Source organism: Chitinophagales bacterium (genome assembly GCA_016787225.1).
In the GTDB taxonomy this organism is placed as follows: domain Bacteria; phylum Bacteroidota; class Bacteroidia; order Chitinophagales; family JADJOU01; genus CHPMRC01.
The window spans coordinates 57672-115342 of record JAEUUY010000021.1 but is presented as its reverse complement, the minus strand read 5'-3'; the positions used below and the strand labels follow the sequence as shown (position 1 = coordinate 115342).

39 protein-coding genes (2 of these 39 cut by a window edge) are annotated in these 57671 nt (G+C 36.3%); 11 read left to right on the top strand and 28 right to left on the bottom strand.

Annotated elements, in window-relative coordinates:
* Both JNL75_07585 and JNL75_07580 read left to right on the top strand, forming a co-directional pair.
* On the top strand, window positions 1–464 hold the end of the coding sequence (locus JNL75_07585) for a transglycosylase SLT domain-containing protein (protein MBL7789668.1). It extends 1432 nt beyond the left edge of the window; the window shows 464 of its 1896 coding nt (coding positions 1433–1896); its start codon lies off the left edge, out of view; the stop codon is at window positions 462–464.
* Window positions 465–1184: a methyltransferase gene (locus JNL75_07580; GenBank protein MBL7789667.1), complete on the top strand. Its 720-nt coding sequence runs from the start codon at window positions 465–467 to the stop codon at window positions 1182–1184.
* 1 nt (window position 1185) lies between these two features.
* Here the strand turns inward: JNL75_07580 and JNL75_07575 are convergent, their stop codons facing one another.
* From JNL75_07575 to JNL75_07560, 4 genes are all read right to left on the bottom strand, one after another.
* Complete coding sequence (locus tag JNL75_07575) at window positions 1186–1839, bottom strand: hypothetical protein (protein ID MBL7789666.1); 654 nt, start codon at window positions 1837–1839, stop codon at window positions 1186–1188.
* 116 nt (window positions 1840–1955) lie between these two features.
* Entirely contained in the window at window positions 1956–4712 is a 2757-nt protein-coding gene (locus tag JNL75_07570) for a T9SS type A sorting domain-containing protein (GenBank protein ID MBL7789665.1), read from the bottom strand.
* A gap of 549 nt (window positions 4713–5261) precedes the next feature.
* Complete coding sequence (locus tag JNL75_07565) at window positions 5262–8015, bottom strand: T9SS type A sorting domain-containing protein (protein MBL7789664.1); 2754 nt, start codon at window positions 8013–8015, stop codon at window positions 5262–5264.
* 155 nt (window positions 8016–8170) lie between these two features.
* Complete coding sequence (locus JNL75_07560) at window positions 8171–8722, bottom strand: DUF1599 domain-containing protein (GenBank protein MBL7789663.1); 552 nt, start codon at window positions 8720–8722, stop codon at window positions 8171–8173.
* Window positions 8723–8802: 80 nt separating this feature from the next.
* On the opposite strand from JNL75_07560, the gene folP reads away from it, so the two are divergent.
* The 3 genes from folP (at window position 8803) to JNL75_07545 (ending at window position 11951) form a co-directional block, all read left to right on the top strand.
* The gene (gene folP, locus JNL75_07555; GenBank protein MBL7789662.1) at window positions 8803–9660 is read left to right on the top strand and encodes a dihydropteroate synthase; all 858 of its coding nucleotides are present in this window, start codon (window positions 8803–8805) and stop codon (window positions 9658–9660) included.
* A 138-nt stretch (window positions 9661–9798) separates the two neighbouring features.
* Window positions 9799–10899, top strand: a complete 1101-nt coding sequence (ychF, locus tag JNL75_07550) for a redox-regulated ATPase YchF (protein ID MBL7789661.1) — start codon at window positions 9799–9801, stop codon at window positions 10897–10899.
* A gap of 26 nt (window positions 10900–10925) precedes the next feature.
* The gene (locus tag JNL75_07545; GenBank protein MBL7789660.1) at window positions 10926–11951 is read left to right on the top strand and encodes a hypothetical protein; all 1026 of its coding nucleotides are present in this window, start codon (window positions 10926–10928) and stop codon (window positions 11949–11951) included.
* Here JNL75_07545 and JNL75_07540 read toward each other — a convergent pair.
* From JNL75_07540 to guaA, 8 genes are all read right to left on the bottom strand, one after another.
* Window positions 11932–13515 carry a glycosyltransferase family 39 protein gene (locus JNL75_07540; GenBank protein ID MBL7789659.1) on the bottom strand — a complete coding sequence of 528 codons (1584 nt, stop codon included), beginning with the start codon at window positions 13513–13515 and terminating at the stop codon, window positions 11932–11934. The two genes, JNL75_07545 and JNL75_07540, sit on opposite strands and share 20 nt — an antisense overlap.
* Before the next feature lie 37 nt (window positions 13516–13552).
* A complete protein-coding gene (locus JNL75_07535; protein MBL7789658.1) occupies window positions 13553–15253 on the bottom strand; it encodes an amino acid permease in 1701 nt (566 codons plus the stop codon).
* A gap of 59 nt (window positions 15254–15312) precedes the next feature.
* On the bottom strand, window positions 15313–19020 hold the full coding sequence (locus JNL75_07530; protein MBL7789657.1) for a gliding motility-associated C-terminal domain-containing protein: 3708 nt from the start codon (window positions 19018–19020) through the stop codon (window positions 15313–15315).
* A 32-nt stretch (window positions 19021–19052) separates the two neighbouring features.
* Complete coding sequence (locus JNL75_07525) at window positions 19053–19355, bottom strand: hypothetical protein (protein MBL7789656.1); 303 nt, start codon at window positions 19353–19355, stop codon at window positions 19053–19055.
* A gap of 253 nt (window positions 19356–19608) precedes the next feature.
* Window positions 19609–20649, bottom strand: coding sequence for a PorV/PorQ family protein (locus tag JNL75_07520; protein MBL7789655.1), 1041 nt, complete (start codon window positions 20647–20649; stop codon window positions 19609–19611).
* Window positions 20650–20710: 61 nt separating this feature from the next.
* The gene (gene scpB, locus JNL75_07515; GenBank protein MBL7789654.1) at window positions 20711–21286 is read right to left on the bottom strand and encodes an SMC-Scp complex subunit ScpB; all 576 of its coding nucleotides are present in this window, start codon (window positions 21284–21286) and stop codon (window positions 20711–20713) included.
* A gap of 7 nt (window positions 21287–21293) precedes the next feature.
* Window positions 21294–22550, bottom strand: a complete 1257-nt coding sequence (locus JNL75_07510) for a hypothetical protein (GenBank protein ID MBL7789653.1) — start codon at window positions 22548–22550, stop codon at window positions 21294–21296.
* 1 nt (window position 22551) lies between these two features.
* Window positions 22552–24093, bottom strand: a complete 1542-nt coding sequence (guaA, locus tag JNL75_07505) for a glutamine-hydrolyzing GMP synthase (GenBank protein MBL7789652.1) — start codon at window positions 24091–24093, stop codon at window positions 22552–22554.
* A gap of 174 nt (window positions 24094–24267) precedes the next feature.
* Between guaA and JNL75_07500 the strand changes: the two genes are divergently transcribed.
* Together JNL75_07500 and JNL75_07495 are read left to right on the top strand one after the other, a co-directional pair.
* A complete protein-coding gene (locus JNL75_07500) occupies window positions 24268–26664 on the top strand; it encodes a transketolase (GenBank protein ID MBL7789651.1) in 2397 nt (798 codons plus the stop codon).
* Window positions 26664–27563, top strand: a complete 900-nt coding sequence (locus JNL75_07495; protein MBL7789650.1) for a DUF3667 domain-containing protein — start codon at window positions 26664–26666, stop codon at window positions 27561–27563. The genes JNL75_07500 and JNL75_07495 overlap by 1 nt, the downstream gene beginning before the upstream one ends.
* A 372-nt stretch (window positions 27564–27935) precedes the next feature.
* Here the strand turns inward: JNL75_07495 and JNL75_07490 are convergent, their stop codons facing one another.
* The 5 genes from JNL75_07490 to JNL75_07470 form a co-directional block, all read right to left on the bottom strand.
* Window positions 27936–28526: a hypothetical protein gene (locus JNL75_07490; GenBank protein ID MBL7789649.1), complete on the bottom strand. Its 591-nt coding sequence runs from the start codon at window positions 28524–28526 to the stop codon at window positions 27936–27938.
* Window positions 28527–28913: 387 nt separating this feature from the next.
* Complete coding sequence (locus JNL75_07485) at window positions 28914–31133, bottom strand: T9SS type A sorting domain-containing protein (protein MBL7789648.1); 2220 nt, start codon at window positions 31131–31133, stop codon at window positions 28914–28916.
* A gap of 123 nt (window positions 31134–31256) precedes the next feature.
* Window positions 31257–33626 (bottom strand): Smr/MutS family protein, encoded by a 2370-nt coding sequence (locus tag JNL75_07480; protein ID MBL7789647.1) that lies wholly within the window; start codon window positions 33624–33626, stop codon window positions 31257–31259.
* A complete protein-coding gene (gene xerD, locus JNL75_07475) occupies window positions 33619–34536 on the bottom strand; it encodes a site-specific tyrosine recombinase XerD (GenBank protein MBL7789646.1) in 918 nt (305 codons plus the stop codon). The genes JNL75_07480 and xerD overlap by 8 nt, the downstream gene beginning before the upstream one ends.
* Window positions 34537–34540: 4 nt before the next feature.
* Complete coding sequence (locus JNL75_07470; GenBank protein ID MBL7789645.1) at window positions 34541–38530, bottom strand: GHKL domain-containing protein; 3990 nt, start codon at window positions 38528–38530, stop codon at window positions 34541–34543.
* A 110-nt stretch (window positions 38531–38640) separates the two neighbouring features.
* On the opposite strand from JNL75_07470, the gene JNL75_07465 reads away from it, so the two are divergent.
* Window positions 38641–38865: a hypothetical protein gene (locus JNL75_07465; protein ID MBL7789644.1), complete on the top strand. Its 225-nt coding sequence runs from the start codon at window positions 38641–38643 to the stop codon at window positions 38863–38865.
* A 59-nt stretch (window positions 38866–38924) separates the two neighbouring features.
* Here JNL75_07465 and JNL75_07460 read toward each other — a convergent pair whose 3' ends face one another.
* On the bottom strand, window positions 38925–46085 hold the full coding sequence (locus JNL75_07460) for a S8 family serine peptidase (protein ID MBL7789643.1): 7161 nt from the start codon (window positions 46083–46085) through the stop codon (window positions 38925–38927).
* 66 nt (window positions 46086–46151) lie between these two features.
* On the opposite strand from JNL75_07460, the gene JNL75_07455 reads away from it, so the two are divergent.
* The 3 genes from JNL75_07455 to JNL75_07445 are packed head-to-tail and all read left to right on the top strand — an operon-like array spanning window position 46152 to window position 49820.
* Window positions 46152–46646: a hypothetical protein gene (locus JNL75_07455; GenBank protein ID MBL7789642.1), complete on the top strand. Its 495-nt coding sequence runs from the start codon at window positions 46152–46154 to the stop codon at window positions 46644–46646.
* Between the two features lie 27 nt (window positions 46647–46673).
* On the top strand, window positions 46674–48434 hold the full coding sequence (locus tag JNL75_07450) for a long-chain fatty acid--CoA ligase (protein ID MBL7789641.1): 1761 nt from the start codon (window positions 46674–46676) through the stop codon (window positions 48432–48434).
* A gap of 54 nt (window positions 48435–48488) precedes the next feature.
* Window positions 48489–49820 (top strand): OmpA family protein, encoded by a 1332-nt coding sequence (locus tag JNL75_07445; protein MBL7789640.1) that lies wholly within the window; start codon window positions 48489–48491, stop codon window positions 49818–49820.
* A gap of 28 nt (window positions 49821–49848) precedes the next feature.
* Here JNL75_07445 and JNL75_07440 read toward each other — a convergent pair whose 3' ends face one another.
* The 10 genes from JNL75_07440 to JNL75_07395 all read right to left on the bottom strand — a co-directional run.
* Window positions 49849–50901: an RluA family pseudouridine synthase gene (locus tag JNL75_07440; GenBank protein ID MBL7789639.1), complete on the bottom strand. Its 1053-nt coding sequence runs from the start codon at window positions 50899–50901 to the stop codon at window positions 49849–49851.
* Between the two features lie 5 nt (window positions 50902–50906).
* Window positions 50907–51953 (bottom strand): NAD(P)H-dependent glycerol-3-phosphate dehydrogenase, encoded by a 1047-nt coding sequence (locus JNL75_07435; protein MBL7789638.1) that lies wholly within the window; start codon window positions 51951–51953, stop codon window positions 50907–50909.
* On the bottom strand, window positions 51937–53613 hold the full coding sequence (locus tag JNL75_07430; protein MBL7789637.1) for a 1-acyl-sn-glycerol-3-phosphate acyltransferase: 1677 nt from the start codon (window positions 53611–53613) through the stop codon (window positions 51937–51939). The genes JNL75_07435 and JNL75_07430 overlap by 17 nt, the downstream gene beginning before the upstream one ends.
* 14 nt (window positions 53614–53627) lie before the next feature.
* A complete protein-coding gene (locus tag JNL75_07425; GenBank protein MBL7789636.1) occupies window positions 53628–54599 on the bottom strand; it encodes a deoxyhypusine synthase family protein in 972 nt (323 codons plus the stop codon).
* Complete coding sequence (locus JNL75_07420; protein MBL7789635.1) at window positions 54596–55012, bottom strand: hypothetical protein; 417 nt, start codon at window positions 55010–55012, stop codon at window positions 54596–54598. The genes JNL75_07425 and JNL75_07420 overlap by 4 nt, the downstream gene beginning before the upstream one ends.
* A 3-nt stretch (window positions 55013–55015) precedes the next feature.
* Window positions 55016–55411 carry an aspartyl protease family protein gene (locus JNL75_07415; protein MBL7789634.1) on the bottom strand — a complete coding sequence of 132 codons (396 nt, stop codon included), beginning with the start codon at window positions 55409–55411 and terminating at the stop codon, window positions 55016–55018.
* 2 nt (window positions 55412–55413) lie between these two features.
* Window positions 55414–55659: a hypothetical protein gene (locus JNL75_07410; GenBank protein ID MBL7789633.1), complete on the bottom strand. Its 246-nt coding sequence runs from the start codon at window positions 55657–55659 to the stop codon at window positions 55414–55416.
* A gap of 18 nt (window positions 55660–55677) precedes the next feature.
* Complete coding sequence (locus tag JNL75_07405; GenBank protein MBL7789632.1) at window positions 55678–56310, bottom strand: deoxynucleoside kinase; 633 nt, start codon at window positions 56308–56310, stop codon at window positions 55678–55680.
* 28 nt (window positions 56311–56338) lie between these two features.
* Complete coding sequence (gene trpS / locus JNL75_07400; protein MBL7789631.1) at window positions 56339–57382, bottom strand: tryptophan--tRNA ligase; 1044 nt, start codon at window positions 57380–57382, stop codon at window positions 56339–56341.
* 74 nt (window positions 57383–57456) lie between these two features.
* Window positions 57457–57671, bottom strand: the 3' end of a protein-coding gene (locus JNL75_07395) for a PorT family protein (protein ID MBL7789630.1). Its footprint extends 391 nt past the window's final position; the window shows 215 of its 606 coding nt (coding positions 392–606); the start codon falls outside the window, past its right edge — the gene reads right to left on this strand; its stop codon occupies window positions 57457–57459.

Here is a 57671-nt window from a genome sequence, read left to right as displayed (position 1 = left end):
AAGAATGGAATGATATAAGCAGTCAATCAAATCTGTTTGTAGGGAAAAAATTGAAAGTCGAACAAACAGAAACAATCGTAAAACCGCAGTTCGCCCTAGATTCAAAAACAAAAAGCGATGATCAAGCCGTCAGTGCAGTTACCGAAAATGTGTTGGTTCACAAAATTAGAAGAGGTGAAACCCTAATGCAATTAACTAGATTATATAACTGTTCAATTAATGATTTGAAAGAATGGAATAACCTCAAATCTACTGATGTAAAAGTAGATCAAGAAATTTATGTTTATGTAGAATCTAATCCAAAGTTTAAAAACTATACTTATTATGAAGCAAAACCAGGAGACACCTTAGTTACAGCAAGTATTCAACTAAATATTCCAGTAGAAGTTCTTAAAAGTCTCAATAATAAAGGAGAAAACGAGCCCTTGAAGAAAGGGGAGAAAATTAAAATACCTACGCTATAATTGGAAATCTTTCAGTTCAAGCAATTTCAAATAAAACAAAACGCTGCCTCTGTATTTAAAGTCAATACAGAGGCAGTTTTGCTTACGGTCTGGGTAACGATAACACCTAATATTGAAATACTGGAAATTGGCTCTGGCTCAGGAGTAATAAGTCTTGGATTAATTCAAAGAATTGATAAATCATCTCATATCCTCACCATCGATATAGATAAAAATGCTTATGATTTAACTTTGGAGAACATAGCCATCAATAAAGCAGCTCAAGTGTCCGCTCTAAATATAAGTTTACAGGATTTTAATATTCAAAATCCAACAAAAACCTTTGATCTTATCATTTCCAATCCCCCATATTTTCAAACAAAATGGAAATCAACCAAACCTAGAAATATTCTTTCCAAGTACACGGATACACTTGACTATGAAACTCTACTAGAAATAGGACTTTCACGTCTTAAAGAAAACGGGGTACTCGCAATTATAATTCCATTTAATGATTTAAATATCATAAAGGGGATAGCTTTAAAAAATCAAAGCTTTATATCCCGCATTATGACACTAAAAACCATTTTCAATAAATCACCTTTAAGAGTTTTATTAGAGATAAAAAAAGGACATTCTCACATGGAATATGAAGCAGAAGAAATCACTATCAAGGGTGAAAATGGTCTGTTTTCAGAGGAGTATAAGAATATGACTAAAGACTATTATAAGATTTTCTAGTCTAATACTTTTCCGTATCTACCGTTTTTTTCTTCTTCTTATTTCTCCCTAAAAAGTTAATGAATTCGGCCCATGCAAATGGATTCGCGATATTATTAGCAGGCATCAATCCAGTACTCAATCGCAGATTATCTTGATTATGCTGTTGTAAATAACCTGCTCTATTTTCCGCTAGACTTGGCATCATACCATCGCGAATCTGGGTCCACCGCTCATATTGAAGATTCTGATAAGCTATGACGAGGTCATCTTCACTAATATCTAAATCCAAAACTGCCCTTTTCAATTCATCTACATTTTTCCATGGAACTATAACTACGGTATTGAGCCTATTCGTATCACGAATCATAGCTTGCGTTGCAAAAAAACGATCGCGCTTTATATTTTCAGGTATTATTAATACACTTTTTTTAAATCCTACAGCTGAAAACTCAACAGTGTCTCCTCCTTTCACTACCAATGAAAAAAAACCATCTGGCCCTGAATAGGCACTAGACCTTCGCGATTTATTTTTGATAGTCACAAAAGCAACTGGCTCTACAGAGTCATTATATGATATCAAAGTGTTACCTGAGAATTGAATTAAATCAGAAGGATTCTGACTTGATAATGAAATATAAGAAAACAATCCTAATGCTAAATACAGTTTTTTCATTATAAAAGTGAGGAATTTATAAAACAAAGCTAAGTCGAATAAAATTCTTATATGGGTTAAAAAAACAAAAGGCAGCTCATTACGGCTGCCTTCTTGCTTAAAAAATGAAAATTTATTTAATGCTTGACAATTATCTTTCCTCCTACGATATTGTTTCCATCTTCGACTCGAACTATGTATTTACCGTTATTTAGATTACTCACATCGGTATTGATCATATTATCACCTGATATCGCACGATATGCCATTCTCTTCACAACTCTGCCTGCTATATCATAGATGGCTATCGTATAATTCGCTCCCATCTTAGATTCAAACGATATATTTATCTTATCTGTGGTAGGATTAGGATAAATATCAAATTTAATGTTTACATTATTGATATAATCTATTCCGCTTCGCACCTTCTTTTCATAAGTACAAATAGAAGAACCTTTTTTAGGAAATGGAACTCTCCAAAATCCTCTTCCATGACTACCTGCATATAGTACCGTACAATTTTCATCATTGAGGTGATTTACCCGAAGTTTAAATACTGGAACACGTCCTATATTTTTATTAGCTTCACGCCATACAGGTGAGGCAGCGCTGATATCCTCTGTCTCCCAGATACCAAATTCGGTACCTACCACCACATGTTTTTCATCCTCTGGATCTATGGCACAGGTATAAACTGGCATCACCGGCAAGTTTCCTTGTTTACCTACAAAGCTGCTACCATTTGTCGATAAAAAAACCTTATTTGTACCGCCGAAGCCAATTTGTGTAGCAACTACATAATTCCCATTCGTTTGGTGAACGTACAAGCCACCTACAGGACCTGTAATTCCAGATAGAGTAGTCCATGCCAAATTAGGTCTTTTCAGGCAAGGTTGATTTCTAACCGATAAATCTATTCCAAAAGAGTCTAAATCTTTGAGTGTTGTATTTTTTCTAACTCCTCCAGCACCATATAAATATACGGTCCCGATATCCTTTGTACTATGAATTCCATATATAATACCTAAACCAGCATTTTCCCAATTTGTAAATGCCGTGGGTTGGGTTGGTATGTGAGCGTTCGATGAAATGGTATACTCACCAGATGAATTGAAAATAAAAAGAAATGACTTATCTACTTCATCAAATAATCCTGGTTGTTCCTTGATTCTTTCTACTAATCCAAGTCTTGTATGAAATGCAACTCTTGAAAACGCTCCTCTCTCCGAAACGCAACCTGCCGCTAATGACTTGTTAGCAGACGTAAGATCTGTTGTCCTAAATACAGACCCAAAATACAAAGAAGTATAAGCTGTTTGATAATTATTAGCTGCAGAAATAGCGCAGTCAAAACCATCCCCTCCTAGTATCTGTAATCCAATATTATTATTATTTGTAAGGGTAATAAATTGTGTTCCATTATCCTGTGTTCCTCCTACAAGTTCCCCATACTTATTAACAGCCATATCATAAAACTGAGTTATATTTAAACCGGTAGTGATTGGTTTCCAACTAGGCGTTGGGAATGAAGAAAAAGAGTTAAAAGTTATATAAGGTCCCCCATCTGTGCAAACTACAAAGGTATCGGGTCTTGTAGGGTGAAAAGCAAATTCATGCTTATCTGCATGAACTAAATTGGATCCTAATGAAGCAGGAGATGTCCAATTAGTAGCCTGTACCCAACCGGTGCTCCTAGACCATGAATATGATCTTATAGACCCCCCAAGGAAAATTTTCCTATCATCACGAGGATGAACAGCCAGACATAAATCATAAAAACCTTGACAGCCCATAGAGGAGCAAAGTGGACTGAGGCTAGCATCTGACCTTCCTATCAACTCCCAAGAAGCACCTCCATCTTCGGATAGAATAACGTATTTGAGGTCACCTCCACGAGTTCCAGTGATACCACATGCATATATCTTTTCTGGATTAGTAGCAGAGACAGCTATTCTTACATGTTGATTGCCTTCTGCGGTCCATTCTGGTCTATTATTGCCGATCAAATCTGTGAAAGATACCCCTCCATTTGTTGATTTATGTACCCTACCATTCCATGCAGCGTAAATAACAGTAGCATCATGCGAAAATTCTACTTGAGCTATCACTGCTGAACTAGGCACCGCTGTAGATTTAGTCCATGTAGTTCCACCATCTTTAGAAACTTGCATACCTTGATCTGTTGCGGCAAAAACAATATTATTATCTAACGGATGGCAAGCTATGTCTAAAACGCGTCTAAACTGAGAAGGCAAAGGATTTGTCAAAGACCCATTAATCGTAGACGTAAGATGGGTAAATTCTTCCTCATCTGCTTTCTTTTTATATATTCCATGTCCATTAAATTGTGAGCCAAATGCTGCGTTTGGAGTATTTCCCCAGTATTCCCCAGTACCTACATATATGTCGCCATCCTTTGATTGGGTCATACATCCTATCGGCATCACTTTGAAAATATCCGTCATATTCTTAACGGGTTTCCAATTATGTCCTAAATCTTCAGATACGAACATTCCTCCAGAGACACCACCACAGTATACTCTACCTTCTTTGGTTTTATCGAAAATGAATCCACGGGTTCTACCAGACTGCTGATTAGGACCTTGCTCTTCCCATTCTAATTCCTCACCTCTAGCAGGCAATCTATTACCTGACAGTTTTTCGATTTCAGCAAGAGCATTGTACCAATCCTGTATTTCCACTTGTCCAGTGATTACATTGCGTAATTGATTGGCGCGTTCTTCTGCCCTTCCTTCTATTCTAGTCTCTAGCGGCAACTTCTTTGACTTTTTATAACCAGCCATATACTCAAAGTTGTTCATTGGACGACTAGCTAAAAAACCTAATAATGCAATAAATAAAATAGAAAATAATACTAAGTTGAGTTTCTTCATAAATTTAATTTTTAATTTGGTGATAGCTAATTTCTAGTCAATACACTTAAAAAAATGACTTTGTTCCAACCTCGAAATTTTTAAATTGATTTTACTAGATAATAAAAAAAAATAAACAGCTTAATGCTTAATATATATAAATTTGCTTAATTTTCTGCAATAAAAAGTTGACAAAAAAGTCCGAATTTAGCTTGAAAATCATACATTTACTACAACTTCATATGGTCAAACCCATAGTAAAACTTTGCTAAAAAAATACAGTAGAAGTTTTTAATTCGTGATAATATCCATGTAATACCAATAGCGGTTTTAAAATGGTCCAACCCATTTTAAAACCTTGCTATGGTAAATGCCGTAGCTGTATTTGTTTAGTGCAATGAGCCATGCGACATTGGACTATTACTAATACGCTTACGGTATAAAATAATACAAATACCATTGCGCTAATCTTTTCAATTTTTAATGCCTACTTAAAATAGAAATTCGGATAGTAAAAAACAAAAGGCAGCCCAATACGGCTGCCTTCTTGCTTAAAAAATGAAAATTTATTTAATTCTTGACAATTATCTTTCCTCCTACGATATTATTTCCATCTTCTACTCGAACTATGTATTTACCGTTATTTAGATTACTCACATCGGTATTGATCATATTATCACCTGATATCGCACGATATGCCATTCTCTTCACAACTCTGCCTGCCATATCATAGATGGCTATGGTATAATTGTCTACCTTCTTAGATTCAAACGATATATTAATTTTATCAGTGGTAGGATTAGGATAAATATCAAATTTAATGTTTATATTATTGATATAATCTATACCACTGCGAACTTTTCTCGTATAGTCACATGTAGATTTGAATGGAAATGGAACTCTCCAGAATCCACGTCCATGACTACCTGCATATAGTACCGTACAGTTTTCATCATTAAGATAATTTACCCGAAGTTTAAATACTGGTACGCGACCAATATTCTTGTTAGCTTCACGCCATACAGGTGAGGCAGCGCTGATATCCTCTGTCTCCCAGATACCAAATTCGGTACCTACCACCACATGATTTTCATCATCTGGATCTATGGCACAGGTATAAACTGGCATCACCGGCAAGTTGCCTTGCTTACCTACAAAGCTGCTACCATTTGTCGATAAAAACACCTTGGTAGTACCACCAAAGCCTATCTGTGTAGCTACAACATAATTAGCATTCGTTTGGTGAACGTACAAGCCACCTACAGGACCTGTAATTCCAGATAGAGTAGTCCACATAAGATTTGGTCTTCTTAGGCAAGGTTGGTTGGTTGTAGAATTATCTACAGGAAAAGAGTCTATACTAGCCAGTGTGGTGTTTTTTCTCACTCCACCTGTACCGTAGATATAAATTGTGCTTATATCCTTGGTACTGTGTATACCTAAGATATCACCAATTCCCCCAGACTCCCAGTTAGTAAATGCTGTAGGTTTTGAAGGAATATGAGCATTGGTTGAAATGGTATATTGTCCATTATCATTAAAAATAAATAAGAAAGATTTTTCAACCTCATCAAAAACACCTGGGCTCACCTTAACTTTCTCCACTAAACCTAAACGAGTATGAAAACCTACATTCGAAAAATTTCCACCTTCTTCTACACAACCAGCAGCCAATGCCTTGCGAGTAGTAGTTAGGTCAGTAGTTCTAGATACAGAACCATTATAAACCGAGGTGTAGGCCGTTTGATAATTATTAGCTGCGGAAATAGCACAATCAAATCCATCACCCCCACTAATCTCTAATGCTACATTGTTTTTGGATGTCAGTGTAATAAACTGGGTACCATTATCCTGTGTTCCTCCCACAAGCTCTCCATACTTATTCACTGCCATATCGTAAAACTGAGTTATATTTAATCCAGTAAATATTGGCTTCCAAGTAGAATTAGGAAAAGAAGAAAGTGAATTGAACGTTATATAAGGTCCCCCATCTGTACAAATAACCATAGTATCAGGTCTGGTAGGATGAAAAGCAAATTCATGATTATCAGCATGAACCAAATTCAAGCCAAGAATTGCCGGTGAATTCCAATTGGAAGCCTGAACCCATCCCTGATTTCTAGACCAGCCGTAGGCTTTTACAGAACCTCCTAGAAATATTTTATTATCATCACGAGGATGAACCGCCAAACATAAATCATAAAAACCTTGACAACCTAATGTGGAACACAATGGACTAAAGCTAGCATCTGATTTTCCTATTAACTCCCAAGAAGTACCTCCATCTTCGGATAGAATAACATATTTCAGATCACCTCCTCGAGAAGAATTAATACCACAAGCATATATCTTATTAGGATCCGTAGATGAAACGGCAATTCTTATATGCTGTTTACCATATGCAACTTCAGCTGTAAACTGCGTTCTAGTGCCAATCAAATCAACAAATGATGTACCGCCATTCGTTGATTTATATACCTTACCACCCCAAGCAGCGTAAATAACAGAGCCATCGTGTGAAAACTCAACTTGTGCTATTACTACGTTAGGAACAGCTGTTGATTTCGTCCACGTTGCACCAGCGTCTTTTGAAACTTGCATACCATTATCAGTAGCTGCAAAAACGATATCGTTATCCAAGGGATTGCAAGAAATATCCAAAACTTGCTTAAACTGAGCCGGTTGAGGATTGGTCAATGAACCATTGATGGTTGATGTCAAGTGCACAAATTCTTCTTCATCGAATTTTTTCTTATAGATACCATTACCATTGAACTGAGAGCCAAAGCTACCAGCAGGATTATTGCCCCAGAACTCTCCTGTACCTGCATAAATGTCTCCGTCTTTTGATTGAGTCATGCATCCGATGGGCATCACCTTGAATACATCTGTCATATTTTTTACTGGTTTCCAATTATGTCCGAGATTCTCAGAAACGAACATACCACCAGAAACACCACCACAATATACTCTACCTTCTTTAGTTTTGTCAAAAACAAATCCACGTGTTCTTCCACCTACTTGACTTGGACCTTGATCTTCCCACTCTAGTTCTTCACCGCGTGCAGATAATCTGTTGTTAGAAAGTTCCTCGATTTCAGCTAAAGCTTTATACCAATCATTTTCATCCACTATGCCAGTAACTACATTGCGAAGCTGATTAGCACGCTCTACTGCCCTACCTTCAATTCTACTTTCCAATGGCATCTTTTTAGATTTTTTATACGAAGCCATGTATTCAAAACCTTTCATCGGTCGACTCGCTATGAATCCAAGCAAGGCTATAAAGCAAAATGAGAATAATACTAAGTTGAATTTCTTCATAATTTTAGTTTAAATTTGTGTATCGCAAAGATATTTTTAAAAGTCTCAAAAATATAACTTTTTTTCCAACAATTAATTTTTTCTAAAGAAAATGCTACATTTTTTAAATAAAATAAAATTACCTAATAAAATGTGCAATTTAAGACAAATTTTAACTAGCCCAGATTCTCTTCAGAGAGTTTAATAATGCAAAAAATAGAGTAATTTAATATATCCTGGTAATTGGAATAAGCTCCTTCTGAAATGGAGGTTTGACCTTGATTGTCTTCGATTTGCTTTATTCTAAGGAGCTTAGCTAAGATAATATCCGTCATAGAGGAAACTCGCATATCTCGCCAAACTTCACCATAATCTGTATTTTTTCGCTGCAATAAATTCAGAGTATCATCCACTATCTCTTCATAGCTCGTTTTAAGGTCTTCAAACAACATAGCACTTAATCTTTGCTCTTCATGACTAGCTATTATCATAGCCATAATACAATAATTGATTATACTGTGAAACTCTTCTTCTTGTGTATCTCCTATGACATTTTTCTTTGACTCCTGAATATTGCGAATACGCTTAGCCTTAATAAAAATTTGATCGGTCAATGAACTCAAGCGCATAATAGTCCAAGAGATACCATAATCTTGATTTTTCTTTAAAAAGACATCCTTGCAGTCAGCTATGATTTTTTTAAAAGAAATTTCTGTTGAATTTTTCATATTTGAATTGCAAATATAATTGAAAAAGTTAAAGCTAAATTAATCCTTACTTTTGTCAACTAGGAAATCAACATAGATTAATGAAAAAAGATAGGTCAATACAGCACAGTTTCAATATAAATATAAAGGGTTCTCTCTTCACTATCGATCAACCTTTAGTCATGGGGATTCTAAATCTTACACCAGACTCATTTTATGATGGTGGCTTTTATTCGACAACGAAAAATATCCTTTTACAAACCGAAAAAATGATAAAGGATGGTGTTGATATCATCGATATTGGAGCTATGAGTTCACGGCCTTATAGTAAAGAATTGCCTTTAGACGAAGAGCTCTCAAGAATCAGAAGTATCTTGCCAGAACTAATTAAAAACTTTCCTAAGACCATATTCAGCATCGATACCTATAGAAGTGAAATAGCAGAATATGCAATAGACAATGGAATAAGTATCATTAATGATATCACTGCAGGGCTGAAAGATCCAAAGATTTTGCAAGTAGCAAAAAAGTATGGTGTTCCCTATATAGCAATGCATATGCAAGGTATGCCTCAAAATATGCAAATTAAACCTGATTATCAGAATTTAATACAAGAAATCATGTATTTTTTTAGTGAACGACTCCACATGATGCGAAGAATAGGTATCGTCGATATTATATTGGATGTCGGATTTGGATTCGGGAAAAGTCAAACGGATAACTTCTCACTTCTTAAGAACCTAGCTATATTTCAAGAATTTAACTGTCCGATCTTAGTAGGTATATCCAGAAAAAGCATGATATATAAATGTCTAGGAAATACGCCACAGGAAGCCTTAAATGGCACTACAGCCCTTCATTTTGAGGCATTGAGAAATGGAGCTAATATACTGAGAGTTCATGATGTACAAGAAGCTAAGGAGGTCATAAAGTTATACATGGAATACCAAAAATCCTAGAAATACTATGTTTAACCACATGCCTCTAGTCAACTAAGAATAATTTCGCCTCAAGTCGCATTACTAGAGAGAATTAATAAATAAATTTTTTCATCTACATTTGTACTTTTAAATATTTCAAAAAAGTTAGTAAGTAAGATGGGATTAAAATGTGGGATAGTAGGATTGCCAAATGTAGGGAAATCAACAATTTTCAATGCATTGACGAATGCAAAAGCACAAGCTGCCAATTTTCCTTTTTGCACGATAGAGCCGAATGTAGGTGTGATTACCGTTCCAGATCAAAGATTGACAAAAATTTCAGAAATTGTAGTACCTGAAAAACTTGTGCCTACAACGGTAGAAATCGTAGATATAGCAGGTCTGGTCAAAGGAGCCAGTAAGGGCGAAGGACTAGGCAATCAATTTCTAGGTAATATCAAAGAAACCGATGCCATATTGCATGTTATACGCTGTTTTGAAGATGCCAATGTTATCCATGTCGATGGAAGTGTGAATCCTGTTCGCGATAAAGAAGTAATCGATATAGAGCTACAGTTAAAGGATTTAGAAACGGTTACGAAAGCCATGCAAAAATATGAGAAGCAGGCTAAGGTAGGCAGTGACAAGCAAGCTATAGCAGCTATGGAACTACTCCAGCAATATAAAGCCTGTCTAGAAGATGGAAAGTCTGCTAGAACAATTGCATTTAGAGATGATCAAGAATGGATCGTTAAAACACTTAATTTATTGACCAATAAACCTATTCTCTATGTGTGCAATGTGGATGAAGCTTCGGCTAAAACTGGCAATGAACATGTAGAAGCATTGAAAAAATCCGTGAAAGACGAAAATGCAGAAGTACTCATTATCAGTGCTGCTATAGAAGCTGATATAGCTCAGTTAGAAAATTTTGAAGACAGAAAAGCATTTTTAGCAGACTTAGGTCTTGAACAATCTGGGGTAGAACAATTGATTCAAAAATCTTACTCTTTATTGAAGTTAATCACATATTTCACCGCAGGTGTCAAAGAAGTTAGAGCGTGGACTATTCATGAAGGAGACACTGCTCCTCAGGCTGCTGGAGTCATTCATACCGATTTTGAAAAAGGGTTTATACGAGCTGAAGTCATCGCCTATCAAGATTTTATAGGTTTAGGAGGTGAGGCAAAGGTAAAAGAGGCAGGAAAATTGAGGGTAGAAGGGAAAGAATATCTGGTCAAGGATGGGGATATTATGCATTTCCGCTTCAACGTCTAAAAATAAAAGCCATCTAGCTAAATCCTTTGGACAAACTAAAAGCCTTTTGGAAAGAACATAAGAAGATAAATGTCATTATCTTAAAGTTTGGTTTAGCTGCTCTCCTATTCTACAATTTGTATTCAAAGTTCTCCGAAAAAGGATTTCAGGAGACCCTAGAAATATTTCAGCGCGAGTTTGCTTCTGATAAATTATACTATTTATTTTTTGTTGTATTTCTTACTTTCTTCAATTGGGGATTCGAGACACTGAAGTTTTATCTCTGTGTTCAGCGTGTTGAAAAAATTAGCTATTGGTTAGCCTATCGCGGTATCCTATATGGTAATGCCTTAAATCTTATTTTCCCGGCCAGTATAGGTGAATTGACTGGCCGTCCTTTAGTATTAAAATCAGAGAATCGGATACATGGTTCAGGAGTTGCATATTATGTCAGTATAGTACAAAAGGTAGCATCCCCATTGGTTGGGCTCATATTTCTAACTTATGCTCATTTTCATGGATTCTTGTCTCAAGAAAAAATAAACATTTTTTCCTTCGGATTATCTATAGCAGGTATCATATCTCTCATATCTCTCATAGACGTACTATTTTGGTTATTTATGTACCTCAAACCAGAGATTATGATTAACTTTCTCGCTAAAGTAAAATCTCTGCGCAGTATATTCGAAACTATCGGGGAATTTTTACATTATAATTTAGCTACAAAACTAACGCTAATCGGAATAGGCTCTATTCGCTTTTTTATTTTCGTGACACAGTATTGGTTACTGATGTTTATCTTCTTCAATGATTTCCCTCAACTAGAATTTTATGTTCTCTGCGGTGTTTATTTCTTAGCTCAGTTTGTCATACCCTCTATGGGAGCTCTGGATGTAGGTATCCGTGCTAATTTAGTTTTGTTCGTATTCAGTCTATATACAAAGAACTTTGCTCAGCTTATGGCAGTTAATTACTTGATCTGGATAATCAATCTATTAATTCCATCCCTTTTCGGATTTTATTTAATGCGAAATACAATCAATCCATTTAAGGTCAAGGCTGGGAAGCTTTGAGACCTTTTCGCTCAGCTATAAAAAAAGTATCTACAAAGCCTTTATCACTTTTAAATCCGTATATAGTAGTTAGTTTAAAGGAGTCCAGAATACTATCTAAACAATGAAGATTTCTACGCTGAAGCATAAAGAGCTTGTGACGAGAATATCGAAGCGTATCCATGGTATGCTGGTCGTAATTTTCTCTAGGAGAAGTATTAAATCGATATCCATTCCAAGCCAAATAGACAGGCAAACTTGACATAGAATAGTCCGCAGAAAAATAAACATGTTTCGGAGAAGAATTTAAGGACACCAATTTCTCACTAATAGTTTTAGGGAATCTTCGAGTGGATTCAAAGGCGGGTAATGCTATGCCCCAAGCTATTAAATGAAGTCCAAAGGCGAAAATAAATGCTATCTCCGGTAAGCGATGTTGTAGCCATGGAATTTTAATTTGGATCAGATAGAGAACCCCAAAAATAAACAACAAACAAATCACAAGTAGGTAGGTTAACTCGAGATTATCAAATGGAATCTTGTTTTTAAAAACAAATATACCGAAGCCGACAATTATAAAAAAGACACCGAGTGCTAGCGAAGAATAGCGTATAAACTTAGAAGAATTGGTTTTAAAATTAATGATGGATTGTGCTATATAGATAAACCATATAGGAAGGACTGCAAAGGCGTAGGATGGCAACTTGCTCGTCAAGACTTCATAAAATAACCATCCAGAAATTAACCAAGTCGATTGGAACAACAATTGGCTAGACTTCTCGCGTTTGATAAAATCAAGAAATAGTCGCTTCAATGCATGTGGTAAGAAAAGCATCCAAGGAAGGAAGCAGAGGATAAAAATTAGCAAATAATAGCCTATAAAACCAGTATGATTATTCACCGTACCTGTGGTTCGTTTCAAAATATACCAATCCACCCACCAAAGGAGAAACTCACCACCATCTTGATGCCAAGAAAGTCCTGCCCAGATAATAAATGGTATTAAACTAACTATAGAAAAAATCAGCAACTTTAGAAACTCTCTTCGTTCCTTTCCTAAAACAAAGGCAAGCCCCAAAGATCCCAATGTGGTGATTAAAATCGGTGGACCTTTGGTAAGCACGCCAATAGAAGTAAAAAATAATAACCACCAAAGCCACTGATTTTTCTTAGACTCCAGATATGATAATACACTGAAATAACTGCCAATGAAGCAAAAAACTAAAGTAGCATCCGTCATGCCTATCTTTCCATAAACTGGCAAAAGAAGACTTCCCATAAAAACTAACGATGCCCAGTTAGCTAGCTTCTGAGAATACAATCTTTTTGAAAAGTAGTATACTAAAATCAAGGAAAATAATATGGCTAAGACAGAGGGAATTCTTGTAGCAAATTCAGTATAACCAAAAATAGAATATGATGCCGCTATCATCCAAAAATGAAATGGAGGCTTTCTATGAGGCCAGCTCCATTCAAAATCAGGAATGATAAAGTTACCCGTTTCCAGCATATTATAGGCAAACCCCGCATAAGCTGCCTCGTCTTGTTCCCATAATGCCAAGCTATCATTATTTAGGAATAACAAAATAGTGAATAGCAAGAGAACAAGGTACTTCAAAGTATTAGGTATGGAGTTTACTATTCTTATGACTGTATAAAAAATAAACTACCAAGCCTATCAGCATCCATATCAAAAAATAAATCCAATTTATCAAAGTCATACTTGTCAATAAATAAGCACAACTCAGCAAACCTAATATGGGAATCAAAGTAAATCTTTTTCGGAATGATAATCCTGTAAAAATAACTAAGAGACTATAAAATAGTATCAAGGCATAATTGGTTACATTCGCATCGGCATATTCAAAAAATGAAACACCTAAAAGTGAAAATGTTTTATCACATTGATAATCGAGTAAAAGGGATTTAAAATATGTGGCGCCAGCATCATGAAAGAACCCCCAACACACTAGACTGACAAGAATAAGCAACAAAGGTAATCGGGCATTTATATTCGGCAAGCTAAATTTAGATGGGTCTTTATCTTCTTCTGGCAATAATAAAACACCACCACATACTAGAACAAAAGCAAATAAAGTGGAAATACTGGTAAAATCAATGACCAAATCATAATCTACGAATAAGATGGGAATCCCTACTACCAAACCAGTCATAATAGTTGCATAGCTAGGTGTTTTAAATTTCGGATGAATTTTTGAAAACTTCTTAGGCATTAATCCATCTCTACTCATAGACATCCAGATGCGTGGCTGCCCCATCTGAAAAACCAGGAGAACACTGGTCATGGCTACGATAGCACTCACACTCACCACACCACCTATCCAGTGCATCCCCTTTTCAAAAAATACGAAGGCCAAAGGATCTTTTACATTCAAAAGCTGATATGGTACTATTCCTGTCAATACTAATGCCAATAAGATGTATAAAATGGTACAAATGAGTAAAGCATAAAACATGCCTTTAGGCAAATCGGAATGCGGATTTCGACACTCTTCCGCAGTAGTGCTGATAGCATCGAAGCCTATATAAGCAAAAAATACCGAAGACACTCCAGCCATGACACCCGTAAACCCATTGGGCATAAAGGGATTCCAGTTGGCTCCATCCACATAGAAAAAACCTACCGTTATCACTAAGACAATAACCGCTACCTTCAAAAATACCATGAAATTACTGAAGTTCTTAGACTCCTTTATCCCAATGTATACAACAGCCGTAATCAATATATTGATGATAAAAGCTGGGAGATTCACTATAATTTTAAGCCCAAACAAATTAGGGGCAGAGGCGAAGGCTGCTGCATATTTATTAGATAGTCCTGCTTGAAAAGCTTTCTTTGCTGTAGGATAATCCACTCCAAGCCAATCGGGTAGACTCAGACCTAAATTTCCTAAAAGGGACTGAAAATATTCTGACCAAGAGATAGCCACGGCTATGTTTCCTATACTGTATTCCATGACTAAAGCCCAGCCGATAATCCATGCAAAAACCTCTCCAAAAGTAGTATAGGCATAAGTATAAGCACTACCTGCAGCTGGTATTCGCGATGCAAACTCGGCATAACACATGGCAGTAAAACCAGAAGCTATGGCAGCAAAGACGAATAGAAATATGACCCCAGGACCACCACTAAAACAAGCTTTTCCTATCGTGGAAAATATTCCAGCACCTATGACGGCTGCTATACCGAAGGATGTCAAATCCATCACCGAAAGATTCTTATGCAGTTTATCTCGCTCCTCCAATAGATTGTGACTCTCTATGATACCTTTGATAGTTTTTTTTCTAAATATTTTACGCATAGGTTCAACTATATTTTCAGTAAATATAGATATGTAGGTATGAAATCCAATGTGAAAAGTTATCGCACCACCATCACTTCTCCGCTTTTCGTAAAACTTCTACCTAGATAGGAATAGCGAAGGGTATAGCTATAGAGTCCATTGGAGGAGGGTTTGCCGAGATAGCTGCCATCCCATCCTTTGGATAATGGATAGTGTTCATAGACTTTTTCGCCCCAGCGATTGAAGATTTGAAAATATTCTATTCGGATATTCCCATTGGTGTTGGGAGTGAAATAGTCGTTCAATCCATCACCATTGGGTGAAAAGGCAGTAGGGAATTCTATAATCGGCTGGTCTATAGCGTAGATATAGAAACTCATTTTTTCTTCACAGTCCGTTAGATTCCATGCAGTGACCTCAAAGGTCTTGTCTTCATTGATTTGTGGGCGGAGGGTCGGTGTTTGTTCACCAGTATTCCATCGGTAATTTTGCGCTCCCCTGACTTGAATCGTACTTGTCTCGCCTTTTATGACGGTATCGGATTGCTTAGTGAGAGGTGTGAGTGTGGGTCTCTGTTCTCTTCGGTAGTGGTAGGGCTGATAGAGGCTATCGCAGTAGGGTGGTATTAAGCTTTTTATCGTATCATGGGTAAAGAAGCTCGTGGTTTTTCGTTGTCCTTTGTGTATGATTTCTTCACAAAAATCTATCGTCTTATCTGCGAGATAGCTAGGTCTTGGTTCGGTGATATAGACTTTGTGCTTGGTGACAATACTATCGCAGAGGAGGTAGTTTTTAATCGTTTCCGTAAAGCTATCATTTCTGGTGAAGGTCTGTGCTCCATAGGAAAATGCACGGCAAGCGTTGTGGTTTATAGTTTTGTATTCGGTAGCAGGTAGATGAGTGAGGTAAATGGTTAGAATGCTATCACAACCTTGAATTGATTTATAGGTTTCTTGATACTTGCCCGGGCTGGTATAGCTTCGATATAGCTGTCCTGCACAGGTAGTATGGCGTATGGTATCATAGAGCACGAGACCAAAGCTGAGATTTAGCGTAACAAAACTATCACATCCGAGGTAATTGGTCAAGGTATCTCTGTAACTGCCTGATTGAGTCAAGGTTTGGTTATTAAATATGAATGATTGGTTTTTACAAAGATTACGAGAAAAACTATAAGTCGTGCTATCAATAATCGAAAGTGTCAAGATAATAATGCTGTCGCAGCCATTTTTATTTAGCAATTTATGCGAATACGTTCCAGCACTGGACAACACCTGACTATAAAAATTATAAGAATTCCCTCTACAGATTATCTTGACTTGCTTATTTGTGTCTATTGGATGTACTGTCAAAATCAATTTCAACACACTATCACAGCCACTAGCAGTCGTCAAGGTATCAAAATAAGTTCCTGACTGCTTATAAAATTTTCCTCCGAAGAAACTAGAATCACCTGAACAGATTCCTCTTGGAAGACTTGTTTCAGAAATAGGTTTGGGGATAAAGTTGTAGAAAATATGACTATCACAGCCAGCGATATTTTTCAACGTATCACGATAAAACCCAGCTATCGTCAATGAAGACCCATTAAATATTTTGGGCATATTGCCACAGAGGGTATCATAGATATGGCTAGTGTCGACTGTTCTCACTGTAAGTGTGAGCGTAACTATGCTATCACAATTTTGCATCGATTTGAGGCTATCACGATATTCCCCTGATATTTTATAGTATTTGCCAGCAAATAAACTGCTATCACCTATGCAGATAGCTCGGCTAATAGGAGTCTGATAAATGGGCTTGGGTATAAAATGATAGAAAATATGACTATCGCAGCCATTGAGTTTATACAGAGTATCACGATAGAGCCCTGCTATAGTCAGATTCTGGTTATTAAATGTCTTAGGAATATTATCGCAAAGGGTATCGTAGATATGAGTAGTATCGACTGTTTTTATATATAGATTGAGAATCACAAGGCTATCACAGCCCACAAAATTCGGCAGGGTATCTCGATATACACCTGCCGTTTTGAGTGTATCTCCATTGAATATAAATGATTTGCCTTGACAGATATATTTATCTATTCTAGTAGTATCCTGATGCACTTTTACTGTGATGGAGGAATAGGCAGGGCATCCCGTAGAGTTCGTAGCGGTGACTTTAAAGGTATCGGTCGTGCTGACTTTGATACTTCGTGTAGTAGCACCTGTACTCCAGAGATAGCTCGCAGCAGGGCTCGCAGTCAGCACCACAGTATCTTTAGGGCAGATATTGGTGCTTTTAGAGGAGGTAATGATGACAGGAGCGGTCACACAATTGTTCCACTTGGATATAAAAACTTCTTCGGAACTACCACCAGTAGGGCTTGTAGGGTTATTCAAAAGTGCAACCATAGTATATGTGCTAGCTGTCGGGTTAAAATCAACCGAATCTTTAAAATGTCCGGTCGTATGAATATTTCCTGCTTTTGACACAGCTATGCCATGCCCCCAAGTCTTAAATTTACCTCCAATTGAGTGAGCCCAGACAAAATTCCCCAATTCATCTAGTTTGGTTACAAACTGATCTTCGGGTCCACTAGCTGTCAAATTATGACTTGCGGCGCCAGGGTTCATATCGGAAACCCATTGAAAGGCTCCAGTGCTGTATATATTATTCGCCGTATCTAGGGCTACTGACTTACAATATTCATTACCAGCTCCACCCATGGTTTGAATCCAATTAAGAACCCCACTACTATCTAGTTTCCAAACAAACATATCATTGCCACCGGCGGATAACTTATTGTAAACTCCTGCATTGGGATCAAAATCAACCTGATGCTGAAAATCACCTACTGCGATTACTTTATTTTTTGAATCTACTGCCACAGAATAGGCGACATCATCCCCAGGACCACCAGCAGATTTAGCCCAGATAAAATTGCCTGCGGTATCTAGTTTTAGAATAAAGGCATCTTTAGCTCCATTGGTTGGTACAATATACTGGCTAGTGCCAGGGTCAAAATCACAACTATCCGAAAAAAAACCTGCGATGACCAAATTCCCCAATCTATCAAAAGCTAATGAATGCGCTCTATCCTCCTTTTTACTTCCTATCCTCCTTGCCCAGATAAAATTGCCATTGCTGTCTAGCTTAGATATATATATATCATAATTACCAGCAGACGTTAAATTGTATACCCCACCTCCTGGGTCGAAGTCCACAGTATTAAAAAAACAACCTACGGTATATACATTACTATGATTATCAACCTTAATATCAAAACCACCACCCCACAAGGACTCAAAGGCTCTTGCCCATTTGAATTTACCATTGGCATCGAGCTTGAGTATAAAGATACTGGTAGTTGCGTTCGGTATAATATAGTCGCTCGTATCGAGGTCAAAATCGGTCGTATCTTGAAAACTAGAGGTGATGTATACATTGGATTTCAAATCTGTAGTGATACCATATCCACCTGGTGGTATAAAAATAAAAGAATTATTCGGATATTGAGAAAACATAAATCCCCACTTAAAAACACCACTCGAATCCACCTTGGATACAAACATTTGACTATGGTATCTGCGCACAAAAGTATCGGGACCTTGATCGAAAATCAAACGTCCTTCAGCCATACCTGTAGTATATAGATTCTCGTGTAAATCTAGGGTCGTGGCATATCCCCTGTCACTTTGAGATAAACCCCTATGTGATTTTGCCCATTTAAAATTGACCTGTGCATAACCACTAATATGCAGTAGCAAAAATACTAAGTAAAAAAAGATTCTGTTTATCATATAAATATAGTCAACGATTGGTTGTTACTTTATTATTGATATAAAGATTTAGTTCCCGAAGGTCCTAGACCTTCGGAAAGTGGATTTAGTGTATCCTTTTCGTATTTTTCTAGCTGATAAGCCAATCCGTCGTTTAACAAGAAAATTTTTAGATTTCCTTGTTTATAAATAAATTTAACTTCGGGAGCTGGTTTAGCGTCGGGGTATTTAATTTGACCGAGGTTTTGTTCGAAGGCTGCACTAGAAGAAGCTAGAAAATTCTTGGAATGTGTAGAAGGTTCGCCTGCATAAAGGCAGATCCCTACCAAAGTACAGAAGCCGAAAAGCACCTTCATTTTCAACACGATATAATCGTTTTCTTTTCACAAATATATAATGAAATTGTTCATTTTCAAGATAAATTTAGGTATCGAGATACGTTCCTATCGCACTATCATCACTTCCCCACTTTTCGTAAAACTTCTGCCTAGATAAGAATAGCGAAGGGTATAGCTATAAACAAAACTTCCATGTTTCCAACTAATTTTACTTGACAATTCGGGTGATAAATACTATAAAGGTGTATAGAGCCATTCTAAGGCTAGACAATCACCTCCTCAGCCATTCATTCATCTTCATCGTAAAGCTAAAGGTATGATTGATACCTATAGGACCGAAGCGCGAAAAGGAATAACCTAGGTCGAATTTTCTGGTATAAATACCGAAGCCAAGACCCAGACCAGTAAGTCCTCGCATATTATCAAAAGAGTTCTCTAAGCCACGTTTGACATCATAATTGGCGCCTAGTTTAAATGCCTGACCAATATTGACTTCAAGTCCGAAAACAAAATGACTCATAATAGAAGACACTATGCTAGGCTCTCGCAAGCGGTATAAATTATTCTGCGGCCAAAGCCCATAACCTCTTCCCTCTTCGGCAGTGGTAGCTGCATTCCAGTGGTAGAGTTCTTGAGTCATGATAATGATACGTAATGGATTATTTTTAAACTTCTTGCTAATAGCAAACTGAATATCGAATGGCGTCATACTAGTTTGGGTTCTATCACCTACAAACTGATAACCAATATTCTTTAGTAAGAGGGTAGCGTATATCTGACGCTCATCATCGCGATACAGCATCGATAGATCCGCTGCAGCTCCAATCATGTTAGCCAAAATATAATTGGCATAAGCCAATTTGACGGTAGCACCAAACTTATAATGCTCATAAGTCTTGGAGGCTGCGATATAGGCTGAAAACTCATTAGGACTAATCGTACCAGATTCCACGCCATTGATGTCTATGCGGCGTTGTTTTCCATAATTGATAAAATTGACTCCCACGACAAAAGGAATATCAAACTTATAATTATTCATAGAATACGCCACATGACCATACAAAGATTGAAAATACAAACTACTGGTAGCCAACAATTTTCCCCTACTACTAAACTCTAATAGCGCAGGATTGGCGAGAACCAGATCGATATGTTCGTCAGGTACAGCTATAGCAGACTTTCCTAAATAGTTGTGCCTGGCAGAACCGGGTATGTTTAAAAATTTGAATGACGAAGACTCTAAAATATTCTGACCCAGCAAACGATAAAAACACCCAAGGATGAAAATACAATGGATAAGCGTCTTTATCATAGGTTTTGATATTCCAATCTGCTATTACTGATAACAAACTCCAAATCGGCTAAAATATTGTCTATTCGGCATTAGATTCTTCAGGAGAAACTCCCAGTTCGTTGTCCTTCACTTGAATTTCAGTTAGCTTAGGTAAATCCTCTATAGAATGAATCCCAAAATAATCCAAAAATTTTTCCGTCGTACGATAGGTCGCTGGGTGACCTGGACTATCTTTTCTACCCGAGATTTCTACCAGTTCTCTTTCCATGAGTCTATCTATAGCATAATCTGAAGATACTCCACGTATGGTTTCTATATCCAATTTGGTACAATCTGGCTGAAAGGCTATAATGGAAAGTGTCTCTAACGCAGACTTTGAAAGCCTCCGCTTTTGAATAGTTTCGATATAATTAACGATATATGGATAGAATGCAGATTTAGATACAAAGGAATAACCAGATCCTGAGTGCTGAATCTCTATTCCATATTTATCCATTTGATACTCGTACTGAAGCTCTTTGAGTGATTCTAAAATAGTGACATCTTCTATCTCTGGGTGTTCCTTCCTTATAATACTACATATCTCTTCCTCTTTGATAGGATTGGGAGAGGAAAATAAAATGGCTTGTATAATAGGTTTTAAGGCTATACTCATGATGATATTACTCTTTTTGCTCAAACTCTTTTACCCAACCATTACTGGTGGCTCTTAAAAGATTTTTTAAATCATTCTCGAAAAATAATAACCCATTACTTGCATCGTAAATTGGTCTCATTTTGATATTCATATAAACTCCTTTGTGTATGTAATCCTGAACAGAAAGAGGAAATTTCACTCCATAATTATTGAGCACTGTAGCTACATATAAACCCACGTCATAACCCAGAAAAACATCAGCCACCGGTCTATCTTTAGTCAATGCAGCATAATCTGATTTTACTTTGCTGAGTTGACCTGGATTATTCTCTAGATAGGCATCGGTATATACTCTGGCATCCAATGTATCTAATAATGTCTTACTAATCTTATGATTCAATACCCAGTAATTATGTCCAAACACACTTATATTGTGAGGTTTAAGCTTTACTAGCTTGCCTAAAATCTCATTGACCATGGTGGTCTCATAATACCCTATCATATAGACCGCATCACGCGTTGTATCAAGGTAATTTTTAAAATTCAAATCCGAATTATACTCTAGCAATTTTAAGCGCTTAGAGCCATCCTTCTCGGACATAAACTTAAGATAATTTGCTACCTTGCGTTCAGCCTTATTCATACCATCATATACATAGAAAACATCCGTATTCCTTTTGTATTTGTCCAGAATAATTTTTACATAATAATCATAGTAAACTCTATTCTTTGGAGCATGAAACTTAAACACATAAGGATTATCCTTAGCGACTATATCAGATGAATTTTGCGCTAAAAACATGGGGATCTTCTTTTCCTTGCAATACTTAGCTACAAGGACAGCCTGCGAAGAATGGAATGGAGCAACCACAACATCAAACTTTTTCTTAGACATTTCGTCTATAATCAAATGCGTAGATGAATCATTGCGTTCATTATCCCAGATATGAAAATTAAATTTGGCGTTCATTTTTGAAATCTGAGGAAAAGCCAGATTGACACCTTCCCAAAAACCCAAAGCCTCTCTGGATTCGGACGACATAGCAGCAGGTCTTTCTTTCCCATCACTTTTTACAATACTGCTTTTCTTAATAGGCAATATGAAAGCAACATTGTATATAGCCTTTCTGGAATAATTTAGAGAATCGAGATGTCTATATGGGTTTTCTCGTTGTATAGGGGTAACCGTATTTTCCACATTAGGACTATTCTCATCTTCTACAACCTGTGAAAAGCTGAAATAGCAACTAACCGTAAAGATAAAAACAATAAACTTTCTCATTTTATTCCCATTCTATGGTAGCTGGTGGTTTAGAACTGATATCATACACCACACGATTGATTCCTTTGACATGATTTATAATTTCATTGGAGATTTTAGCTAAAATTTCATAGGGCAAATGTACCCAATCTGCCGTCATACCATCGAGTGAATGCACACAGCGAATAGCGACCACTTGTTCATAGGTTCTCTCATCTCCCATTACGCCTACACTATGCACCGGTAGTAGGATAACTCCGCTCTGCCATATTTTTTCATACCAGCCACTTTCATGCAGATTTCTGGTGAGTATGGCATCAGCTTCCTGCAGTAATTTTACATTCTTAGCATTGACCTCACCTATGATTCTGATACCTAAACCTGGACCGGGGAATGGATGTCTATTCAAGATATGAGGCGGAACTCCCAAGTCCTTACCCACTCTGCGAACCTCATCTTTAAACAGTAATCTGAGTGGCTCTACAATTTTCAATCCTAATTTCTCTGGCAATCCGCCTACATTATGATGCGATTTAATAGTAGCACTAGGTCCATTGACGGATAATGACTCTATCACGTCTGGATAAATGGTTCCCTGAGCTAGGTATTGTGCATTGTCTATTTTCTTAGCCTCTTCTTCAAATACCTCTATAAATACACGTCCAATAGCCTTGCGCTTGGCCTCTGGTTCAGTGAGCCCTTTCATTGCAGTGTAAAACTTTTCGGAAGCATTGACGCCAATTATATTCAAACCACTTTCTTTATAAGAGTGCAATACATCCTCAAACTCATTCTTCCGCAGTAGTCCATTGTCTATGAAAATACAAATCAACTGTTTGCCTATAGCGCGATGAAGCAAATATGCAGCCACAGAAGAGTCTACTCCACCACTCAAGCCTAGTATAACATAATCCTTACCAATTTTTTCTCTAAGCTCTATTTCCTGAGTATGAATAAATGACTGTGTCGTCCATTCTGCATGACAATGACAGGCATCCTTCACAAAACGCTCGATAACTTCCTTTCCACACTGTGTATGTGTCACCTCTGGGTGAAATTGAACCCCAATTAACTCATTTATAAATAGACCCTTATTAGATGCAAAAGCAGCTACGATTCCGTTTTCTGTCTTGGTAATGGTATGGAAATTAGCACCAACATCTACAATACTATCACTATGACTCATCCAAACCTCAGTATGGTCTTCGACGTTTCTAAACATGGTGTGGCTGTGATCGAAAATGACTTTAGCTCGCCCGTATTCTCTAACCTTACTTTTAGAAACTGTTCCACCATGATTTTTGATAGTATACTGCGCTGAGTAGCAAACCGCTAAAACGGGAACATGATTCGTGATTCCTTCGATATCAATCTGTGGACAATTCTCATCTAATGATGAAAACGGGCTGCCAGAGAGAATAACACCTTTAATGGTTTGATCATTCCAATCAATCTCCTTGTGAAAAGGGATAATCTCACAATAGACATTTAGTTCTCGCACTCTTCTGGCTATCAATTGTGTATATTGCGAACCAAAATCTAAAATCAGTAATTTTTCTGTCATTCTTAATTCAATCCGCAAAGATAGTTGCTACAGCTTATTAACTTTGATTTTTGTTTTATTTTTGCGTTTTCGACAAGACCTGAACTTTAATTATCAACCATACCATCAACCTGAATGGATAAATAACAGTTAGATAGGCATATAGTTTTACCCTTGATTTCTTATCTTTGCCCTATGAGTTCACAGGTTAATAGTAGAAAAGAAATCTCCCTAGAGGAGTTTAAAAAAGAAATATTGGCTGACTACCAGCTAGGCTGGGAAAGTCGTCATTTCAGCACCATAGGTAGAAAAGAGGTGCTGACTGGTAAAGCCAAATTCGGTATATTCGGAGCTGGCAAGGAATTAGCCCAAATAGCATTATCCAAGTATTTTCAAAATGGCGACTATCGTACAGGTTATTATCGTGATCAAACCATAGCCTTAGCCTCTGGAAATGTGACCCTTAATCAACTTTTCGCTCAGCTCTATGCACATGCCGACGTAAATCAAGACCCAATGTCTGCTGGTAGAATGATGAATGCACACTATGCTACTCGAATGCTAGACGAAAACGGTGAGTGGAAAAATCTGATGGAAATGAAGAATATGCCTGCTGACCTCTCCCCTACAGCAGCACAATCATTAAAATCACTAGGGCTAGCCCTAGCATCTAAGTTGTATAGAAATAATAACGATATCCAACACCTCACTACATTTTCAAATAAAGGCAATGAGGTCACTTTTTGTACCATAGGCGATGCCTCTACGAGTGAAGGTATTTTTTGGGAATCGGTCAATGCCGCCTGTGTCATGCAGGTTCCATTGATATTTAATGTATGGGATGACGGCTATGGTATCTCCGTGCCTCAAAAATATCAAACCGCTAAACAGTCGATATCACAAGCTATGAGTGGTATGCAGTCCGATAGCCAATCCATAGGAATGAATATTTTCACCGTAAAAGGATGGGATTATGCCGCCTTGGTATCGACCTATAAAAAAGCGGTGGAGACCACACGTAAAACGCATTCACCAGCTTTGGTACATGTCACCGAGGTCACTCAACCTCAAGGTCACTCAACTTCGGGTTCTCATGAGCGCTACAAAAGTGCAGAACGTATGCAATGGGAGCAGGATTTTGATTGTTTGGTTCATTTTAAAAATTGGATTCTAACTAATAATATTTCGGATGAAGCTACTCTCAATGAGATAGAGAAATTAGCTCTAGAAAAAGTACAAAAAGCAAAAGTAGAAGCCTACGAGGCCTATATCGCAGATATACAAAGTTTAAAGGACGAGGTAAAACCTTTTATAGAATTATTGAAAGCTAGCTCTAGTCAAACTGCTGCTATTGAGGAGCAAATTAAAATTATCGAGTCCAAAACGACAATATATAAGCGTGAGATATTAAAGGCTGTGCACACTATTCTGACTTTGGCAGAAAAAGAATCGCTTTCTGCTTACGAAAATTTAAAGTCATGGTATTATGACGTCGTGCGCGCAGAGGAAAAAGTTTACGGCTCTCATCTTCATAGTCAGAGTAAATATAATGCTTTAAATATAAAAGAAGTTCGTGCAGATTATAATAATGCGATTGAAAAATCAGGACATGAAATTATCAATCATTATTTCGACCAACTCTTTGCTGCTCACCCTGAAATGGTAGCTTTTGGTGAGGATGTAGGGCAAATTGGTGACGTAAATCAAGGCTTCGCAGGATTACAAGAAAAATATGGCGAAATACGCATCTTCGACGCTGGTATTCGAGAGGCAACCATTATAGGACAAGGTCAAGGCTTGAGTATGCGAGGCTTGCGGCCTATAGCCGAAATACAATATTTAGATTATCTTCTCTATGGCTTAATGCCACTGAGCGACGATGTAGCTACGCTGCAATACCGAACCTGTGGCGGACAGAAGTCTCCACTTATTGTTCGCACTCGTGGACATCGATTAGAAGGAATATGGCATTCGGGAAGTCCTATGGGTATGATTCTTCATTCCCTTCGTGGTATGTATGTATGTGTACCTAGAAATCTTACCCAAGCGGCAGGTATGTATCAAACCCTGTTACAAAGTGATGAACCAGCCTTAGTCATAGAACCTCTCAATGGTTACCGATACAAAGAACTCATGCCTAATAATCTGGGAGAATTCTCCCTACCACTCGGAAAAGTTGAGGTCTTGAATGAAGGCACTGATATCACTATGGTAAGCTATGGGTCTACGATTCGCATCTGTCAGGATGCTATCGAAAAATTAAAAAATCGTGGCATTTCGGTTGAATTAATCGATGTCCAAACACTCTTACCATTTGATTTGACCCATGACATCGTAGCATCACTTAAAAATACGAATAGACTCGTAATTGTGGATGAAGATGTACCGGGAGGAGCTTCCGCATTTATGCTTCAGGAGATTTTAGAAAATCAAAAAGGCTATCAATATTTAGATTCTGCTCCTAAAACCATCACAGCCAAACCGAATAGACCAGCCTATGGCACGGATGGTGACTATTTTTCCAAACCTAATGCGGAGGAAATCTATGATGCCGTGCTAGCTATGATGAAAGAGGTAAAACCTAATCTGTAATGGCGCGCAGAAGAAATAAAAAAACGCATTGTCTCAACTGCAACTACAGTTTCAATCAGAGTGAGAATTACTGCCCAAACTGTGGTCAGGAAAATCACGATTTGAAAATTCCTTTTTCGCATTTTGTAGAAGAATTTTTAGAAGGCATACTCCATTTTGACAGCAAGGTATGGCATACATTGAAGACCTTATTCTTCTACCCAGGTAAAATAACCAATGATTTTCTAGACGGAAAACGGGTCAGTTTTGTGCCGCCTATTCGCTTGTACGTATTCTTTTCCTTTATCTTTTTTCTGACATTAAGCTTGGTTTTTAATCATAAAGATGAAGATAAAAAACTCACTCAGATCATAGCTGAAGAAGGAAAAGCAGACAAAGAAGAAATTAGCAAAGTTTTCGATTCACTAGAATTTAAAGTAAACATAGAAGATAGTATAGGAGCGAAAGAATCGCAAGAAATAGAAAGAAAATTGAGAAAAATTGGTTCTATGACAGGCGGGGATATCAATCAGCTCAATCAAAAAGTTTACAAAATCTTATCCTTTGCTTTGTTCTTCTTATTGCCTGTATTTGCGCTTATCATGAAATTGATGTATCGAAGTAGTCATAAATTTTACTACGAACATTTTATCGCCGCGATACATTATCATGTCATTATTTTCATTATACTGCTAATTGCTATTGGGTTCTATGCCATATCTCTCCCTAGCGCCTCCTACCTGATTCTATTCTTCGGAGCACTAGTCTATTTTATCAATAGTTTGAGAGCCGTCTATCACCAATCCTGGCTGAGAACTACGGTAAAAGCAGTATTAATATTCTGGGTATATGGAATTATACTCCTCGCAGTTATAGTCACTATAGCATTAGTAGTAGGAGCGAAGTATTTTGGGTTTTAATCCACTACACAGTTATCTTATACCAATAGCGGTTTTAAAATGGTCCAACCCAATTTAAAACCTTGCTATGGTAAATGCCGTAGCTGTATTTGTTTAGAGCCATGCGACATTAGACTATTACTAATACGCTTACGGTATTATTTTCTTCCCTCAGAGTCTTCTGAAAAGGGACAGTAGAATTGAAATTATTATTGTTTTCATCGTCTTTCTGTTGGTTTTCGCGCTTTACTGATTGTAGCGGAAGGCGGCTTGGCGTAGGGCGGGTTTTAAAAGGATACTTTTTCGCATAATGACAAAGATAATTTAAATTCCGAAACTTTCAACACCAAACTGCACCCTGCCTTATGCCAAACCGCCAGATAAGTGCTGTTTTTATTCTATTTGACTAATGTAGTAATTTTCGTGATTGATTTCCATTATGTCATTCACCTTTCTTACTTTTGACTCAATGCATTCTTTTTCTATAGTTTCAAAACTCACTTCTCTTTCTTCTATGTTAACTATTTGTTCACTACATAGTAGTACTTTTGTTCCATAAAAGATTTTAGTTAGCTGTTCTGCGAAGGTTAGGTAGCCGTTAGCAATCTCTTCTTTCTTTGTTAAGCCAAAATTTCCACAATGTTCCATATCTCCCAAAACTGTAATTAAATCTTTTTGAATTATTACGATTATTCCGCCATGGATTTTTTCTTTGAAAAGGGGGTAAAAAAGTTTAATGTATTCGCCGCTAATTGTATCTTTTAATTTGTTCAGAATCCAGTTCGTGTGGTTATAAATAAAATAGTCTTTATTAGGTTCTTTACCCTTAATAAATAGTGAAGGTGGCTTCACTTCTTTTAGGTTGTTTTTTAGGAAGGAAAAATCAAGCTTTACTTTTTCTAGCTCTTGTTTTATATGTGTTTCTAGAGTATCAATGTCTTTTGAAATCCTTTGTTCCCCAAAAAATTGAAGCCAAATTGCCATTATGATTGTAAGTTTCATGTTCGTTCGCTAAAATAGCACCTATCTAAATAACACCCGCAACTTTCTTCGAATTTCCACCCTATTTTGAGAGATAACACGCAGTAAATTAGTATAGTTGAGACCCACTTTTCTTAATTTTGTTTCAAGCAAAGATAAAAGATGTTATCATAAATATGTTAATTATTCATGAAAGACTAAGAACCTTAAGTTTTACCCTGCGAGGTGGGAGTTATTAGAAAAAGTACGGATACCGCTTGCGCTAATATCCAGCTAGGTAGGAGGATAAGAGTTTCACAGAGGTTATTCTCACGGAAAACACAGATTACTCAGAAATTTTCTCTGCGCTCTCAGCGCCTCTGCGGTGCAAAAAATATACTAATACCGTTCTTACTCCCTCGTCAGTTTCAGCAAATCCTTTACTCCTGATTTATCTGTAAATTCTAATAGATAATTTCCCGGTGCAAGTTCAGCTAGATTCACAATTTCTCTTGATGATTTGACATCTAAGTCCATTTGTAGTTTTCCATCGATACTATACAGTTTCAATTTGCCGCCATAAGGAGAAACTATAGTGATATTATCTTTGAATGGATTTGGATAAATATGAATCAAACTAGAATTTATATTCGAAATCTCAGCAGTAACTGCCTTCGTCACCTTGATATTCACCTTTTGAGTATCAGAACTACATTGATTCGAGCTAGTGAGTAAGACCCATACATCACCGTTTTTCTTATAGCTTCTAGAACTATTAGTTGTAGTAAATTTTAAACTGGTATCGCTGAAAGTCCATTGATAACTTTTACTTCGCAGACTAGAGTTGGTGAATGTAAAATTAGGATCAGCGTTGGCCACACTGAAATTAGCTACAGGCTTTAAATCAGCAGCATTGAAAAACGTATCTGTAGCACCTATACTTTCATTATAATAGCTTCCACTAGGTGTAGTTTCTAGAAGCACTGCTCGCACTTGATATACAAAAGTATCCGGTGAACTCACACAAGAATCATCATAATTAGCCGAAGAAACGATAGCGGTATTTAGTTTTATAAAATTGGCATCCTTTAATTTTCGCTTGTAAATATTATATCCCAATACCGTTTCCCCACTTACTGACCACGTAAGATTGACATGAGCACTATCTTTCAAGATGGTAAATAAGTTTTTAGGTGGTTTGACATAATGCAGCTTGAGTGTAGGGTCACCTAAAAGGGCGATATGAATGCCATTCATGAAATTCATACCATTGTACAAAGCACCAGGATTTCGATTATTTTGTGTCAGGATAGTTGATTCTCCTATAGTGCCTCCCAGCGCCATGTGGTGGAAAAACCAACGCGGTCTTCCGCTCCAAACATTGGTCAGAATTTTGCCATGTGCTAAGGCTGCACGAAGTACATTATTTCTATTGTCCCAGTCGCCAAAATAAGAACCAAATAGCATAGTGAATACCGATAGGGGTTGACGTGCTGCGAAATTCACTGTAGTACCCACCCCAGAGCAACTCGTGTAGCTACCTGCGCCACAGCCATAGCTCCATAGATACGATGCTGTGTCCATTGTACCTAGATAATCCATACCATTTCCAGCAGTACATTCGAGAATATTCTCTCGGCCTATGAGGGTAGAGAAATTTCCCCAACCGCTTGCTGAAAAGGCTTCACCACTAAAGGCACCAAAATTATCATCAATCAAAGCTCTTCGCTGAGCTCTATAATCTGCGACTTTATATTCATTTAGTTTTTTCAAATAATCCTTAAGTAATGTCGCTTCCGACTTTGTAAAGGCTGGCATATCGAAAAAATCAACTCGACCTACAGCGATATCGGCGGTGTTATTATTTCCCAGTATGGTCTGATCCCATACACCATCATTGGGTCTATTCCAGTTTCGCTTCTGTGCTCCCGTGGTATCATCTACCTGATCATCCGACCACATGCCATCAATATCTGCATAATAAGCATCTGCTGGCCATGCTACGATATGTTCAGTATGCGCGTCTGGAGGGGTAGGTTTGAAAAAACCTGAGTAAGGAACAGCCACATGACCTACTATAAAAAGTGATTTAGTATTTTCAGGGTCTTTCTGATATTCAAGAACCACCTTATCCTTCACGGCATCTGACTTCAGACCTCGAGACACATCAATTCTTACGACTTTCCAGCCTTCATTTTCTGCATTCAAGGTCCATTGTGTCAGCTCTGAATTTATGCTATCACGCATCACACTATCAACCAATAGAATCACTATCTTGGGTGTATTTGTCACGGGTATTTCTATACCTGAGTTAATAAAACCATAGGCATTATAAGACCCTGCATTCTTTTCTATGAGGTATTCGTATGAGGTAGCCAGTTGCACACTATTATCTGTATAGACAGTATCATTCCCTGTCAGGGTAGTGACAGCGGTTCCCCAGCTAGCATCCAATTTAAGTTTTCTAAAAATACGATACGAAGTCACTCCTGATTGAAAACCCCAGCTGAGTCTAATCTGAGGAGGAGATTTTTGAACATTGGCAGATACCATCACGGTATAGTTTCTAGCGCCTTGTGAAAATAAATCTGTAACCAATAACAGAAATAAAAAAATGATAAAACCTTTCATTTTTAATACTTTAGAAAGAGCTAAGATAATTAAAATTACTAGAATTATTGTAACTAAAAAAAGATATTTCTTATCAATCTGACTAAAACCCATGAATGCATGATACTTAGCATTCTCTTTTCACTAAAAATAAACATACGTCACCCCCTCACCTCCATGCTCGGGCAGCGCAGATTGGCATTTAGTAATACTTTTATATTGGCGGAGTTGTTTGAGGATATCGGTACGCAGTTTCCCTTTGCCATGAATGATTTTGATTTCATGAAAATTATTGAGTAAGGCTCTATTAATAAAATCATCCAACTCGGCTATAGCCTCATAGGCAAACTTTCCACGCACATCGAGTTCTCGAGAACTGGAGCGGTCGAGAGCAATTATTTTTTTAGTACTCGATTTTTTGCTGGTTTCTTCGGGAGGTAGTAAAATCAATTCTGTAGCAGAAATCGTGGACTTCATATTATCGAAAATGACGGTCACTTTATTTTTATTCATCTTCTCGATAATTCCTATGGCATTGGTTTGTATAAACTGAACCCTATCGCCAATAGCCAATTTTTGGTTCGGATCTACTTTGTGTATTTGTTTGTAAAGGTCTTTAGAGGTCTGCTCAGCCTCCTTTTTTTCAGCTTCGATACGCTGCTGCTCTGCTGCAATTTCTTCTAGTTTATTCTTGGCTTTGAGTTCATCTTTAAATTGTTTCAACTCACGCTCCTTCTCCGCTATTTGTTCTTGCAGCAGCATCGTTTTTTCATAGCGCATTTTCTTTCGCATCAAATCCATATCTAGGTGAAGCCGATTCCAGTCTTTCATCTGTTTTTTGAGCTCGTTCTCGGATTGTTCGAGTTCCTTTTTCTTATGATGAAGATCCTTTTCTTTCTTCTCCAATCGGAATAACTGTCTATCGTACTTCACTTTCTCCGTTTCGCTCAGTTCTTCTGCTCGTTGGATGATTTCGGTTTTCAAGCCCATTTTACGTGCGATATGAAAGGTATAAGAGCTGCCAGGAAAGCCTACAGAGAGTTTAAACAAAGGTTCTAATTTGGCTTCATCAAAAAGCATATTAGCACTGAGGCTATCTTTGCGTGACTCTGAAAATTTCTTTAAATCGCTATAATGCGTAGTAGCTATTATCGTTGACTTTTTCACTAGGATATGCTCTAAAACAGACTGTGCCATAGCTGCGCCAAAACTAGGGTCGGTGCCATCGCCCAATTCATCGAAGAGTAGAAGGCTATTCTGATTAGCTTGCTTCATCATTTCATTCCAGAGTTTAAGCTTGGAAGAATAAGTACTCAATTCATCCTCGATTGATTGTAAATCACCGAGATCACCGACAATCGTATCATAAAGCGGTATAATAGCATCGCCATCAGCAGGTATAGGTATGGCTTTCTGAGCCATAAGCGCCAGCAATCCGAGTGTTTTGAGTGTGACCGTCTTGCCTCCTGCATTAGGTCCACTAATGACAAGCATATAATGGTGCGATTCAAAGGTAATATTAAATGGAACTACTAGCTTGTTACCTTTCTTTGCTTTGAGTTTGAGTAAGGGATGACAGGCATTCTTGAGATTAAATTTTTGTCCTAACTTTGGAAGACTGCCATCAATTCGATTCATAAAACGCTGCATAGCTTGAATGGAGTCCATCTTCGCCAAATACTCCTGATATTGATATAGTAAGTTTTTATACTTAGCCAAGAAAGCAGTCAACTGAATTAGGATTTTGCGTACTTCTCTATCTTCTTCCCTATCCAATTCCGACGCTTCATTATTGAGAAATATAGTTTCTGCCGGTTCGATATAGACGACATTTCCTGTTTCAGATTCATCGACGACCATACCCTGCAACGATCGCTTGTAAGAAGAGACCACAGCTAATACACGTCTTCCTTGTCTAAGTGATTCTTCTACTTCATGCAATATTCCATTTTGTCGATAATGGACGAGAGCACGCGAAAAGGCTTTGTCGATTTCGGAGAAAATAGATTTTTTGCGTTCTCGAATTACAGCTAATTCTTTGCTTGCTGAAGATTTGACTTCGCCATCCTCATCCAGTATGCGATCTATCTCACGAAGCAATGCCGTATCATAAAATAATACATCATTCATGCGACTGAGATTTTCTAATTCTGATTTATGCTGTTGTTCTTTAAAGAAAACCTTAGTGGTATGGAAATTAGATATCATTAATCGCAGCCTATGGACGTCTTCACGAGGTATAAAATAGTTCTCGATATGAAATTTTTCAAAATGATTCGAGAAATTATATATATGCTGAATAATGAAATCCGGGTAATGATTCCTTACAAATTGAAATTCTGCTGTGAATTGATAACTAGACTCAATGTCATTTCTTGATAACTGCTTATTTAAAATATTGGTTTGATAATAATCTCTACCATAATCAGACTGAAAGCAAGAAACTACCTCGTTGACTACTAAGTCAAATTCTAAGAGCTTTTCAGTTTGCTTGAGATAATTGATATTAGACATTGCTGTTCTTATATAAAGGATGAAATTGTTCGATAGTTTTTCGTAGAAATTGATTGTCTAGATGAGTATAAATCTCGGTAGTCGTGATAGAAACATGTCCTAACATCTCCTGTACCGCTCGCAAATCCGCACCGCCTTCTACCAAATGTGTAGCGAATGAATGTCGAAAGGTATGCGGAGAAATAGATTTGCGCAAGCCAATCAAACTCACCTGCTTCTTAATCATATTAAATACCGATATTCTGGATAAAGGCGTACCTTTTAAATTTAGAAATACAAAATCTTGAAATTTCTCATCTACTTTCTTCTTACTACGATAATGATTTAAATATAAACGAAGATACTTAATAGCGTCTGAACCTATTGGCACGATGCGTTCTTTATTTCCCTTGCCAATGACTTTAATGATTTCTATCTCCAGCTGTATCTCAGATAACTTTAAATTCAACAGTTCCGTAATTCGCAATCCGCAGCTATATAAAACCTCTAGTATAGCTCTATCTCTCGTGCCTTGTTCTGTGCTGACATCGATAGAATTTATCATAGCTTCTATCTCTTGAAAGCTTAATGTATCGGGTAATTTGCGAATCAGTTTTGGTGCATCTATCAGTTCGGCTGGATTTTGCTGAATATAATTCTGGTAAATTAAAAAATTAAAGAAGGATTTAATACCTGAAAGTATGCGTGCCTGTGATGACTCTTGGATTGAAAAGTTTTCGTATAGATAAGCCAAAAAATTCTCAATATGTCTTCGTTCGATAGTCAAGGGAGCTATAGCCGGATTTTGTAATTCAGAGTAAGACTGAAGTTTACCAATATCATTGAGGTAGGCGTCTAAGGTATGCGCAGAAGCATTCTTCTCTAATTTTAAAAAATTTCTATACTCCTTGAGTAAATAATTCCAATTCATATACTTATACTCTCACGCAGTTTTCTCTTACCCAATCTTTGTGCATAGCCTCAAAATGCCAAAATTCATGATCATAAGCAATAAAGCCTGCTAGCCTCATCACTTCGCGAAGCAAATTTCTATTTGACCTTTGTGCTTCGGTTAAATTTTCATAATCAAAATGAGCACGCTCCGAAAATTCATCAAATTCACAACCCATATCTAGCTCTTGATTAGGTGTATAAGCGTCCGTGAAAACTTCCACTAGCCATATATCCACAGCCATACCATAATTATGCATAGAATCTTTGTCAGGTGGTGCTATGAAATTTAACTTATTGTCCCCTTGATACAAATCCCACATCATTTTTTGCACCTCAAATGGTCGTAGTGCATCTTTAATGACTAGTCTATAATTTGTATTTTTTGAATATAAAAATTCGCTCGCCTTTATCAATTTATGATAAGTTATTTCATGTAAAAATGATTTATCAAAATCAGTATATAGCACCTTTGTAAATACATTGTCGCTGAATCGATATCTCAAATCTTCGAGAATAGTTGCAGTTTCGTTTTTCACAAATCCCGTGGATAACCATGCTTCTTCTCTAGTTGTAAATTGGGAATCATTATTCACAATTTGTTTTGGTAGAGACACATAAAATTTTGTTCCCTTTCCTAGTTCTGATGAAAACCAAATATTTCCATTCATGGTGGTAACAATCTTTTTGACTATAGCTAAACCTAATCCACTACCCGAAGACTTAGTAGTAAAGTTAGGCACGAAAATTCTATCTTTTTCCTCCTCACTTATACCTTTTCCAAAATCTTCAATTTCTAAGAAATAAAAACTTTGGTTCTCTCGAAGTTTAAGGTTTACTAGGGCATCATCTTCATCGTAGGCCTGAATGGCATTCTTGATTAAATTATTGAGTACACTCGTCATTTGATTTCTATCACAATTGACTATAGTTTTATCGATATGAGAATAAAAATTTACTTCTACGTTTCTAGACTGAAACAATTCAACACTACTCTGAATCATAGACTTCCAGTCCATGATCTCTAGTTGAGGCGTGTGCAGTCGAGCGTAGCTAGAAAATGCTGTGGCTATGCTATCTAAATTATCTATTTGTTCTATTAAGGCAACAGCTGTGCTCGACACTAATGATTCTATATTTGAATGTCCTTCTTTTAATTTTTTTTGAAGAAACTGAATCTTCAATTTCATAGGAGTCAATGGATTTTTGATTTCATGTGCTATTTGTTTGGCCATTTCACTCCACGCTTCTTCCCGCTGCTGCTCTGCTAGTATCCTAGCACTCTCCTGAATTTCATCGACCATAATATTATATCGCTTGACTAACTCCCCTATTTCATCCTGATAACTATATTCTAAATACTCATTCTTCCTAGCTAAACCTAGATTCGAAATTTTTTCAGTTAGTGTTTGTAGAGGCTTGGTGATTCTATTAGCTAACCAAATAGCAAAAACCAAAGAAATCAGGAATACTAAAACATATAAATTAATCAAAACAACTATTAAACGCATCTCTTCATTTTGAGAGCCTTTACCATTTTGACTTGTTAAGGCTATATAGTATTTGACACCACTTATTTTACTCCCTAAAATAGCGAAAGATTCAAGATAAGCATCTTCTAATCCCTTTCTCGTATTGAATTGTATATCGTCATTACTCCTTAAATGAAAAAAAATCCGTGGATCCAAAAGTTTAGGATAGTCCATATTTTTTATATCCGTCTCACTGGACTGAATCAATTTACCACCTTGATCATATAAATCGTAATCCAATAATGAAATTCCTTTTAACTTTTTAAACAGAGGATTTAAATCAGTAAGTGGATCATAGAGATTAGTACTATAGATTTGCTCAATCGCTTGTTTAGTTACTTTTAAGTTATTGTAGGATGTTTCCTTGTTATAGATAGTAAATCGACTCTTAAGACTATTGAAGCTTAAAATAGTAATGCCAATAAAAATGCTAATAACCAATAAAAATATAGCTAATACAATCTTCGTTCTCAATTCATTAAAATGAAAAAAAGGCTCAGATATATAAGTAATGCGAAGAGACCACACTATGAGGAAAAGGAAAATAGCAAGAATAAAATTAATGCAAAAAATATACGAAAACTGGCTCAATATAGAGACAGGATTTGCTTTTTGTATAGTGACCAATACTTTTATAACATCTGAAAGGGTAAAAGCAAAATGATCAAAATCTAATCCGAACTGCTCATCTGTAAATTTAATGTTAGCCTTAGAATAAGGATATCTTTTCTTATATCGATAAGGTCCTGATTGTTCCAGAAGGGTATCTGATAAATATAAGCCATAGCTTATTTTATTTTCTCTAATTATAACTTCATTTATCGCCTCTTTGGTACTGTTTGCAATATTTGAAAGATGGGTCTTGGGATTTACTATCATATAATGATAGACATTCCCTAATTTTTGCTGAATTAAATACTGGCGTATAGAATTAGAGTGAACTAAAAAAAGCTTTGCAGACTCATTACTCAATAAGAGTTCTTTTGATTGATACTGCCTTGAATCTATCCATTTTTGATATTCCAGTTCATCTATTTTATGAAATTCAATACCTCTAAATGAAGATAAATAAGAATTTAAACTATCACTATTGTTACTCTCTAGTAAGTATAGCATCTTCTCCTCCAAAACCTTATCTAAACCAAAGGTTACATTAGTGGCAATAGAAGACAATATGACTTCTTCCTTCTTGAGATTATATCGAGATAATAAAAACGTGGTGGTAAAGGATGCGAAAAAAAGAAAAACCCCAAAACTGAAAATCCTATTTTTAATATTAAAATAGTATCGAGAATAGAATATAGTAATAAAAAAGAGAAGTAAAACAAAGGTGAGTTTGATTTCAAATCGAAAATCTCCAACAAATCCTAATAGAATGACAGTAGTAATAAAAATGAGGAAAGAAACTATGGTTCTTTTTTTGCTCAATTTAAAATTATAGATTGTCTTTAAAATAAGATTGGACAATAAATAATAATTTGAAAAGGTCATTAACATGATACCTAGTCCTATAAAACTATAGATAGTTAAGCGTGGGAAATAATCGAAATTAAACCAGATAGAACTTTCAACAACCATTCTTTCGAATATCTTATTGATAGAAAAAGATTCACCTAAAAGAAAAATTAATGCCGCTGTATGTATAATAAAAGCTATCCATGTATTCTCCCAACGTTTCAGATTTAATATCAAATTCTCCTGGAGATAGTATAAAATAATCTGAGTGGAAAATACAAACAAAAACAAATCACCTAATGATGGCGTGACATCGGAAGAATAGAGTGAAGGATTAAATAATTTGAGTGAATAAAAAATAGAAGGTAGTTTATAAAATAACAATAGTTTTCGTGTGGTATATACTAGACCAACAAATACCAGACAACCTATAATAGGATAAACTCTTGTCAGAGGTTTAGTGAGAAAGTATAGTATTCTCAGATAAAAAAATGTAGCAATAATAATAACCAGTAATCCAATGATAATCCATAAATCATTCGCATGTATAGCGCGCTTTATGCTAAATAGGAAATTGTCCTGACTATCAACAAAATCAAGTGAATTAGCTTCTTTATAGCCAAGAACCATATACTCCTTTCTTTCATCATCTCTATGAAAAAAGCGAATTGAATTATCCAATTCCGATGTTATAAAACTCGATAAATTAAACCAAAATATGATGTTCTTATTATTGTATTTTACTTTAGATAGTAAAAAATTATCTTGACCAATCTCCCTGTAAGAAATAGTATTAATATTATTGATAGCTTCAGGGTGGAGATAATTGGTATTCTTGTCCCAAAACTCAAGTTCAAAATTAGCAGAATTATATACTTGACAAGCTATGAAAGGATTAAAAAAATCCGAATTATCGATTTCTTTTGAAGCATTAGCGTTGTTTAAAATTTTAAGGAGCAGGGCTGAATCTTTAGACAATTTCTCCATAGAGTGTATCTCTTTTTGAAGAAGATTGAATCTAGAGGATTGAAACCATGCATCGAATGGATTAAAAGAAATCAACCAATATAAACTTGTAAAAACCAAAAAGTATAGAGATGACAGCCGAATGCTCTTCTGTCGAAAAGCAAATAGTATCAAACTTTTTACTCTATGAAAACTATAGTTCAAGTCCTTTTTTAGGCAAAGGTAAAACGAAATGGCTTATTATACCAATGTTACATCTAAAATATTCCAAACTATTTTGGATGGTTACAGTAGTATACACCGTTGCTATTGATGTCCAGGGAAATGAGCGACAGCGATATTGGACTGTTACATAAATACAAGGTATTATACCATTTGTAAATTCAACTGTAGCTATTATGCTAGGCTCAATCGTTTATCTCATGAGAGTAAATGTCCCTTTGTGTTTACGAATACCCCAAGGTGTGTTAAACTCTGCATAATATAAATAAACTCCCATTGGTGCTGGTCTACCTTTAAAGTAGCCATTCCAACCTTTTAATTGATTGGTTTCAAATACTTTTTCGCCCCAGCGATCATAGATGGCAAAGACAATCACATCGGTACATTCGTCCATATTCGGAATATACTCGTCATTTAAGTTGTCTTGATTCGGTGAGAATACATTAGGGAATCCATAATAACAGGTATCTGGTAGAATACCCTTGACCAAATATGAAACGGTATCCCAGCATTCGTTCTCATCCGTTACCCTTACTGTAAATAGTTTAGGTTGAGTGTTGTTGATCTTATAATCAATATCCTGATTCGTACTTCCTGTTTGCAACCAAAAATAACGTTGACCACCAGAGGCAGACAAGGTCACTGTCTGCTTATACAATACTGGATTCGGAATGGAAGGCGTAATCACCGCCTTTGGTTTAGGGAAAACTATCACATTGATATACTCAATAGTGTCACAACCTGGTAAATAAATATTTCTTATGACTAGAGAATCGATCCTCATCTTAGAGTCATTATAAGTCTTTCCGTTATAGCGGAAAGGCGCACAGCCACTCACCGGCGGTCTATCACGATATGCTTTTTTGTAGATATAAATATGTCTTATATATACCATAGAATCACAGTTTAAAATAGATTTCGACCTTATGGTATCATATTCTATAAAGGACTGCGTATGCTTTTTACCTTTAGCATCAATGTACTGTTCACATTTACGTAAAGTATCCAAAGGAATAACCTGTTTTTGAAGCACATTTAACCGAAGTATATTTATAAAGCTATCGCAAAAACCATCTGCTTTTTTAATGGTGAAATAGTAATTGCCTGTGGTCTTTCGCTGAATACCATTAAATAATACACTATCACCATTACAAATTCTTAAATTTTGAGCGGTAGAGTCAATACTCCGATTGGTATAAACCACGGCGGTGTCATAAGCTTTACAGCCACTATTGCGGTCTGTCACCTCTACTACATAGTTTACACTATCATTGACTATACTGCATTTCGGATTCGCGATATTTGGATCATCGAGGTATATCGTAGGTGTCCATTTATAGGTCCAGTCTGAGATAGGTGATTCTCCCAAATCCGTAACAAAAGCACCTAGACAGTTCGTCGTATCCTTGCCTGCATTAGGAAATACCTGCACTACAGTTACGATTTTGGTCATGGTGTCAAAGCATATACCATTGGTTACAATCAAGCGCAGCGGATAAGTACCACCTGCCGGAAATTTGAGAACTGGTGGGTTAGCACCTGCGAAGCTACTCGGAATCGCATTGCCAAAATTCCAATTATAACCTGTAATAGGTCCTTTGCTGCGATTCGTAATTGTCAAATCCTCTCCAAAGCATAATATCTCTTTCGGAATAGAGAAGCGAGCTCTTGCTGGGCAGCACACCTTGGTATTAACTACAAATGTATCCTTGTGCAGACAGCCAAAAGTATCTCTAAACTGCAAATAGTAGGTAGTATTGACTGTAGGATAGAAAAATGGATTATTGGCTGTTATAGACGAAATATTCGTATTCGGTGACCATTGGACATTCGTGGCATAGATAGGTATGGTCATCTGCACTGAGTCGCCTATGCATATGAGCTGATCCTCCATTTTAGGATAAATAGCAGAAGGTCTTACCGAAATATCAATCGTATCGATGACTTGACATCCTTTGGCACCAATATAAGATACGAGATAACGTTGATTAGCAGTCACATATATTTTTGGATTGCGCACCGTATCACTCGATAAGCCCATCTTAGGACTCCACTGATACTGACTTCCAGCTCTTAGGGTTACTTGAAGGGAATCGTTGAGGCATTGGGTGTAGGTCAATTTTTGAGCGGTGTCGCATGGAGGAGGTGGAGTTGTAGTTGAACAACAATCGCCTAATGCTTTAATTTCTTGATCATTCAAAACTCGATGATAAATTCTAATATCATCAATATCTCCATTGAAATATCGATTCCAACTCGCTACAAATCCAATATTCAAATCCGCAAACTGTTTTAATATGTTTTGAGTTCCATTGAATTTATTGCTATAGATTTTGATACAATTCAAATAATAAGTTAGTGTATCACTATTCTTAATGGCTACCAGATGATTCCATTTAGTATTGTCATATGTTGGCCCCGTATTGTCTGTATTCGACCATGCGCTTGCTGAAATTCTCCAACCCAAATCTGCCTTTTTATTTGTTTGATAATGCTGTAAAACCCAATTCTGATAGATACCACCATTCGAATGAGAATGATCTAAAAGCCCAGCATAAGAAGATTGACTTGTTGAATTTGATTTGAACCAAATAGAAAGGGATAAATTATTGGAAGAGGATGTTGGAAAATTTGATATTATCATCTTAGAAGTAGATCCATTGAATCTATAGGCGCTATTTGGATTGCCAAATCGATCAGCCACAGCCGTCGCTCCATAGTTGGTCGCATGGTTATTATTTCCCGATTTATCTTGGGTATTTCCATTAAAGTCAAGGTGGAGGACTTTGCCTGTATTGAGTTGGGACGTGTCGCAGTCGGAAGGAGAGGGTGGTGCGGCGTTACATGTACCACAATAGCCTTTGACTTCGGCAGGGGCTAAGGATCGGTTGTACACTCTGATATCATCAATAGTTGCATTGAGCCAATATGGATAAGTAGCATAATCTGATTTTCCTATTAAAATATCATACATATTTGCTCCAGTGCCAGTATTTGAAGTCTTAGATACAATAAATCCATCTATATAATTAAACAATGTATCATTTTTCTGAACCACAGCAAAACAATACCATTTCCCACTATTTAGATAAGGAATATATGGTTTGGGTGAAGGAGCAGTAACTGATGCCGGATGTAGATTTTGATGTAGAGTGTCTAAGGTAGGTATACAGCCTCCATTAAAAGCATTAGGAGCATAAACCCAATCAATGTGCTGATTACCAGCAGACGGAGTTGTATGCCCCTTAAAAAATATCATATTTCCATGACACGGAGCAGTATTCCACCCATCAATTTTCATTTTGCACGTAACCGTAAAGGCACTATTCAAATGTAGGGTGCTAGAATTAAGAACTTTCATATAATCATTGACACCGTCAAACTTATACGCCGTATTCGCCACACCATCTTTCCCAGCAACAGGTGTAGCTCCATAGTTGGTCGCATGGTTATTATTTCCCGATTTATCTTGCGTATTTCCATTAAAGTCGAGGTGAAGGACTTTGCCTGTATTGAGTTGGGACGTGTCGCAGTCGGTCTGAGGAGGTATTATAATTCCACAACTATCTATAACTAAATTACAATTTGGATTGATTTGATTGATTTGAGCATTCCCTCCCAGTGTGCCATTGTATGCAGTATTACCTTGCTTATTTAATAGATTGTCAAATCGATAATACCCCAACAATCCAGTTTGTGAAGTTGGATTTGGTAATGTATCAGACATATACATTCGAAGCTGAGTTTGCGTACGAGCTATATTCCAAATGCGGACTTCATTGATATAACCATTCATATTCTCTGGCTGCCCTGTTGTAACACCTGCATAATCTGCAATTGTCGTATTTAGATTATTGGTTATCAAATTACCACTAGCAGCCACAGAAGTCATTAAATAACCATTTCTATAGAATTTGAGATTGGCACCATCATATACCATAGCCACATGATAAGTTTTATTTGTATCATAAGAGCAAAAACTTGGGGTTACTACATATCCATTATTTGAAGTTGTTATTTCTGCTTGTTGAATTCTAAGATTATAATTACTATTTGTCGGACCAGTGTGTTTAGAAACTATATCTCCAGAGAAATTATCGACCCCTGTATGTCTATTTTCTCTATTTACCCATGCCTCTACAGTTAATTTATCACCAGAAACATCTAAATCTCCTACTGTTACTTTATCTCCTATATTTACAGTCTTCAGCCAGCTATTACAATTGATTTGAGGTGGCTGAACATTACACGTCCCACAATAACCTTTGACCTCAGCAGGGGCTAAGACGCGGTTGTAGATACGGATGTCGTCCACATCTGCATTGAGCCAGTAAGGGTAGGTTGCGTTATCTAGTTTTCCGATAAAAACATCTAAATTGTGACTACCTAAACCACCTGAATAGTGACATGAATATCTTCTCGCACCATTAATGTAAGTTATTATACTATCACCTGTATATACACTGACTAGACAATACCATGTATCTCGTTTCACATACGGTGGATTATGAATCGATGACAAAGAACAGCCACCAGCTGAAGAAAAAGCCCCATAAAAATTATTCTCATTCGTATCAGCAGAGGCATTACAACCGTTATTTGGAGAATATCTTAAAAGATAATTACCGTTTACATAGTCTGAATTTCCTTTCATAATTATTGAATTTCCCTTACATGTTCCATTGTAAAATCCTCTAGGTTTTAAGATAGCTGTAAGCGTAATTTTATTTCCTGAGAAATTATTAAGACTGCTTGAATTCGCTATTTGCATATAATTACTCGTACCATTGAATCGATACGCCGTATTCGCCACACCATCTTTACCCGCCACAGGTGTAGCTCCATAGTTGGTCGCATGATTTCCATTTCCTGATTTATCTTGCGTATTTCCATTAAAGTCGAGGTGAAGGACTTTGCCGGTGTTGAGCTGAGAGGTGTCGCAGTCAGTCAAACCCCCTCCCCCACTACTCCCAGCGGGTATGGTATAACATAAAACGAGTTTAGGGTGTTTGGAGGTATCTGTTTCTTCGGCTGAGTAAAATATTAAGCTGTTGTAAAAAGGTGTATTTACATGTCTAAGGAAAATACCATTATCGCCGTTATTTATTAAATCTTGAATAAGATTTTTTACATTTACATTAGTATAACTATGATTAGTTGTAGGACTTTGAGCAAGTGTTACTTGATTTTGTACAGTAGTAGATGGCCAAGCATTTGTGGCAATAGATGTAGTAGTCCATGAGTTTGTGATTCTACTGATAGAGGTTGAATTATCAGTTCCGGCAGTAGGTTGTCCACTCCAACCATGTGAAGCATTGGGCTTTGAATATAGGCTAAGACTGGCAGAATTGATAACTGCATTAGCAGGAATGTTTGACAAATTAAATTTTAATATACAGCGCCAAAAATGTGGACTGCCTCCTGCTGTCCAATTGGCTACTACATTTTCATTATTTGCGAAAGTCCATGTAATATTTGTAGACGAAGTAGGCGAAAGGCCGAAACCATCTAAAGCGCCACTTTGACTTGTTTTTAAGGTCACACAAATAGTAGTATCCTTTGTCAAAAGTTTTCTATAAATTGTGTCTTGTCCATATTTATTTCCTGCACACGAGCTATCGCTAAAACTTGAAATGGATAGAATACTTGTATCTTTTTTAGGCTGTATAGAAAACAAATAAGGATTGGATTGAATATTAGTTTGTGTCCAGGTATTGCTACCGTCTGTAAGGGTTACTGAGAATGGTGACCTACCTTTAAAATGCACGGCAATTACTACATTCATAGCATTGATGGTGGTATATACCCGATTGTTGAGCCAAGCCTTAGGTGTATCTATATTGACATAGTTTGTCTTGGTCATAGTATCGCAGCCTAGGCTATTGCAGGTAATGAGCGTGGCGGATTTGTATCCTGCAGTTGCATATGTCACAATTGGATTGGCTGAGGTAGAAGTGGCTGGGCTTCCACCCGGAAATGACCAGCTATATGTCAGAGTAGGTATGCCAAAACTTTTTGCTTGGTATCGAACTGCTTTGGTAGGACACTGAAAAGTATCTAAGGCTATAAAATCAGATTTTGGTTTTTTGGTCAAACACTGAAGTGCTTGAAATGCGTTGACTCTACCTGCACCTAACTGACCTATGAAAGTGGGGTTTTGTGCATTGATATTGTCGCAGGTTCTTTTGAGGCAGGCTTCGATGCTATCGGCTGGCATGGGGTTATAGCATTTCATCAAGCCACACAAACCCGCCACCAATGGCGATGCCATACTCGTACCACTAAGATTGCCATATGAAGTTATAGAACCTGCCAAACAGCTTGGAATTCCTACTCCTGGAGCAGTGACATCTATGGTGCTACCAAAATTTGAAAAACTCGCTCTAGCATCAGTCGATCCTGATGCTGCTACACTAATTACATGATTATACGAAGCAGGATACATGGGTGTAGAAGTATTACTATTCCCTGCAGCTGCCACACAAATAATTCCTTTCGATTTAGCTATATTGAAAAGTGTCTGGAAAGTCGCAGACCAAGCTCCACCTCCCCAACTCATATTGATGACATCGCAACCGCTAGCATTGATAGCATAGTCTAAACCCTGAAATGCCCCGGTCAAGGATGAACTAGGACTCAATCCTATTTTGACAGGTATCATTTTACAATTATAACCTATAGCAGCTATCCCTTTATTATTATGGGTTTGTGCCGCTACAATGCCTGCTACATGGGTACCATGTGTAAAAAATGAATTAGTCGGTGCTGTAGCTGATGGATCATTATCGTTATTAGCGGCATCCCAGCCTCGCCAATCGTCTATATAGCCATTGCCATCGTCATCGATACCGTTTCCATTGATTTCGCCCGTATTAATATGCCACTGATTGACAAGGTCTTCGTGATTCATTAAAAAACCATCGTCGGTCACTGCTATTTTTACTTGCGTACAACCTTGACCTAGGTTCCATGCGAGATCAGCCTGAATTTTAGCTAAATTCCATTGGGTAGAGTACAAGGGGTCATTGGGTGTGAAAAACAATTTATATAAAGGAACTTTCTCCGCATACTCAATTTGTTCCAATTGCTGAATCTTAGCAACCAGACTATCAAGAGCATAGCTTTCATTCAGTATTAGTTCATAAGTAGAACTTAGTAGGGGATGTTTGGAAACTGGTAACAAACTCTTAACTAGTGCTCGAGGTAGTATTTTTTCGAATCGAACGTCATTTACAAGTGAATAGACAGACCTTTGTTCATCTTTAACTTTGATAAAAAGTCTATTTTCAAAATAGTCTTGTGTAAAAACAGAATTACTAAATAGTAAAAACACTAAAATGGAAAGGATTCGCATAGCTGATTAATTTTCAAATGCAAATATAGTTTTTTTTTTAGATTTGTTTTTAACTAAATTAATTAAATGATAAAAATCAACTACATCATTCTTCTTCTAACCTCTACCATTCCACTCATATTGGCTTATGTATGGTTTCATACTGGTTATATACATCGATTATTAAAGTTAGATACTCATAACGAACTCACCTTTAAATGGTCAATAGGCAACATTATTGCCTTATTTATTTTGAGTTTTATGTATAGCATTACTATCTCCTATCAAGTGATACACCAGTTGCACTTTCAGAGTATGCTTATGAATGAAGTCGGATTTGATAAAGGCGAAGGAAACGCTTATAAAGATCTAGTGTATATCCTAGAGTTGTATGGTAAAAACTTTAGGAGTTTCGGACATGGGGCCTTTCACGGTTTTCTAAATTCAGTTTTTATCATATTTCCGATATTATATTTTCAAAAACTAGTCAGTAATTGGTCGTGGAAAATGCTGGTTTATATATGGTCCTTTTGGGCAATATGTAGTATGATAATGGGAGCTATAATTTGTGAACTATATTAATTCAAACTCTTAATAAATAAATTTAAGATGAAAGCTACAAGGTTATTTGACTATATAGATATTCAGGCGAATGAGTATCCACAAGACAAGGCATTGTCTATAAAACATGATGGGCAATGGAAGCATTATTCCTCCAAAGATTTTCAGCAAAAGGTGAACGAATATTCACTTGCACTTCTAGCACACGGAGTAGAGAAGGGAGATAGAATCGCAATCATATCAGGAAATAGACCCGAATGGAATTTTTGCGACAATGGTATTCTACAACTAGGAGCGGTCAATGTCCCTATTTATCCTACAAGTTCACTCCATGACTATGAATTTATATTGAATAATTCGGAGGCGAAGTATTTATTTATCTCTGATTCTGTTATTTTTGAAAAAGTGTCTAAAGTGAATGTTCCTAGTCTCAAAGGAATTTACTCATTTGACAAGTTAGATGGGTGTAAACATGTTTCGGAATTTCTAGCTGCTGCTGATTGGTCGAAAATTGGAGAGGTAGAGGCTATGAAAAAAAAAATTACAAGTCAAGATTTAGCTACCATTATTTATACCTCTGGTACTACAGGCAATCCAAAGGGTGTCATGCTATCGCACCGCAATATCATATTCAATGTCGAAGAAGTATCACCGCATTTGCCAGTAAAACGAGAACATAAAGTGTTGAGTTTTCTGCCTCTTTGTCACATATTTGAGCGTGTAGTGACCTATTTTTATTTTTACAAAGGCGTGGAGGTTTATTATGCCGAAAGTATAGATACATTGAAAGAAAATATAGCGGAGGTCAAGCCACATTTTATGACCTGTGTACCACGATTAATGGAGAAAATTTACGATGGTATTTTGGCCAAAGGACAAGATTTAAAAGGAATAAGTAAATTATTATTTAACTGGGGGATAGTCTTAGCTCATAAACAAAATGCAACTTCAAATATGTTTTATGGCTTCCTGAATAAGGTTATTTACAGCAAATTTAGACAAGCTCTGGGAGGCAATATCATAGGAATAGTAACTGGTGCTGCAGCACTTCAAGCAAAAATTGGAATATTTTTCAACAATGTAGGCATCACTGTTCGAGAAGGCTATGGTATGACGGAGACGGCACCTGTCATCTCTTTTAATCGATTTGGGGTAGACGAAAATAGACCCGGAAGCGTCGGTATGATATTAGATAATGTAAAAGTAAAATTAGAACATCGAGAAGGGATGGCAGATGAAGAAGGTGAAATATTGGTTCAAGGCGAAAATGTGATGATGGGCTATTATAACAATCCAGAGGCTACTGAAGCTGTCATAAAAGAAGGTTGGTTATATACAGGCGATGTAGGTAAAATGGAAGACAATAAATTTCTTAAAATCACCGATCGAGTCAAAGAGCTTTTTAAAACAAGTGGCGGTAAATATGTAGCTCCTCAGCATCTTGAAAATACACTAAAAGCCAGCAAATATATCGAGCAAATTATAGTGATAGGGAACAATAGAAAATTTGTTTCCGCTCTAATATATCCATCGGTTACTAATTTGAATAGTTGGGCTAGTTTTAAAGGTTATCAAATAGATTTTGATAGTCCTAATTGGACAAATAATTCACATATTCAAGATAAAATGAATCGAGTAATTGACCGATATAATGTACACTTTAATCATGTAGAGCAGATTAAGAAATTCACTCTTGTCAATACAGAGTGGACAATAGATGGCGGAGAATTGACCCCTACTTTGAAACTAAAAAGAAAGGTAATTGAAGAAAAAAATGCCAATCTTATTGATATCATGTATAAAGATTGACACAATTACCTATTATTTGATTTATAAATTTGCTTTTTAATAATAAACAATTACATGAAAAAATTATTTATTTTAATACTGCTTATATTTGGATATAAAGGATATAGTCAAGTTCATACGCTGAAAGAATCAATTTATTTTGGTATTGGGAAAACAACTCTTAATCAATATCACAAAAAGAAGCTAGATTCTATTGTAACACTTTTAAAAAATAGCAAGTCCTATTTAGGCGAGGTTAAAGGTCATACTTGTAATATAGGTTCAGCTAGAATCAATAAAGTAATTTCGAATTTAAGAGCACTTAATGTATTGAATTATTTAGTAGATAAAGGACTAAAAAGAGATAAATTTACGTATTCCTCTTTTGGTTATTCGCAACCCATTGGAGATAATTCAAACAAAGAAGGTAGAGCTTTAAATAGAAGAACAGACGTAGAGGTAGTACTCAGCCTATTTGATGAGGTAGTGGATTTTAAAGAAGTGGAAGAAAATGCAAATAGTAATGTAAAAGGTAATACTACTGTTAAAAACGAAACAATCCAGCCAGCGAATATTGCACCCCCGATTGAATTAGGTCCAGATTTTTCTACTGGGAAAATACCTAAGGCTGGAAATAAAGTAGTTAAAATGACGAACGGGATTACGCTTGAAGTTGACAAGAATAGTTTAGTCACAGGAAGTAGCGAACCTATCGATCTTGATTTTAAAGATTATACCCAGAATTATGATATCATTAAAAAGGGATTTAACACTTCTAGTGGAGAATGTAAAAACTTATCACTTATAGGAGCCTTTTCAGTGAATCTAACCCAAGAATATCAAGAATTGACCATTAATAGTCAAAAACCTCTTATAGTAAGCATTCCAGGAGAATACTCTCCAAATGCAAAATTATATACAAATCCTCGAAGATGGACAGCAGATACTATCAATAAGTTTAATTATAATCACGAGAAAAAGGTTTATGAAGTCGCCATTATAAACAATACAAGTGTTCTTGGGATTTTTGATAATGTAGAGGATACCGTTAAATTTTTGAAAGTAAAAATAAAAGGATTATCGCCTGACCTAGTTAAGCCTTATGTCGTTTATGACAATTGTAATATATCCATGTGCTGTCGTCAGAAAGGAAAATGGTTCTTAGTGCCCGTTTCTACTAATAGTTCTACCTATCGAATTCGTTTGAGCTATGTAGACTATTCAAGCAAACAAGGTGATGCTTATTCTATAAATTATGATATAAATAATCTCGACTTATCTAAACTAAAACTAGATTTAAAGGAAGGTAATACAGTGATTTATAAATTTCCAGAGAAAATAAAAATCAATAATCAAAAACTAGATAAAAATAGTCTTTGTGATTCTGCCTCAGCAGTGGGCAATTAAATATAAATTGCTAGAATTTACAGATTAATTAAACTGTAAATTCTAGCAATCTTCCTTTAGAGTATCCTCTCCATTTTTCTACTAACATTGCCATATCCTCTGGCAATTCAGAGTCAAACGACATCCATTTCTTAGTTTCAGGATGTTCTATACCAAGTTCTTTAGCGTGCAGGGCTTGTCTTGGGCATACTTTAAAACAATTCTCTACAAATTGTTTATACTTGCTAAATACAGTCCCTTTTACGATAACATTTCCTCCATATCTATCATCATTAAAAACAGGGTGACCCAAGCTGGCCATGTGCACTCGTATCTGATGCGTACGACCAGTCTCCAATATACATTCGACCAAGGTACAATATCCAAAGCGCTCTAAAACTTTATAGTGTGTCACCGATGGTTTACCTTCGAAATCATCCTCAAAAGTTCGCATTCTTTTTCGCTCAAATTTATCCCGTCCTATATTTTTATCAATTGTACCCTCATTAGCTTCAATATCCCCCCACACAAGAGCCACATATTTACGGTGATTCGTTTTCTCAAAAAATTGTTTGGCTAAATATGCCATAGCATAATCACTTTTGGCTATGACCATGATTCCACTGGTATCTTTATCTAATCTATGAACTATACCTGGCTTTAAGGCATCAGAACCTTTACCTAAATCTTTGACGTGAAATAGTAAGGCATTGACTAGAGTTCCAGTATAATTACCCACTCCAGGATGTACTACAAGACCTGCGGGTTTATTTAAGATTAATAAACTCTTGTCTTCATACAAAATATTCAATGGAATATCCTCTGGCTTAATGCCCTCATGCCCAAATGGCATGGGTAAGATAACTTTAATGCTATCATTGGGATTAACTTTATAGCTGGATTTTACAGGCTTTCCATTGACGAGTATGCTTTCTGAATCAGCCGCCGCCTGAAACTTAGACCTTGAAATTCGCTCTACATGATTCACTAAATATTTATCGATTCGAATTGACTCTTGCCCTTTGTCCACTTGAAGAAGAACCTCACGCACGAGTTCATCTCCTTCATTTTCTATATCATTAATCTCTATATCTTCAATCATATATTCTAATAAAAATTGACATCATGTCCTACGTGCAAGCGCATCAATGCTTTGATACCTTGCTCCAAAGAATAACCTTCGTACATAACTTTATATATAATACCCACCAAAGGTGCCTGAATATGCATTGTATCAGATAGGTATTTTATCACCTTCACCGTATTAATACCTTCGGCAGCCTCTGTCATAGTAGCTATAATTTGATCAATCGTTTCACCCTTTCCTAAACGATATCCTACAGAATAGTTTCTACTTAAGGGGCTAGAACAAGTAGCTACCAAATCTCCAATTCCCGCTAATCCCAGAAAGGAGCGAGGTTCTACACCTAAAGTCTTGCCTATAGCTATCATTTCAGCTATACCTTTGGTTATAAGAAGCGCTTTAACATTTTCGCCATAACCTAAAGCGGCAGAAGCTCCAGCTGCTATAGCTATATAATTTTTAAATACGCCAGCTAGCTCTATCCCCTTGATATCATGGCTTCCGTAAATTTGAAATCGGTCACATTGCAATATCTCAGTCCCGATACCGATTACCTCTTTAAATTTTGAAGCTAGAACAGTTCCTGCGGGCTGCTTTTGCGCTATTTCTTTAGCTAAGTTTGGTCCTGATATACAACCTACTCTATGCACTGGTGTCTCTTCAATAATCACCTCACTCATAGTGCATATTTCATTGGGTTGAATGGCTATAGGACTTTTCGTGAAATCAACCTTGACATCAAATCCTTTAGCACCATGTATCAAAATATGATTGGAGGTTAAATGACTTGCTAATTCTCTAATCACATTTCGGAATGCATAAGAAGGTAAAACTGGAAAAATGACATCGCATTTACTTGCTAACAGATTTAAATCAGTTGTAGCCTGCACATGAGAGAGAATCTCTATCTCTCTATGCTTTTTATGAATATTTATATTATCAACAGTAGCTTGTTTGCGCGCATACATAATGACGTGATGCCGCTCAGCTATTAGATTTGCAAGTACCGTACCGAAACTACCTATACCCAATATCCCTATTGGTTTTGAAATATTATATGTATTGCTCAAGGTTATATCCTGTTAATCGATTATGATAAAAGTATGCCAGACGCACATCTTCTGAATTTAAATTGCCATCAGAATCAGCATAAATCACTTTTTTGGAATTAAACAAACTTATAGCCTCTATACCATCATTTAATATTTGATTATCTGAATTTTCTATGATTTTTTCATTTACATTTAGTTTATTATTTGATTTCAATTCAAGGAGCTTGGCTATTAAAATGACTAAGGATTCTAAAACCCGCTCTCTTCGTATAATTCTATCCTCTCTAGGCAGCAGCATAAGCTCAAAGAGAGACAAGTGCTTGTGCCTTTTTTTCAACAAAGTGAAATAGATAAATGCTACCAAAGGTGCTGTCATTACAGTATTATACTTAAAATAGCTTTTCACTATTTTGCTGCCTAAAATTTTCGTATATTCATAATTACGCTGTTCGTCTCGTACTATGTTATTCTCTAGTTCAAAATAGCCTTTAATATCAAAAGGAACACCATTAGGTGCGACACTCTCGCCTTGCGCGTTCACTTCATTGCCTATAACATCTAGAGGCTTGCCAAATGAAACTACAATCTCGGTATCCGCATTAAATAAATGCTTTAAAAATCGAATAATTTTATAAGTAGTAGAGTATTCAAAACTGTCGGCTACATATTTCTCTTTTCCTATTTCTACGAGATGTTGATTTACTAGCGATGAGCACTCAATATTGTATTGATAATTAATGACAAGAGGTAAGATAAATATCTTCTTTCGACCATTGATAAAATTCTCTTGTTGTGCCTCTACTGCGGTACTTAATAGTCCTAGCTTCAATTTAGACTCTAGTGCACCTGATCGTGAACGTGTGCCACCAGGGAAAAACAAACTAGGCGTATCGCGTTCGATTGCCATCTGTGAATAGGCTTTTAATAATTCGAGATATAAGGCATTCTTTCTACGTCTATCCAATTTATAAGCTCCCAAATTATTCAACATAAACGATAGTGGCTGTGTACCTACTAGATTGATACCCGCACCATAAGTCACAGGTTCTAAACCAATTGAATTCAAAGCCCAACCAACAAGTGGTGAATCTGTATTGGAAAAATGAGTTGGAACAACTACAATCGTACCTAGTTTAGAGAGATTTCTTATCAACTCAAAATCACCAGTGATTATAAATTTTTTATAGAAGCTATTTATCTTTCTAAAAAGAAATTTAAATGGTGAATTTAGTTTAGAATTGAGAAATAGAAATAAGATACGAGGGAGAAATTTTTGAGCTAGCTCGAAAATTCTGGGTTTAAAGTTAGCCACAATCTCATATGCATAGCGAAAGAGTATCTTTTTCAAAAGCGTCTCCAATACTGCTCTATCAGTCTCTTCCCAACTTTGTGCTTTTTGAAATTTAATAATCTGTCCTTTGACATTATTCCAAAAATCTTTCTCATCATCAGGGTCTGATTTCCATCGTGAAGTAGTCACACGAATACGCTCTTGATAGAGGGTCGATGCTAATTCATCAAACAAAGCGCGAGTAGTAGGATAATTTTTCCGTGATTTTTCTATAACTCTATCTACTACCTCAATTAGAAAAGCATCTTTATCTTTATCTAATTTGTATATCCCCCAATTTTCATAATCCGGATTGACATAGGGTAAAGGATGTTCAAGTTTTTGCACGGAATTTTATGAATTTACTGCCCTAGAATATAAGCAAATATAAGTGGAGCTACAATAGTAGCATCTGATTCTACAATAAATTTAGGGGTATTAATATCCAATTTGCCCCAAGTTATCTTCTCATTAGGCACAGCCCCAGAATATGAACCGTAAGATGTAGTGCTATCCGATATCTGACAGAAATAAGACCAAAAGGGAACATCATGCCATTCTAAATCCTGATACATCATAGGGACAACACATATAGGAAAATCACCTGCTATACCGCCACCTATCTGGAAAAAGCCCACACCTTTGCCCTCACTGTTTTTTCGATACCAGTCCGCTAGCCATACCATATACTCAATACCTGACTTCATAGTTGAGGCTTTGATATCATTTTTGATAATATACGATGCAAAAATATTTCCCATAGTGCTATCTTCCCAACCTGGAACGATAATTGGAATATTCTTTTCTGCTGCGGCTACCATCCATGAATTATTTGGGTCTATCTCATAATATTGCTCGAGTACACCACTTTTTATCATCTGATACATATACTCATGCGGGAAATAACGCTCCCCATTGGTATCTGCCTTTTTCCATAACTCATAGATATGTTTTTGCAATCTTCGAAAGGCTTCTTCTTCTGGAATACAAGTATCTGTCACACGATTCAGTCCACGTTCTAGTAAATCCCATTCTTGCTGTGGAGTCAAATCGCGATAATTCGGTACGCGCTCATAATGCGAATGTGCTACGAGATTCATCATATCTTCTTCGAGGTTTGCACCTGTGCAAGAGATAATAGCTATCTTATCTTGTCGAATCATCTCAGCTAGCGATATTCCAAGTTCTGCAGTGCTCATAGCACCCGCTAAGGATACAAGCATTTTACCTCCTTCTAGAAGATGTGTCTCATAACCTTTGGCAGCATCAACAAGGGCAGCAGCGTTAAAGTGACGATAGTTGTGGAGGATGAATTGAGAAATTGGACCTTTCATGGGAATACGATTCTTTTAAAATAATAAATAATTTTTTCTTTATGTTTTATTACTAATCTTCTACCTGTATATACTATTGCAATAAAATTGGCTAAAAATATTATGATTAAATAAATATTTATTTCTTTCGAAAGTCTATCACAGTAATAGTCAAAGTATAAATAAGGGAATATTATTAGCAGAAATAATGGAAGAAATATAGCAAATAATGAATGCATTAAATTTGTTAACATTACTTGTCTTTTTCTAGATTTATAAATAAAAAAGTTAATAACTACAGAAACAACAATTCCAATAAAACCAATAATTAAATACACTAAAGTCTCTATTGCTTCACCTAATCCATCTGCAAAATCTGCCTTCATAATCTGAAAACAAAAAACAACAAAAAATAAAATGATAAACTTTTTCATTTCTTATAATTTATCTACTTCTATTTCACCTTTACGCATATCAATACACAATTTATGTTCCCTCAAAAAATCTAATCCTACGACTCCGTCATAATCTGATACTATTCCATGTGCTAAAAAATCATAGACCTGAACTTCAAACTTATCTTTAGATATTCCTAAACAGGTAAAGTCTTCAATTTCATATAATTCAACCATTACAATACCATTTGAAGTTTCTACGTCTTTTTCACCCTTGCTATTCCTTAGTTCGTATCCAGAAAAGTAAAGTACGCTACTATCAATTGTAGTGTGAGTAGCCGCAGTATCTAATGCCAGTCTAAATTCAAACTTCCCTCCTATACTAGAATTGACTAATATCACATCTTCTTCTGTAGCTAAATCAAATCGAAATACCATTATTACAATCGTCTAAAAATTCCTACCTTTCGATTTTGGTGTAATTCTCCAGTATATATAATAGTAAATTTATCAAATCCAGTGGCCTTATCTCTACCAATGTAGCAAACTTCCTTTTTATCTTTGCTGTGAAATAGTATAATACCACTGAGTACCTTTGTATCTGACATTTCAGGATTTGCAAGTAACACCCATTCATCAGGGTATAAATCCTTTATTTTTTCAATTGAAATATTATCGCTATCCATTATAGTTTAATTTCACTTCTAAAAAAGTCCATTCACCTCTTTATCTACCTTCTCTATTATCAAAGCTAGATCTTCTTTTTTATTTAAGAAATCGAGGTCATCTACATTGATTACTAGTAATCTGCCATTCTTATATGTTTCTATCCAGCTCTCATAGTAGGCATTTAATTTTTTCAAATAATCGATACGAATATTTTCTTCATAATCTCGTGCACGATTCTGAATATTGTTGACCAAGGTAGGGATACCAGCCTGTAAATAAATCAATAAATCAGGAGGCGATACCTTGGAGCTTATTGTCTTAAATAGGCTCTGATAATTATCAAAATCTCTCGTGGACATCAAATTCATAGCATGCAGATTCGGTGCAAATATGAAGGCGTCTTCATAAATCGTTCTGTCTTGTATCACGGTGTCTTTACCTTCTTGTATTTTGACCAACTGCTGAATACGACTATTCAGAAAATATATCTGCAAATTAAAACTCCAACGAGTCATATCATCATAAAAATCGCTCAGGTAAGGGTTTTCCTCTACATCCTCAAAATGTGGTTTCCATTTATAATGCTTAGCTAATAGTTCAGTCAGGCTGCTCTTGCCTGCTCCTATATTGCCTGCTACTGCTATATGCTTTATTTTTGTCTTGGCCATAAATCAAACTTTTGAAGATAAAATCAATTTAAGAATGTAGTAAACTTATATTCTTAGTAGTAAGTCCCATAATATCTCGCACCTCTTCTAATGTAATTTTAGCATTTTTATTTGCCTTCTCAGCTCCTGTATTTGCAATATCTTGCAAAAGTTTCTTATCATCCATATATTTCATGATACTCTCACGAATAGGGGCTAATGCGTTTATAGCATCAATAGCTATTTGCTTTTTCATATCACCATAGCGTATAGTGCAGTCAGCATAAGCCTTTAAATATTCATTCACAATTTCTTCCTTTGAAAACAAGCGCATAATGTCAAATAAGTTTTTCATTTCCTCAGTTAAGGATGAATTTGGTTCTTTAGGTCCTGTATCGGTTACAGCTCGTTTAATCTTCTTTTCTATCTCTGCATCTGTGTCTATGAGATAAATAGCTGTTGATTTATCATCTGATTTACTCATTTTACCTTTACCCGAAAGCGATGGAATATTGACTAAATTTTCTGTAAATGTAAAAGCCAATGGCTCAGGAAAAACTTCTTTTTTATAATAGTGATTAAATCTATTTCCAAAGGTTCTTGCCATTTCTAAATGCTGCGCTTGGTCTTTGCCTACTGGGACTTTTGTACCTTTGTGTATTAATATATCGGCTGCCATAAGCACTGGATAGGTGAGTAATCCGGCATTGACATTATCTGATTGTTTTTGTACTTTTTCCTTGAAAGTAGCTGTGCGCTCTAGTTCACCAAGGTAGGCAAACATATTGAGATATAAATATAACTCGTGCGTATAGAACACATCGGACTGAAAATACAAAGTAGCACGCTCAGGGTCAATACCACAGCCTAGATAAGTAGCCAGTGTAATATATCGACTATTCATGAGCTCTTTAGGATCCGGGTGCGAAGTCAATGAGTGTAAATCTGCGATAAAGAAATACATTGGATTATTTATTTCTTGCGCTAAGTTTACATAACTCTTAACCGCACCGAAATAATTTCCTATATGTAAAATTCCTGTACTCTGAACACCAGAAACTATTATATCCTTATTTTCAATCTTTTTACTGATAGCAGTCATAAGCAGCAAAGATAATAAACAAGGCTACTTCTTATCAGAAAATTACACTGAAACGAAAACAATATTTAAAAATAATATATCCCTCTTGCTGAAAGTGTGATATGATATTGATCTTCATCTCCAGTATGATATCTATTAGTAGGAATAATGGAATGGATCATTCGGATATTGAATCCAAAATGTTTTTTGATATCAAAAGCAACTGATGCTATAAAGCCCAGATCAATTGGTCTGTAATAATTCTCTGTTCGTTCATTTCTTACCTGCTTAAGATTGTACC

Bases quoted from the DNA above. Each gene is read 5' to 3' on its own strand.
- JNL75_07575 (MBL7789666.1), bottom strand. From the start codon at position 1,839: ATGAAAAAACTGTATTTAGCATTAGGATTGTTTTCTTATATTTCATTA.
- JNL75_07570 (MBL7789665.1), bottom strand. From the start codon at position 4,712: ATGAAGAAACTCAACTTAGTATTATTTTCTATTTTATTTATTGCATTA.
- JNL75_07565 (MBL7789664.1), bottom strand. From the start codon at position 8,015: ATGAAGAAATTCAACTTAGTATTATTCTCATTTTGCTTTATAGCCTTG.
- JNL75_07560 (MBL7789663.1), bottom strand. From the start codon at position 8,722: ATGAAAAATTCAACAGAAATTTCTTTTAAAAAAATCATAGCTGACTGC.
- folP (MBL7789662.1), top strand. From the start codon at position 8,803: ATGAAAAAAGATAGGTCAATACAGCACAGTTTCAATATAAATATAAAG.
- ychF (MBL7789661.1), top strand. From the start codon at position 9,799: ATGGGATTAAAATGTGGGATAGTAGGATTGCCAAATGTAGGGAAATCA.
- JNL75_07535 (MBL7789658.1), bottom strand. From the start codon at position 15,253: ATGCGTAAAATATTTAGAAAAAAAACTATCAAAGGTATCATAGAGAGT.
- JNL75_07530 (MBL7789657.1), bottom strand. From the start codon at position 19,020: ATGATAAACAGAATCTTTTTTTACTTAGTATTTTTGCTACTGCATATT.
- JNL75_07525 (MBL7789656.1), bottom strand. From the start codon at position 19,355: ATGAAGGTGCTTTTCGGCTTCTGTACTTTGGTAGGGATCTGCCTTTAT.
- JNL75_07520 (MBL7789655.1), bottom strand. From the start codon at position 20,649: ATGATAAAGACGCTTATCCATTGTATTTTCATCCTTGGGTGTTTTTAT.
- scpB (MBL7789654.1), bottom strand. From the start codon at position 21,286: ATGAGTATAGCCTTAAAACCTATTATACAAGCCATTTTATTTTCCTCT.
- JNL75_07510 (MBL7789653.1), bottom strand. From the start codon at position 22,550: ATGAGAAAGTTTATTGTTTTTATCTTTACGGTTAGTTGCTATTTCAGC.
- guaA (MBL7789652.1), bottom strand. From the start codon at position 24,093: ATGACAGAAAAATTACTGATTTTAGATTTTGGTTCGCAATATACACAA.
- JNL75_07500 (MBL7789651.1), top strand. From the start codon at position 24,268: ATGAGTTCACAGGTTAATAGTAGAAAAGAAATCTCCCTAGAGGAGTTT.
- JNL75_07495 (MBL7789650.1), top strand. From the start codon at position 26,664: ATGGCGCGCAGAAGAAATAAAAAAACGCATTGTCTCAACTGCAACTAC.
- JNL75_07490 (MBL7789649.1), bottom strand. From the start codon at position 28,526: ATGGCAATTTGGCTTCAATTTTTTGGGGAACAAAGGATTTCAAAAGAC.
- JNL75_07485 (MBL7789648.1), bottom strand. From the start codon at position 31,133: ATGAAAGGTTTTATCATTTTTTTATTTCTGTTATTGGTTACAGATTTA.
- JNL75_07480 (MBL7789647.1), bottom strand. From the start codon at position 33,626: ATGTCTAATATCAATTATCTCAAGCAAACTGAAAAGCTCTTAGAATTT.
- xerD (MBL7789646.1), bottom strand. From the start codon at position 34,536: ATGAATTGGAATTATTTACTCAAGGAGTATAGAAATTTTTTAAAATTA.
- JNL75_07470 (MBL7789645.1), bottom strand. From the start codon at position 38,530: ATGGAGAAATTGTCTAAAGATTCAGCCCTGCTCCTTAAAATTTTAAAC.
- JNL75_07465 (MBL7789644.1), top strand. From the start codon at position 38,641: ATGACAGCCGAATGCTCTTCTGTCGAAAAGCAAATAGTATCAAACTTT.
- JNL75_07460 (MBL7789643.1), bottom strand. From the start codon at position 46,085: ATGCGAATCCTTTCCATTTTAGTGTTTTTACTATTTAGTAATTCTGTT.
- JNL75_07455 (MBL7789642.1), top strand. From the start codon at position 46,152: ATGATAAAAATCAACTACATCATTCTTCTTCTAACCTCTACCATTCCA.
- JNL75_07450 (MBL7789641.1), top strand. From the start codon at position 46,674: ATGAAAGCTACAAGGTTATTTGACTATATAGATATTCAGGCGAATGAG.
- JNL75_07445 (MBL7789640.1), top strand. From the start codon at position 48,489: ATGAAAAAATTATTTATTTTAATACTGCTTATATTTGGATATAAAGGA.
- JNL75_07440 (MBL7789639.1), bottom strand. From the start codon at position 50,901: ATGATTGAAGATATAGAGATTAATGATATAGAAAATGAAGGAGATGAA.
- JNL75_07425 (MBL7789636.1), bottom strand. From the start codon at position 54,599: ATGAAAGGTCCAATTTCTCAATTCATCCTCCACAACTATCGTCACTTT.
- JNL75_07420 (MBL7789635.1), bottom strand. From the start codon at position 55,012: ATGAAAAAGTTTATCATTTTATTTTTTGTTGTTTTTTGTTTTCAGATT.
- JNL75_07415 (MBL7789634.1), bottom strand. From the start codon at position 55,411: ATGGTATTTCGATTTGATTTAGCTACAGAAGAAGATGTGATATTAGTC.
- JNL75_07410 (MBL7789633.1), bottom strand. From the start codon at position 55,659: ATGGATAGCGATAATATTTCAATTGAAAAAATAAAGGATTTATACCCT.
- JNL75_07405 (MBL7789632.1), bottom strand. From the start codon at position 56,310: ATGGCCAAGACAAAAATAAAGCATATAGCAGTAGCAGGCAATATAGGA.